The organism is Streptomyces sp. NPDC107538 (assembly GCF_055657445.1).
In genome coordinates this window covers 57,672-113,927 of record NZ_JBVKAY010000022.1, presented here as the reverse complement: position 1 = coordinate 113,927, position 56,256 = coordinate 57,672, and the positions used below count along the sequence as shown (strand labels likewise).

Sequence of the window (56,256 nt, the reverse complement as noted above, 5' to 3'; positions counted from 1 at the left end):
AACATCTACGACGCCGCCCTCGCCGCCGGCCACTACCTGTGCCGCTTCGACTGGGACCTGTCGAACGACGCCAATCTGCGCAGCGCGATCCTCAGCTACAACAACTCGACGGAGTACTACAACACCGTCATGACGTGGCTGGAGTACTACCGCAAGGGCACCCACGAGATCCCGGACGGCACCGGCTCCCTGCCCCAGACCCCGAGCGGCGGCAACAGCAACAACAGCGGCAACAGCAACAGCGGCGGCGGAAACAACAACGGCGGCGGCAACAACACCGGCGGCGGCTCGACACCGAGCCCCGGCCCCACCCCGCCGGCGACGGACAAGCCGGACCCGGAGAAGCCGTCCGGCGGCGGCACCACCACCCCGCCCCCGCCGACCACCAACCCGCCCACCACTCCGGGCACCCCCACCGACACGGTGGACCACCTGGAGAACGCGGGCGCGGCGAACCTCACGGCCATGGCCGGCGACACCTTCACCGGCAGGCTCGTCACCCGCACGGAGACCAAGGCGGGCAAGGCTGTCGCGAAGGTCCGCGTCCGCTTCGAAGTCATCGGCGGTTCGGACACCACCTTCTCCGGCGGCGAGAAGTTCGCGACCGTCCAGACCGACAGCGCCGGCAAGGCCACCGCCCCCGCGCTCGTGGCCGGTGAGAAGACCGGCACGGTCACGGTCCGCTCCACCGTCGTCGGCCGGACCGTGGCCGCCCTCGACCACAAGGTCACCGTCACCGCCCGCCAGGCCGACGCCCTCGCCCGTACCACCACCACCGCGCTGACCTGCGTCCCGAACGGGGAGTTCGCGGAGCAGATCGGCCTCAAGGCCACCTACCGGGGTGCGATCGCGGACAACGTCGCGGTCAAGGCGACGCTCATCAAGTCGCTCCTCGACGTCACCGAGAACGACAAGGGCCCGTACTTCGGCAAGGACGCGGCGGGCAAGCCCGTACGCACCCTGGACCTGGAGACCGACGCGGGCGGCCTCCTCACCCTCCCGAAGCTGTACGCGGACGACGCCGTCGGCACGTTCCTCCTCCGCGTCGAGACCGAGGGCGGCGCGACCCTCACGCTCGAACTGACGGTGGAGGCACCCGCCGAGACGACGGAGCCGACGGACCCGGCCACGCCCGCCGAATCGGAGACCCCGAGCACCGACGCGTCCTAGTCGGCACACCGGCCGTACGGCCACGGCGGCGCCCCTCCTCCGGGAGGGGCGCCGCCGTTGTGTGTGCGACGTGTTCTCATCTCGCCCCGCCGTTGCTACGGTGCCGGACCTGACGAACTATCAGTTCCCGTTCTGAGGCCCGTAGTCGGGAGGTCCGTATGCGCGCCCTGATCGCCGTCGCGACCGGTCTCGCCCTCGCGTTCGCCCTGGCGTTCACCCTCACGGCCGTGGGCTCGCCGACGGGGGAGACGTCCCCGAAGCCGTTGCTGACGACGGTCCCCGCACATCCGTAGTCGCCAGTGTCGCCGGTAAGGGAGGCCGAGATGCGCCGTAGGGGCGGTCTGATCCTGCTCGCGCTCGCCGTGTTCTTCACCGCACTCTCCCCACTGGTGCGCTGGTACGTCTTCCCGAACCTGGCCAAGATCCCGGCGAACCAGTACCAGGACATGGTCCTGGAGGCGAAGGACGCCACCCTTCTCGACTACGCCACCATGACCGCACGTACGGTCCCGAAGGTCACCATCGTGCAGACCCTCAAGGGCAATGTGGAGGCCTCCGAGGAGATCGAGAAGACCACCGACCGGGACGTCGTCGTCTGGGACGGCCTGTCGTACGTCCAGGGCCCGGACGGCGAGATGGTCTCCCGTATCCCCGAGCGGTACATCTTCGACGCCCATACCCAGGAACCCGTGCACGCCAAGGGCGAGATGGTCGACGGGGATCCGGTGAGGAGGGAGGGCCTGGAATTCAAGTGGCCGTTCCTCACGGAGAAGAGGGACTACGAGTACTTCGACGCGCAGGCCCGGATCACCGCCCCCATCCACTACAAGGGCACCCAGGACTTCCGCGGCGTCGAGGTCTACTACTTCGAGCAGACCATCCCCTGGACGAAGGTCCCCTTCCCCCGGGTCATGCCGGTCGAGGGCATCACCCGGGAGACGGTCGCCGGGACGGGTACGACCCGCTGGTACACCACGGTCCGCAAGTTCTGGGTGGAACCCGTCACCGGCGCCCCCGTCTACGGCGAGGAGATCCACAAGGAGGAACTCCGCGGCGGCACGCTCCTCGGCGACCGCGAGAAGGTGACCGCCTTCGCCGGGCACGTGAAGATGCGCGAGGACTACATCGAGCACACCGTCGACCTGGTCGAGTCCCAGCGCCTCCTGGTCCTCCTCATGACCTCCTACCTGCCCTGGGGCTTCCTCGGCCTCGGCGTCCTGCTCCTCGCGCTCTCCCTCTACGTCGAGGCCCGGGGCCGCAGGCCCGGCGCACCGGAGTCCAGCAGGCCCACGGAGTCCGAACCGGTCAGCGCCTGAGCCGTGCGTTCGTGTACCGGGTCGGCTCGGCCGTCGCCGGGTCCTCGGGCCACGGATGCTTCGGGTAGCGGCCGCGCAACTCCGCCCGTACGGCCCGGTATCCGTCCCTCCAGAACGAGGCGAGATCGGCGGTGACGGCGGCGGGCCGTCCGGCCGGGGACAGCAGATGCACCAGCACGGGCACCCCGGCCAGTACGGGCGACTCCCGCAGCCCGAACATCTCCTGCAGCTTCACCGCCAGCACGGGCTGTTCGGGCCGCGCGTAGTCGACCCGCACCCGGGACCCGCTCGGCACCTCGATCCGCTCGGGCGCCAGCTCGTCCAGCCGTACGGCGTCCCCCGTGGCCCACGGCAGCAGCCTGCGCAGCCCCTCCCCGGCGTCGATCCGCGCGAGGTCCGCCCGCCGCCGGGCCCGGCTCAACTCCGGCTCCAACCAGTCGTCCACGCGCGCGTGCAGGGCCTCGTCGGACACCTCGGGCCACGGCTCGCCCAGCCGCTCCCGCAGGAACGCGAGCCGTTCCCGCAGCCGTACCGCGTCCTGGGACCACCGCAACAGGCCGAGCCCTTCGGCCCGCAGCCCCTCCAGCAGCGCCTCCCGTACGAGGCCGGGCGCGGCCTCCCGCAACGGCCGCACCGCCAACTCCACGGCCCCCAGCCGCTCCACCCGCCGGGCCACGACGTCACCGTCCCGCCACACGACCTCCTCCGCCCGGCCGTACAGACTCCCGGCGGCCTCTCTCGCCACCCCCTCGTCGACGGCGACCCCGAGCCGCACGCGCGCGTGCCCGGCGCCCACCGCCCGATCCGCGACAGCCACGGCGATCCAGGGCACCCCTCGCAACCCGGACCCCTCCGGCACCTCGGCCCGAGTCCCGGAGACCATCAAGTACGACCCGCCGCCCCCTTGGGCCACCCGCTCCGGAAACGCGAGCGCCACCACCACCCCGACCCCCTGATCCTCCCCGGCACCCCGCGGAGCGTCGCCGGCCGGTGCGCCCGGTGGGGAGCCATGGATGTGGTTCGGGTGGGAAGGGGGCCGCGCGGGCGGTGACGCGGCCCGCAGGCGCCGGACCTCGGTGCGCCAGCGGGCCGCGTAGGCGTCGCCCCCCTGCCGGGCGCGGCGCAACGCGGCGGCCAGGTCGTCGCCGTACTCCCGCGGTGGCTCCTCGCTCAGCAGCGCGACGACCTCCGCCGTGAGCGCGTCGCCCACCAGCGGTGTCGCGTCGAGGAGGGCTCGGGCCAGCCGGGGGTGGAGGCCGAGCCGGGACATCCGCGCACCCCGTTCCGTGGCGTGTCCCGAGGCGGAGACCGCGCCGATCGCCGAGAGGACGTTCCGCGCCGCCGCCATCGCCCCGCCCGGCGGCGGGTCCAGCAGAGCGAGCCCCGTGGCCTCGGGATCGCCCCAGCAGGCCGTCTGCAGCGCGAACGCGGTCAGGTCGGCCACCTTGATCTCCGGGGCGGGGAAGCGCGGCAGACGGGCGTCCTCGGCCTCCGCCCAGCAGCGGTAGACGGCGCCGGGGGCCTCGCGCCCGGCCCGGCCCGCCCGCTGCCGCCCGGCCGCCTGCGACGCCCGTACCGTCGTCAGCGCGCTCAGCCCGCGCGCGTGGTCGACCCGCGGCTCCCGCGCCAGCCCCGAGTCGACGACCACCCGCACCCCGGGCACCGTCAGCGAGGACTCCGCCACCGAGGTCGCGAGCACCACCCGACGCCGCTCCCCGCCCGCGAGCACCGCGTCCTGCACGGCGGCCGGGGCGCGCCCGTGCACCTGGAGCACGTCCACGTCACCGAGCCCGCCCAACTGCCCCGCCACGCGCGCGATCTCGCCCACGCCCGGCAGGAAGCACAGGACGTCGCCCTCCCGTTCGGCCAGCGCCCGCCGCACCACCGATGCCACATGCGTCAGCGCCGCCGGGTCCACCCGCATCCCGTGCGGCGGACGCACCGGACGGGCGGGCGGCGCCCACACCACCTCGACCGGATAGGACGTCCCCTCCGCCGCGACCACCGGCGCCCCGCCCAGCAGCCGCGCCCAGCCCTCCGCGTCCGTCGTCGCCGACGCCGCCACCAGCCGCAGCTCGGGCCGCAGCGCCGCACGCACGTCGAGGAGGAACGCCGCCACCGTGTCCGCGTCCAGATGCCGTTCATGACACTCGTCGAGCACGACGACGTCGACACCCGGCAACTCCTGGTCCCGCTGCAACCGTTGCAGCAGGACGCCCGTCGTGACGACCTCCACGCGCGCGTGCCGCCCGACGACCCTCTCGCCGCGCACGGTGTAGCCGACGCTGTCGCCGGCCTTCTCGCCCAGCAGCCACGCCATCCGCCGTGCCGCCGCCCGCGCCGCGATGCGCCGTGGCTCGGCGACGACCACCCGCCGGGCCGGACCGCCGCCGAGGAGGCCCGCCAGGGCGAGCGGCACCAGCGTCGTCTTGCCCGTCCCGGGCGGCGCGACGAGGACGGCGGTGCCGTGCCCCTCCAGGGCGGCGTCCAGCGCGGGCAGGGCGGCGCGCACGGGCAGCGCGTCCAGGGCGTCGTCACGGATCACGCCCCCAGTGTCGTACGCCGCCGAGAACACCCTCTACGCGCGCGTGCCATCAGTCCCGCTACGCGCGCGTGCCTCCAGTCCTGTACGCGCCCGTACGCGCGCGTGCCGTGAGATCAGTCCCGCTCGCACACGAAGATCGCCGACCCCGGGATCAGGTTGCCGCGCAGCGGGGACCAGCCGCCCCACTCCGAGGTGTTCCAGGCGGGCCACTCCGGCTCGACCAGGTCGACCAGCCGGAAGCCCGCCGCCACGACGTCCCGGACACGGTCGCCGATCGTCCGGTGGTGCTCGACGTACACGGCGTTGCCCTCCTCGTCCTGTTCGACATAAGGAGTGCGGTCGAAGTAGGAGCCGGAGACGGACAGACCCTCCGGGCCCGGCTCGTCGGGGAAGGCCCAGCGGATCGGATGGGTCACCGAGAAGACGAAACGGCCGCCGGGGCGCAGGACGCGACGGACCTCCCGCAGCACCCGCACGGGGTCCGCGACGAAGGGCAGTGCCCCGTACGCCGAACACGCCAGGTCGAAGGAGGCGTCCGCGAACGGCAGATCGCCGGCGTCGGCGCACACCAGGGGGAACGATCCGCCGATGCGCAGGGCGTGCTGCAGCTGGCGGTGGGAGAGGTCCAGGGCGACCGGACGGGCCCCCTGCGCCGCCAGCCAGCGCGCGCACTGCGCGGCACCGGCGCCGATCTCCAGGACGTCCTTGCCCTTCAGCTCCTCGGGCGGCCCCAGCAGCTCGGCCTCCACCTCGTCGAGCCCTTCCGGGCCCCACACGAAGCGGTCGTCGCCGAGGAACGTGCCGTGCTCGATCTGGTACTCGTCGGCGTTCCGGTCCCACCAGCCCCGGTTGGCCCGGGAACTCTCCGTCACCCCGGCGTCGCGCCGGGTGGCCTCCGGGTCGTCCGCCCCGGACGCACCGCCGGTCCCGTGGGCCCCATGGGCCGCGTCGGCTTCGTGGACTTCGGGCTCTTGGATGATCGGCTCCCTCGTCGTACTCTTCCGTAACCTGCGTGGCGCGACCCGCTCCGGTGGTGTCACGAGTGGGGTCTCCCAGGCCTGCGTGGCCTCAAGGGACAGGTTTTGTGCCGGGTATGCGGCGTTCCGCCCCGGGTGTGCGCCTTCGCGCATTGACCCTGCCTGGCTGCCCCCGTATGCTACAAGTTGCGCTGCGGGCCTGCGCACCTCAGACGTAGCAGGCTGCGCTCGCATCTGTCGTATGTCCCCTCGGTTGTCGAGGCGCCACCGGATTTCTGTGGCGCTTCCTAGGCTGTCCGGCTTCTTCAGAGCGATACGGGCTCCCGGCGTAGCAGTACCTACGACTCACTGTCCGTACCGGAGCCCTTTCCCACATGACGAGCAGCACCGAGACCACCGCCACCACCCCGCAGGTAGCGGTCAACGACATCGGTAACGAGGAAGCCTTCCTCGCCGCGATCGACGAGACGATCAAGTACTTCAACGACGGCGACATCGTCGACGGCGTCATCGTGAAGGTCGACCGGGACGAGGTCCTGCTCGACATCGGTTACAAGACCGAAGGTGTCATCCCGAGCCGCGAGCTCTCGATCAAGCACGACGTCGACCCGAACGAGGTCGTCAAGGTCGGCGACGAGATCGAAGCCCTTGTTCTCCAGAAGGAGGACAAGGAAGGCCGCCTGATCCTCTCGAAGAAGCGCGCCCAGTACGAGCGTGCCTGGGGCACCATCGAGAAGATCAAGGAAGAGGACGGCATCGTCACCGGTACCGTCATCGAGGTCGTCAAGGGTGGTCTCATCCTCGACATCGGCCTCCGTGGCTTCCTGCCGGCCTCCCTCGTCGAGATGCGCCGTGTCCGCGACCTCCAGCCCTACGTGGGCAAGGAGCTCGAGGCGAAGATCATCGAGCTGGACAAGAACCGCAACAACGTGGTCCTGTCCCGCCGTGCCTGGCTGGAGCAGACCCAGTCCGAGGTCCGTCAGACGTTCCTCACGACCCTCCAGAAGGGTCAGGTCCGCTCCGGCGTGGTCTCCTCGATCGTCAACTTCGGTGCCTTCGTGGACCTGGGTGGCGTCGACGGTCTGGTCCACGTCTCCGAGCTGTCCTGGAAGCACATCGACCACCCCTCCGAGGTCGTCGAGGTCGGCCAGGAGGTCACGGTCGAGGTCCTCGACGTCGACATGGACCGCGAGCGCGTCTCCCTGTCGCTGAAGGCGACCCAGGAAGACCCGTGGCAGCAGTTCGCCCGCACGCACCAGATCGGGCAGGTCGTTCCCGGTAAGGTCACCAAGCTCGTTCCGTTCGGTGCGTTCGTGCGCGTCGACGAGGGCATCGAGGGTCTGGTCCACATCTCCGAGCTGGCCGAGCGCCACGTGGAGATCCCGGAGCAGGTCGTCCAGGTCAACGACGAGATCTTCGTCAAGGTCATCGACATCGACCTCGAGCGCCGTCGCATCAGCCTCTCGCTGAAGCAGGCCAACGAGTCCTTCGGTGCCGACCCGGCCTCGGTCGAGTTCGACCCGACCCTGTACGGCATGGCCGCGTCCTACGACGACCAGGGCAACTACATCTACCCCGAGGGCTTCGACCCCGAGACCAACGACTGGCTCGAGGGCTACGAGACCCAGCGCGAGGCTTGGGAGGGCCAGTACGCCGAGGCGCAGCAGCGCTTCGAGCAGCACCAGGCCCAGGTCATCAAGTCCCGCGAGGCCGACGCCGCTGCCGCGGCCGAGGGCGGCGACGCCGCGGGTGCGGCCCCGGCCGCGGGTGGTGGCTCGTACTCCTCCGAGGGTGCGGACACCTCCGGCGCCCTGGCTTCGGACGAGGCCCTGGCGGCCCTCCGCGAGAAGCTGGCCGGCGGCCAGAGCTGAACGCTCACGGCTGACCAACAGCCGGGCAGTTAGCCGATAACACTTCGGGCCCGCGTCCTTCTGGGACGCGGGCCCGAAGTGTGTCCGGGGCCCTGGCCATGCGCGGCTCCCCGCGACCGGCCCCGGCGGGGTGTCCGGGGCCCTGGGCGGTTCCCGCGACCGGCTCCGGCGGGGAGGGCGCAGGGGGACCAGCGGGGCGCGGGAGTGGGCCGGGGGCGGTCGTGGGTCCAGCCCGACGCGGAGGTGCGCCGCGGGCGACGTGTGCGATATTCCGGTCGCTGGCGGGTCGTGATCGGTCGCTGCCAGGCTTCTCGGGTCATTCGTGATCGGAGGGGAGCCGGGCGTATGGCGGGGACCGGGCGTATGGCGGGGACACAGGCAGGGGCCCGGGGCGGCCCGTCGCGGGGGAGCAGCCGACGGCAGTTTCTGCGGAGCGTCGGGCCGGCCGGTGGCACGGGCGCGATGTTCGCCACGATGGGCGCACTGGGGCTCGCATCCACGGCGGAAGCCGCCCGGCGCGCACAGCCCTATCGCGCACCCCAGAAAGGCGACTTCGCGCTCCGGGGGCGGGGAGCGGCCGAGGTGGTCGTGCTGGGCGGCGGCATCGCCGGGCTGACCGCCGCGTACGAACTGGGCAAGGCCGGCTACGACTGCACGGTCCTGGAGTCCGGGGCGCGGGCCGGCGGAGGCAACCTCACCGTGCGGCGCGGGGACACGACCACGGATCTGCACGGCCACGAGCAGACCGTCCGCTTCGCCGACGGACAGTACTTCAACACGGGGCCGGCCCGGATCCCGCAGTGGATGGTCACCCTGGACTACTGCCGCGAACTGGGCGTCCCCGTCGAGGTGTTCACCAACGTCAACGCCGACGCGTACCTCTTCGACGCGTCAGCCGGGAACTGGGCGACACCCTGCGGTACGAGGGCGGGGACCGGCGCGGCTACTCCGTCGTCCCGGGCGCCGCGGGAACCCCGGGAGTGCCCCTCGGCGACGTGCCCAGCGCCTCGGAGGTACTCGCGAGCGGCGTCGGACGGTACTTCTCCTTCGAGTTCGGCGTCGACCAGGCGATGCTGATGTTCCAGCCGGTCGGCGGCATGGACCTCGTCCCGCGGGCGCTCACCCGCGCGATCGGCGCCGACCGGGTCCGTACGGGCGCCGTCGTCACGGAGATCACCGACAGGGGCGACGGCGTCACCGTCACCTACGCGCGCGGCGGCCGTACGAAGGTGATCCACGCCGACTACTGCGTCGCCGCTCTGCCGCCCAACATCCTCGCCCGGATCCCGCACCACCTCGGCGCCGGAGTGCTGGTCGGCTTCTACAACTTCGGCGCCACGGCCGACGCGTACGCCCGGCTCGCCCCCGGGGAGCGTGAACGGCGGGCGGTGGCCGCCTATCACCGGCGGACCCGACCACCCCCGCTACAAGCCGCTCGACGAGCCCGCCGGACGCGTCCACTTCGCCGGCGACTGGCTCAGTCACACCCCCGCCTGGCAGCACGGCGCGTTCGAGTTCGCCCGGAAGGCGGTGACGGCGCTCCACGCGCGCGTGCTGCGGTCGTAGCGCGTGCTGCGGTCGTAGCGGGTGCGCGCCGCATCCGTGCGGCGGTTTCCGGGAATGCCCGGCCGCCGTGCCGCGTTGTGCAGGAGGAACACGAGGAGGAGCGGTCACAGTGCTTGATCCGCAGGGTTTGTACGCATGGGAGCCGAAGGGCCTGGCCGTCGTCGACATGGCGCTCGCCCAGGAGTCGGCGGGACTTGTCATGCTCTACCACTTCGACGGATACATCGACGCGGGTGAGACGGGCGACCAGATCGTCGAACGCCTGCTCGGCTCACTGCCCCACCAGGTGGTCGCCCGCTTCGACCACGACCGGCTCGTGGACTACCGGGCGCGCCGCCCGCTGCTGACGTTCAAGCGCGACCGCTGGGCCGCCTACGAGGAGCCGACGCTCGACGTCCGGCTCGTCCAGGACGCCACCGGGGCGCCCTTCCTGCTGCTGTCGGGCCCCGAGCCGGACGTCGAGTGGGAGCGTTTCGCGGCCGCCGTCCGGCAGATCGTGGAGCGGCTCGGCGTGCGCCTCTCGGTGAACTTCCACGGCATCCCCATGGGCGTCCCGCACACCCGCCCGGTCGGCCTCACCCCGCACGGCAACCGTGCCGAGCTGGTCCCCGGCCACCGCAGCCCCTTCGAGGAGGCCCAGGTGCCCGGCAGCGCCGAGTCCCTCCTGGAGTACCGCCTCATGGAGGCCGGACACGACGTGCTGGGCGTCGCCGCGCACGTGCCGCACTACATCGCCCGCTCGCCCTACCCGGATGCCGCCCTGACCGTCCTGGAGGCCGTCACGGCCGCCACCGGGCTGGTGCTGCCCGCCGTCGCGCACGCGCTGCGCACGGAGGCGCACCGCACCCAGACGGAGATCGACCGGCAGATCCGCGAGGGCGACGAGGAACTGGTCGCCCTGGTGCAGGGCCTCGAGCACCAGTACGACGCCGCCGCGGGCGCCGAGACCCGGGGCAACATGCTCGCCGAGCCCGTGGACATCCCGTCGGCCGACGAGATCGGGCGAGAGTTCGAGAAGTTCCTGGCGGAGCGGGAGGGTGAGGGCTGAGATCCGGAGGACAGAGGGACGGGAAGACCGGGATCCGCCGGTGGGCCTGTGGCCGTGTCAGTGGCAGGGCCTAAGCTGCCGGGCATGCTGAAAGTGGGTCTCACCGGCGGTATCGGCGCCGGCAAGAGCGAGGTGTCGCGGCTGCTCGTGGAGTGCGGCGCCGTGCTGATCGACGCGGACCGCATCGCGCGCGAGGTGGTCGCACCGGGTACGGCCGCTCTCGCGGCCGTCGTCGACACCTTCGGCGACGCAGTGCTCGCATCCGACGGCAGCCTGGACCGGCCCAGACTGGGCTCCATCGTGTTCGCCGACCCGGAGAGGCTCGCCGCGCTGAACGCGATCGTCCACCCGCTGGTGGGCGCCCGCTCCAGAGAGCTGGAGGACGCAGCCGCCGAGGACTCCGTCGTCGTCCACGACGTCCCCCTCCTCGCCGAGAACGGCCTCGCCCCGCTGTACGACCTGGTGGTCGTCGTGGACGTGGCACCCGAGACGCAGCTCGACCGCCTCGTCCGCCTGCGCGGCATGACCGAGGAGGACGCACGCGCGCGCATGGCCGCCCAGGCCACCCGCGAGAAGCGGCTGGAGATCGCGGACATCGTCATCGACAACGACGTTCCCCTGGACGACCTGCGGCGACGGGTGCGGGAGGTCTGGGCGGACCTCAGCCACCGGGCCCACACGCCCCGGGAGCGATCCGAACACACAGAGGAATAGCGGGGTCGCGGGGGGCGTTGAACCGTCCCAGCAAGGGAAGGACTCAGCCGTGCCCGAGACCAGCGGTTCCACCGGACGTACCCCGGAGACGCATGTCATCGACTTCCGCGCCGCCGAGCACCTGCTCGCCGCGCGCGACCCGCGGGGCGCGGTCAAGCTGCTCGACCGAGTCATAGCCGAGCACCCCGAGAACACCGCGGCCCGGCTGCTGCGCGCCCGCGCCTTCTTCGCCGCGGCCCAACTGCGCCCGGCCGAGCTGGAGTTCACCATCGTCCTGGAGCGCGAACCGGACAACGCGTTCGCCCACTTCGCCCTCGCGCGCACCTATCAGCGCCAGGCCCGCGAGGACCAGGCCAAGCGCCACTTCCGGCTCGCGGCGGCCCTGGACCCGAACCCGGAGTATCTGGAAGCGGCACGGTTCGATTCCTGACGGTCGGCTGATGGCCGCCCGAGGGCCGGTTGACGGCCGCCCGGCGTCCGATTCCCGGGTCGCCCACTACGGGTGGCCGTGCCTCGGCGGCTGGTACGGCGGGATGTCCCGGCCCGGCTGGTAGTGGGGGCCCTGGCGGATGTGGCGCAGGACCACGACCAGGTCGACCGTGACGATCAGCCACAGCACCCCGCAGGCGACGGCCCAGCCCGGGCGGCCGACGAGAGCGAAGGCGGCCGTTCCGGCGATCGCCCAGATCAGACCCCACACGCTCAGCCAGAGCCGCATCCGCAGCGGACTGCGCGCTGTCGTCGGTTCACTGCCGGTACGCATCGGATCGCCACTCCTCCTCGTCCTACTCGGAAACGTACTCCCCGCCCCGTACGTTCTCCAGGGGACCGAAGCGGTGGGACGGGGGAGGCGACGATGCTGCTGGACGCGGTACGGGCGGACGAGAGGCTCGCCGACTGGCTGAAGGGCCTGGAGGAGAGCGAGAACGCCCCGGGCACCGGCCCGGCCGGCGCCCCGGGAGCGCAGGAGCGGCCGGTGGAGGTGCCGGACGCCGACGAGCTGCTCGACGCGCTGGTGGACCTCGCCGTGCCGTACGAGGACGTCAACGACCTGATCGCGCTGCGCCGCACGCTCGTGGCCGACGAGGGCGCGACCTGGCTGCTCGGGCGCTGCGTCGACGGTCTGGTGCGGGACATGGGGAGGATCGGCAAGGGGCTGAGGCTGCTGCCGCTTCCCCTTGAGTCGGGTCCGCTCGGCCGCTACTTCCATGTGTTCGTGTGCGTCGCGGCCCTGCCGTACGTGCGCGCGTACCACCGCGAGCGCGGCATCCCCGACGACGTCTCCCGGCGTACCCTGGCGGACCTCGGCCGGGGCCTGGTGCTGCATCGCCGGCGGTACGGCGTGGGCGGGCTGATCGCGCCGACCTGGTTCTCGCTGCACTTCCACGGGGAGCTGTTCCAGCTCGGCCGGCTGCAGTACCAGCGCTCGCGCCTGGGCGGCCGGGAGGGTGTCGCGCTGGCGGCGGCCGGTCTGCCGCTGCGGCCCGGTGATCCCTGCCTCGACCTGCACATTCCTGACTACGCGGGGCCCCTGACGCCCGCCGCGTGCGACCGGTCGCTGGCGTCGGCCCACGACTTCTTCGCGCGGCACTTCCCGCAGGAGCGCTATACGGCGGGCTGTTGCCACTCCTGGCTCCTCGATCCGCAGCTGAAGCGGTATCTGCCGGCGGACGCCAACATCGTCCGGTTCCAGGAGCGGTTCAAGGTCACCTCCGGCACGGGCGACCCCGAGGACGATCTGCCCGTCCGCTTCGTGTTCGGGGACCCGGACCTGCCGGTGGAGTCACTGCCGCGCCGGACGCGTCTCGAACGGGCGGTGGGTGATCATCTGCGGGCGGGTGGGCACTGGTACAGCGGGCATGGCTGGTTCGCGTGGTGAGGTGCGCCCCGGGGCCGTGCAGGTTCACCCCAACGGGTGACGCGTGACAGGAACGGGCTTTGGTCGTCCGGCCGTTGGACGGATATGAGCATTCAGATGCGTGACGGACATGAGGGGACCGGACCCGGCGCGATCACCCCGGACGGCTGCGCGGTCGAGCTGTACGCGCGACTGCCGGTGGGTGACGAGCCGGAGGTGATCGCGGGCGTCGCACCCGCGGGGGCGCGCATCCTCGAACTGGGCAGCGGGGTGGGCCGGATGACCCACCCCCTGATCGAGCGGGGGTTCACCGTCACGGCCGTCGACGAGTCGGCGGAGATGCTGGAGCGGGTGCGCGGGGCCCGCACGGTCCGCGCCCCGATCGAGCGGCTCGACCTGGGCGAGACCTTCGACGTGGTGCTGCTCGCGTCGTTCCTCGTCCACACCGGGGATCCCGAGGTGCGGCGCGGCATGCTCGCGACCTGTCTGCGGCATGTCGCGGACGACGGCTTCGTGCTGATCCAGCGCGAGGGGGAGGACTACCACACGAACGTGCCCCGGGAGCGGGTCGACCCCCGGGGCTTCACGATCCGCGTAGCGTCGAGCGAGCCGGTCGGGGACGGGGTCAACTCGGTGTTCGCGGAGTACTTCTTCCCGGACGGGGAGTGGACACAGACCTTCGAGGCGCGGCCGCTGACCAAGGAGCAGTTCGAGGAGGCATTGGGGGAGGCGGGACTGAGAGTGGAGCGGTATCTGACGGAGGACCGGATCTGGGTGAAGGCGGTGCCGACGGAATGAGGCGTGCGAAATGAGCGCGTGAAATGAGCGCGTGAAATGAGCGCGTGAAATCCCGCCGGGCGGCGATGAGTTCGGGGGAGTGGTCCGGTCTACCTCTGTGACAGCACTACGGAACCGCTTCACACAGGAGATGCCATGTCCGAGACCACCGCTCCCGTCACCCGCGTCGCGTCCGCCGCCGCCTCCTCGACCACCGCTTCCCCCGCCGGCCCCAAGGGCGCCGTGCGCGGCAAGGGCGCACGGATCTCGCTGCGTGCGCTGCAGATCGTGCTGGCGCTGTTCTACGGGTTCGCGAGCGCGCTGCCCAAGCTGATCGCGCACCCGTCGGCCGTCGAGTCCTTCGACACGCTCGGCTGGGGCAGCACGGGGATGTACACCATCGGCGCGCTCGAACTGGCGGGTGCCATCGGGCTGTTGATTCCCGCGCTGGCCCCGGTCGCGGCGGTGTCGCTGAGCGCGCTGATGGTGGGGGCGTTCATCACCCAGATCACCGCGTTCGACGGGGAGTACGCGGCGACACCGCTCATCCTGATCGTTCCGCTCGCCCTGATCGCCTGGGTGCGACGCCACGACGCGGCCCGGCTGACGCGGCTCGTACGACGGGAGGCGTGAGCGGCGTCGCCCCCGCGCCACGACGGTGGGCGGCGGGCATCGCCGAGGGGCTTTCCGGTGGTCGCCGGGAGGCCCCTCGGCGATACCCGCGGTGGGCTGGGTGCATTCGCTGTGCGGACTCGGCTGTGCGGACTCGGCTGTGCGGAGGCGACCCTAGGTCGGGCGGCGGTGGCGGTCGGCGTTCGCGGATTCGGCCAGGCCGCGGAGGCGTTCGAGGTCGCGGCGGTCGCGCTTGGTGGGGCGGCCGGTGCCGCGGTCGCGGATGCCCGCGGGGGCGACGGCCTCGCGGGGCGGAGGCGGCGGGGAGTTGTCGACGTAGCACTCGGCGGCGACGGGCGCGCCGACCCGCTTGCGGATCAGCCGCTTGACGACGACGATCCGCTCGTGGCCCCCGGCCTGCCGCAGCCGTACCTCGTCGCCGACGCGCAGCGCGTACGCGGGCTTGACACGTTCGCCGTTGACGCGGACGTGGCCGCCCCGACAGGCGGTGGCACCCGTCGAACGGGTCTTGACCAGGCGGACGGACCAGATCCAGCTGTCGACGCGCACGCTCTCGCCGCCCGCCGGGCGGGCCGCCTCGGCGGACGTCGCCGCCGACCCGTCGGAGCCCCGGTCCGCGTCGGCCGGACGGTCGATGCCGTCCGCACCTTCCGCACCGCCCGCACCGGCCATCCGCTCCTCCGTACCTTCAGAAGCCATGCCTCGACCTTAACTCCCCGGTCGTCCCGCCATCGGCCCTCCGGCGGAGGCGATCACCGGACGTACCGTGGAGACATGGGCGGCGGCAGCGGTGGTGACGGACAGGGCTTTCCCGAGGGTGGCGGCGGGGACGGCCGGGCCCATGGGCTCACCGCGCTCGACGCCCGGATCACCGGCTGCCGGGCCTGCCCCCGGCTGGTCGAGTGGCGGGAGGAGGTGGCGCGGACCAAGCGGGCCGCGTTCGCCGGCCAGGAGTACTGGGGGCGGCCGGTGCCGGGCTTCGGGCCGCCCGACGCCGCGCTGCTGATCGTCGGGCTCGCACCCGCCGCGCACGGGGCGAACCGGACGGGGCGGATGTTCACCGGCGACCGCTCGGGCGACGTGCTGTACGCGGCACTGCACGAGGTGGGTCTGGCCTCGCGCGGCACGGCGGTCGCCCTGGACGACGGGCTGGAGCTGTACGGCGTACGGATCACCTCACCGGTGCACTGCGCGCCGCCCGAGAACAAGCCGACGCCCGCCGAGCGTGACACCTGCCGACCGTGGCTGGTCCGGGAGTTGGAGCTGCTGCGGCCCACGCTGCGGGCGGTGGTCGTGCTCGGGGCCTTCGGCTGGCAGGCCGCACTGCCCGCGCTCACCGAGGCCGGCTGGGACGTACCCCGGCCGCGGCCCGCCTTCGGCCACGGCACCCACGTACCGCTCGACGGGCTCGACCTCTTCGGCTGCTTCCACGTGAGCCAGCGCAACACCTTCACCGGCCGGCTGACCCCCGCCATGCTGCGCGAGGTCCTGCGTACGGCGGCGAGGACGGCGGGGCTGGACGTCACCCCGTAGGCGCGGGGGAGCAGAGGGGGTGGACGGCTGTCTCTTCCGCCCCGTCAGCCCTCGCTGTGGTCGCCGAACAGATGCCGCACCGTCGACCGGTAGTTGGTGCGGACGTGGGTGAGGGCGTGGGCGCGGGCGCGGGCGGGGTCGCCGGAGGCGATGGCGGCGTACAGCTCGCGGTGTTCGGTGAGGAGCTGGGGCCATTCGGTGTTCTGGCGGGTCAGCCAGCGCAGTCGGCCGTCGACCGGCTCCATGACGGAGATCAGCAGACTGTTGCCCGCCATGGCGAGAACGCGGTCGTGGAAGCGGGTGTTGATGTCGGTGATCGTCTCGGCGTCCCCGGCGCGGGTCGCCTCCGCGGCCCGGTCGAGCAGGGCCGACAGCTCCGCGAGGGTCTCCGGGGTCGCGCGGGAGGCGGCGAGGCCGGCGGCGTAGACCTCCAGCGCCTCGCGCAGTTCGAAGAGTTCCGCCACGTCCGCCGGGGTGAGCCGGCGGACGACCGTGCGGCGCGGGGTCTCGAAGTGGACGAAGCCCTCGGCGACCAGCGCGCGGATCGCCTCGCGGACCGGCACCCGGGACACCCCGAAGCGGTCGGCCAGTTCGCGCTCCACCAGCCGGTCGCCCGGACGCAGGCGCCCCGCGATGATGTCCTGCCGCAGCGTGCCCAGGACGCGCTCGCGCACCGCGCCGAGGGGTTCGATCTTCGCTCCTTCCGGAGCCACGGAACTCATGGAGCAATCTTCGCCGACACCGGAGGTCCTTGGCTCCAGGGGTCTTTTACCTGGCGTTAACAACAACGACATCGGTCAGAACGGTTGACGGGAGGACTATGAGCGCAGTTTGGTATACCAAACGATTCGAGGTGCTCCCCGGCCCCCCACGCCGGTGCCGCATCCGTCCCCACCACCTACCCTCGTCTCCTCTCGCTCCTGGAGGCCCCGTGTCCCTCGCCGACAGTGTCGAAGCCACCGGCACCACAGCGTTCGTCCCCGACCCCCGCCTCACCAACGAAGACCTCGCCCCCGCCGAGAAGCGGAACTGGAAGGTCTTCGACCTCTTCGCCCTGTGGATGTCCGACGTCCACAACCTCGGCAACTACACGTTCGCCGCGGGCCTGCTCGTCCTCGGCATGAACGTCTGGCAGGTGTTCACCTCGCTGCTCGTCGGCTTCGTGATCATCTACATCGGGATGAACTGGATGGGGAAGATCGGACAGCGCCACGGCGTGCCGTTCCCCGTGGTCAGCCGTATCAGCTTCGGCGTCTGGGGCGCCAACATCCCGGCCCTCATCCGGGCCGTGATCGCCATCATGTGGTACGGCATCCAGACCTACCTCGCCTCCGTCGCGGTCAACATCATGCTGCTGGCCGCCTGGCCGGGCCTGGAGTCCTGGACCCACAACTCCTTCCTCGGCCTGCACCAGCTCGGCTGGATCACCTTCATCGCCCTCTGGCTCATCCAGGCGCTGATCATCAGCCAGGGCATGGAGTCGGTCCGCAAGTTCCAGGACTTCTGCGGTCCCGCGATCTGGATCGTCATGATCGCGCTGGCCGTCTGGATCCTCGCCAAGGCCGGCTGGACCATCTCCCTCACCTCGACCCCGAACCCGGTCTCCGTCGGTGAGCAGTGGCGGCAGTGGTTCGGCGCGATCGGGCTGGTCCTCGCCACCTACGGCACGCTGATGCTCAACTTCTGCGACTTCTCCCGCTTCGCCCCCGACTACAAGACGGTCAAGCGAGGCAACTTCTGGGGCCTGCCGATCAACTCGACCGCCTTCGTGGTCGTCTCCGTCATCGTCACCGCGGGCTCGCTGGAGGTGTTCGGCGAGGCCATCACCGATCCGGCGGAACTCGTCGCCAAGGTGGGCAACACCTGGATCCTCGTCCTGGGCGCCCTGACCTTCGCCATCGCCACCATGGGCGTCAACATCGTCGCCAACTTCGTCTCACCGGCGTACGACCTCGCCAACGTCTGGCCGCAGAAGATCACCTTCAAGGTCGGCGGCCTGATCAGCACGGTTGCGGCGCTGGTCGTGACCCCGTGGAACCTCTTCTCCAACCCCACCGTCGTGCAGTACTTCCTCGGCGGCCTGGGCGCCTTCCTCGGCCCGCTGTTCGGTGTGATCATGCTCGACTACTTCTGGGTTAAGCGCGGCCGGATCGACGTCGACGAACTCTTCAACGCCGAGCCCGGCTCCCGCTACTACTACCGCAAGGGCGTCAACCCCAAGGCCCTGTGGGCGTTCCTGCCGGCCGCCGCGGTCTCCGCGGTCCTCGCCCTGGTGACCACCTTCAGCGCGGTCGCCCCCTACTCCTGGTTCATCGGCACGGCGCTCGCCGCGGGTCTGTACGCGGTGCTGTGCCGGGACGAGCGGGCCGCCGGGCCGGCCTCCCCGGAGCCGCCGGCCGGGCAGACAGCCGTGGAGGGCTGAGCGTGCGCATCGTCGTCACCAACTGCAACACGACGCAGTCGATGACCGAGGAGATCGTGCGAGGTGCCCGGGCCGCCGCAGGCCCGGGCACCGCCGTGACCGGACTGACCCCGGCCTGGGGTCCCGAGTCCGCGGAGGGCTGGCTCGACAGCTATCTCTCCGCCGCCGCAGTCCTCGACACCCTGCGGACCTACGAGGAACCGTACGACGCCGTCGTCATGGCCGGCTTCGGCGAACACGGGCGCGAGGGCGCGCGCGAACTGGTGGACGTCCCCGTCGTCGACATCACCGAGGCCGCCGCCCACCTCGCCTGTCTGCTCGGCCGGCGCTACGGCGTCGTCACCACGCTCGAACGCTCCCGCGGGCAGATCGAGGACAGCCTCGACGCCGCCGGCGTCGGCCGCAACTGCGCGGCGATCGTCGGCACCGGGCTCGGTGTCCTCGACCTCGCCGACACCGACCGCACCACCCGGGCCTTCCTCACGGCCGGGCAGCGGGCGCGCGACGCGGGGGCCGAGGTACTGGTCCTCGGGTGCGCCGGGATGACCGGACTGCAGCGGACGGTGGGGGAGAAGCTGGGGGTGCCGGTCGTCGACGGGGTCGGAGCGGCCGTGAAGCTCGCCGAGTCGCTGGTGGGGCTGGGGCTCACCACGAGCCGGGCGGGGAGCTATGCGAAGCCGTTGCCGAAGGGGAGGAGTTGGGGCCGGGGGTGAGGTGAGCCGGGGGATCACGTGATCCGGTGCGTGGGGGAGCGGGGCGTCGTAGGGGGTGCCTCCTCGGGTGGGTTGGCGGCTGCGGGTTTGTGAGGGCTGGTCGCGCAGTTCCCCGCGCCCCTTGCGGGGCCCGGACCGGCGGTGCTCTCTACGGCACCACCGCCGTCGCCGTGATCTCGACCAGTTGGCCCGTGTAGCCGAGGCAGGCCACGCCGAGGAGGGTCGAGGAGTGGGGGCCGATGCTGAGGCCGGACGCCTCGACGACGTTCCAGACCGCGGAGAGGACCGCGGGCTCACTGCTCACGACGTACACATCGGTGTACGCGACATGCTCGAAGTCGCTGCCCACCGCCCGCAGTTGCTCCCCGAGGTTCGCCAGCACCTGTGCGGCCTGGCGTACCGGATCGCCCTCCCCGACCAGCTTCCCGTCGGCGTCCAGCGGCACGGAACCGGCGAGGAAGGCGAGCTTCGTCCCGGTCTCGACGACGGACGCGTGCGCGTAGACGGGCGGGGAGAAGAGGCTGGGGACGGTGGTGCGCTGGATCATGACTGCTCCCGGTACCGATGGAGGACGACCTGTCGATGATGCGGACCCGTCGCGGCGACCGCACCCGAATTCCGGGCCGCGCCGTACGGACTGTCCACCCGCCACCCCTCCTCCCGTGCCACCCGCTCGAACACACCGATCCGGAAGGCCAGCCCCTCCGGCTCACCGAGGTCGCACCACCGTTCCGCCGCGGCCCACTCCTCCTCCCCTCGCACCAACGGGCGTCCCCGCACCGCCAGATGCACCGTCAGCGTCGACCGGGCGTAGAACCTCAGCCGTACCGCGTCCCGGTCGTCCGCCAGCCGTACGCTCTCCTCCGTCTCCCGCAGCCACAGCCGTCCGCCCGCGCTGCCCGCGACGAGCAGCGGAACGAGCGCGTCGCCTCCGACCGCCGCCGAGAAGGTCAGCTCCCCCTCGTCCCCGGCTGCCCGGACCTCGTACCGGGGCAGGTACGACAGGCGGGCGAAGCCGAGGGCGTGCTTCCAGGAGGTGACCCACAGACCGCGGTTGAGGTAGTGGCGGACGGACTTCTGCCAGGTCCAGTGGGCGTCGAGACGGAACCCGTGCAGGCCTTCCGCCCGGCACGCCTCGTACACCGTGTCCAGCACGGCGGTGGCGAGCCCGCGCCGCCGGGCCACCGGGTGGACGTACAGCGAGGTGACCGGCAGCGCGCCCGCGCCGATGGGCCAGGTGTCCACCGCGACCGTACCGACGACGCCCGGCGGGGTGCGCCGCCGGCCGTACCCGCCGCCGTTCTCCGCGCTTTCCGGTTCCCTGATCCAATACCTCCTCCGGTACTCGTCGTCGTTCCGGTGCGTCCGCCCGTGGGAACCCAGCCGGATCCGTAACTCCCGTTCGCGTGCGGGGGTGAGCGAGTCGGGGTCGACGCACTCTCCGAGGGCGCCCTCGGAGAGCGAGGCGAGGTCCCAGCGCGCGAACCGGCGGTCCTCGGCCGAGCCGCCGGCCGGGCGCAGAACGGCACTGGACGACAGGCGTTCATGCACCCGCCGGGCTTGATCGTTTCCTGATCGCATATGCCGGAGGTTAAGGACGCGATCGCCTCGACGGCCCCGACTGCCGTGATTCCGCGCCCACTTGACCCCCGACTTCACTGAAGAGGTGGACCGACTCCTTGCTCACCTGCTTGCCTTTCGCACTCCTGTGCAAGCGCTGGGTAGGCCTCCGCGATGGCCGCGCAGATCCGCTCCCGCAACAGCGTCACCGCCTCCGCCCGTCCGGAACCCCGCCCGTGGCCGGGCCACGCGTCCAGGAACTGGTCGTAGTGGCTGAGCCGATGGCGCAGATAGTCGACCTTCCAGGGGTCGAGGGCGGAGCGGGCGACAGTGCCGCCCCCGACCGAAGCTCCGTCCCCCCGTCGGCCCCACTCCGCCTCCCGTCGCGCCCGGTGCTCCACCGCCCGGAGCGCCAGCCTGCCCGGATCGAGACGGGGCACGTCGATCGGCTCGTCCCTGATCCGCTGCAGAACCTCCTCCCGCCGCCTGCGCATCGCGGCCCGCACCGCCTGCGACCTGCGCTCGGAGTCCTCCGCCACCGCCCGGAAGTCCTCGCTCCGCTCCGCTGCCTCGACCCGCTCCAGCCGGTACAGCCGGACCCTCGGCGCCTCCCCGAACCGCGGGTTCGCGCCGAGCCGATCCGCCGCCCCGAGCAGCCGGTGCACCATGCCGCCCGTCCATCCACGCATCCGCAGCCCGGCCACGGACACATACCGCTGCCCGTTCTCCTCGTAGCCACCCATCGCGCGACCTCCCCCGAAGTCCCGGCACCTGGATCCGGGCGCGCCGCAGCACACCCGGAAGGCGTCCGGATCGTCACTCTCTGTGACGACGATGCCATTGAAGCGCATGCCACCGACAATCGGCCGGGCGGACGGCGCGGGTACGGCGTCCGGCTCAGTCGTCCGAGGCCACGACGGTCGGCTGACCTGCGAGGATGCCGCCGTCCAGGATGAATTCGGAGCCTGTGGAAAACGTGGCGTCGGCGACGATGAAGAGCACCATGCGGGCGACCTCCTCGGGCTCGCCGAAGCGCGGAATGGGCTGCCCCGAGGTGTAGGCGTCACCGAAACCGGCCGTCATCGGGGTGCGGATGGCGCCGGGATGGACGGAGCAGACCCGGACCCCGTCGGGGGCCAGCTCCAGCGCCGCCGTCTTCGTCAGCCCGCGCAGCCCCCACTTGCTCGCCGCGTACGAGCCGATACCCGCGTAGGAGGTCAGTCCGGCGAGGGAGGAGATGTTCACGATCACCCCGCCGCCGGCCCGGCGCAGCGAGGGCGCCACCGCGCGCATGCCCAGCCACGGGCCCTGGAGATTGACGTCGAGGACCCGGCGGAACGAGGCGAGGGACTGCTCCTCCATCGAGCCCCAGTCGGCGACGCCCGCGTTGTTCACCAGCACCGAGACCGGGCCCAGGGCCCCTTCCACCTCGGCCACCGCCCGCTGCCAGCCGTCCTCGCTGCTGACGTCCAGGCTCAGATAGCGCGCCCGGCCGCCGAGTTCCGCCGCCAGCTTCGCCCCCTCGGCGTCACGGATGTCGGCGACCACCACGTCGGCCCCCTCGGCCGCGAGGACCCGGGCCACCGCGGCCCCGATCCCTCCGACCCCACCGGTCACGATCGCCACCCGCTCGCTCAGACGTCCCATCGCAAAACTCCCGCTCCCGCACACGGCGTCATCGGCATCTCGACCACCAGCATCGACCGCGACCGGGCCGACCGCAGTTCGGACCGGGCCGACGGGTGGCTGTTTCGCAGGGGATTCGGAGGCCTTCGTCTCTTCCGAATGATCCTTCGAAATAATCCTTCGAAGTGAAAGCCGTCCCGCTGTTACGGTCTCTCACGTGGCGAAACTCAATCAGATCATCGCAGTGGAGAAGGGCGTCAAGGCCAAGTCCCATCAGGACCTGACGGCCGCTCATCACGGGCTGCAGAAGCCGGCTTTGCTGGCCGGTATCGCGCGTACCTATCAGCCGAAGGACGAGGAGGGTGAGCAACTGCCGCCCGAGTCGACCCGGGTGCAGGTGCGGGCGGAAGACGTGCTGCGGGAGACGGCGGGGGTCCTCACGCGGCTGTTCGATGTGACCGCCACCAAGGACTGGGCCAACTGCACGGCGCGGGCGGACGTGAAGGTCGAGGGGCGGGTGCTCGTCGCCGATGTCCCCGTGGCCTATCTGCTCTTCCTGGAGAAGCAGCTCGGCGAGATCAACACGCTGGTGCGCAGGCTGCCCGTGCTCGACGCCTCCGAGGCGTGGGCGCAGGACCCGTCCACCGACGCCTGGAAGACCGAGGCGGTGCGGACGGTACGGACGAAGAAGGTGCCGCGCAACCATGTGAAGGCCGAGGCGACCGACAAGCACCCCGCCCAGGTGGAGGTGTACTACGAGGACATTCCGGTCGGTTACTGGACCACCGTGAAGTTCTCCGGAGCCCTGCCCGCCCGGCGCGTCAACGAAATCCTCGACCGCGTCGAGAAGTTGCAGCAGGCCGTGAAGTTCGCACGGGAGGAAGCGAACGGGGTGGAGGTCGTCGACCAGCGCGTCGGTGACGCCGTTTTCGGCTACCTGTTCGGATAGTCCGAAGGCTTCAAGGCTTCAAGGCTTCGAAGGCTTCGAAGGCTTCGAAGGCTTCGGAAGCCTCGGAGACTCCGGACTGCTCGGGTAGCCTCACAGACTCCCCGGCCGGCCTGACGCCGGGCGGGGTGCGCGAGGAGCGCAAAGCTGAAGCTGAGGCTTGTCGTGACGGAGCGGACCGTACCCGCCAAGGAATTCAGGGACGGGCCGCGATCAATCTCAGACTATTGCTCCAGACTCAGTATTCGCCGCCGATCGCCGCAACGACCGGACTCAGGCCCCGGACGTCGAAATGCTGGTTCAAGTCCAGCCCGCGCAGCTCGATGCGTGGTGGTCCAAAGGCAGGACGCGGCGACATCATGACTGACCTGGGTTCTCAACCGTGGCGGCGTGCCCATGAGGCGGCATATCAGGGCCCGGGGGCCGGCTACGCCCCCGGGTCCACCTTCTTTGTCGCGCTGACGCGTCGTTAGTCGCGCTGAGTCGTCGATTGCGTTCATAAAGAACATGGCCCTTGCAGGGATCGTCACATCGCGGTAATACGAGCGTTCCACTTCCTCCAGGTCCGGGACCTACGGTGGAGAACACCAGCCCCGGCCGCCGTCGCCCGAAGGCACACCCCGCCCTCACCCGACGACAGGAGCTCCGTGACCCGCCGCGCCGTCCTCGCCCTTCCGCCCTGGCTCGCTCACGCCCTGCGTGCGCAGAGGGGGCCGGTGCCCTGGAACGCGGTGGTGCGAGGGGCGTTGGCCGGCGGACCGCTGCTGCTCGTGGCCGTCCTGCTGGAGCGGCCCTCCCTCGGCGTGGTCGCCGCGCTCGGCGCCATGCTCGCCGGGATCAACGACCGCCCCGGGAGCCGGCGCGTGGCCGTCCAGCGGCTCGGGGTGCCCGCGCTCGCCGGCGCCGTGGGGCTCCTCGTCGGCACGTACGCCGGGCAGTACGCCGGGGGTACGTACGCCGGTGCCGTCGTCCTCACCCTGCTGCTCACCGTGCTCGGGCTGCTCGCCGGCGGGATGAGCGCGATCGGGCCCGTGTCGTCCGGAGCGGGCACCCAGCTGCTGGTCGCGGCCGCCATCGGCGCCGGGATGCCGTTGCCGGAACCCGGATGGGAGCGGGCGCTCGCCTATCTCGTCGGCGCGGGCTGGCTGCTCGCGCTGCGCCTCGCGCTGCCCACGCCGGCGGTCCTCACCGCCGGCGACTACCGGTTCGACGGGGAACGGGACGCCGTCGCCGCCGTCTACGACGCGATCGCGGGGCTGCTGGACGCCGTCGGCACCCCGGACGCGCTCGCCCGGCGGGCCGCGCTGACCGCCGCCCTCGACCACGCCCAGGACGCGCTCGCCGGGCCCCGGCTGCGGCGCTACGCCAGCTCGTCGTCCGAGCGGCGGCTGCACGCCCAGTACGCCGCCGCGCTGCCCCTCGCCGAGGCGGCCACCGCGCTGGCCTGGGCCGGGGACGCCGTCGTCGGCCGGGCCTCCGAGGGACCCCGCAGGCTCGCCGCCGCCGTACGCGGCAACACCGCCACCGGCCCGCTGCCCGCGCCCTCACGCTCCGCGCCCGCGCTGCGCGCCCTCGACGACGCGCTCCTGCGCGCCGCCGAGGCCTTCGACCGCGGCGGCGACGCACGCGACCTGCACACCCGCCGCCGTACCCTCGCCTCGCTCGTACGGCTCGGCCTCGGATCCGGCGGACGCGAGTACGGGCTGCGGGTCGCCCTGTCCTTCGGGGCCGCCGCGGCCGTGGCGCAGGCGCTGCACCACGAGCACTGGTACTGGCTGCCCGCGACCGCCGTCTTCCTGGTCAAGCCCGACCTCGGGCCGCTCGTGTCCCGGGTGCTCTGCCGGGCCGCCGGGACCGTCCTCGGCGCCGTGCTCTTCGCCGGGTTCGCCGCCGTGCTGCCCCGGCCCGAGGGGCTCGTCGCCCTGGTCGCGGTCAGCGGGGCGCTGATACCCGTCGCCACCCGGCACTTCGCCGCCCAGACGGCCGTCGTCACCGTCCTCGTGCTCGCCCTCGTCATGGTCGGCGGCGACCCCCAGGCCTCCTGGAGCCGTATCGCCGAGACGCTCCTGGCCTGCGCCATCGTCCTCATCGTCGGCCATCTGCCGATACCGAAGGGGCAGCGCGGAGGGGGCGTGCGCGCCCGGCTCACCGAAGCGGGGACGGCCGCGTACGCCTATCTCGCGCACGTCCTGAACGAGTCGCGCACGCCGGGCGCCCGCACCGGAGGGGGCGGTTCGGCACCGTCGAGCCGCGCGTCCACACCCAACGGGGTCACCGTGTCCGTCGGGGCCGCCCTGCCCGGCGAGACCGACGAGCGGGCCGCCCGCTGGACCCTGCGCCGCGAGGCCTACCGCGCTCTGGCCCGGGCCCGCGCCGCGATCGCCCTCTCCGGAGCCGAACTGCCCGCCCTGGCCCGGCACACCGAGGGCACCGACGAGATCGCCGCGATCCTCGAACGACTGGTCGACACCACCACCGCCTGCGCCGTGCACCTCGACGACACGGGACGGCTCGGCCGCCACCACACCGAGCGGATCACCGCGCACCTCGACGATCTCGCCCGGCACCAGCGGCAGGCGGGCATCAGCTTCCCCGACGCCCCGGACGTCACCGACGTACCGCCGAGGCAGGGCCTGAGCGCGTGAGCCGCGGGCGTGAGCGGGAGTGCGTGAGCCCCGCGCGTCGGTCCTGTGGCGCGCGCCGGGCGCTGCCGGATCCCGCCCCCCGCCCCCTCCCCGCCACCCACCGGATGCCCGCATCACCCCCTGCCGCGCACACCCCGGCCGTACGGTGACGGCATGACGCCACCTCCGCCCCCGCCCGCTTCCCCCTCGCCCGCCGATCTCGTCATCACCGGCTGCACCGCCCTCGTCCACGACGAACACGAGGGGATCGACTTCGTCGAGGACGCGGCGATCGTCGTACGGGAGGGGGTGATCGTGAGCATCGGGCCGGCGGAGGAGACGGCCCCCGTGACCACGGCGGAACGCATCGACGCGCGCGGCCAGGTCGCGATGCCGGGGCTGATCAACTGCCATACGCACGCCCCGATGGTGGCGCTGCGCGGCATCGCGGAGGACCTGCCGGCGGAGGAGTGGTTCAACGACGTCATCTGGCCCGTCGAGTCCAACCTGACGGCGAGGGACGTGGAGTTGGGGGCCCGGCTGGCCTGCGCGGAGATGATCCGGGGCGGCGTGACCTGCTTCGCCGACCACTACTTCTCGATGGACACGGCCGCCGCCGTGGTCGCGGAGACCGGGCTGCGCGCGCACCTGGGCGAGGCGTTCTTCTCCTCGCAGGGCCCCGAAGGCCGGGCGAGATCCCTGGAGTTCGCGCTACGGCACCGGGGCGCGGCCGGCGGTCGTATCACCACCGCGCTCGCCCCGCACGCCCCCTACACCGTCGACGACGCCGACCTCGCCGCGACCGCCGAACTGGCCCGCGAACACGGCCTCCCTGTACATCTGCACGCCTCGGAGAGCCGCGACCAGACCGACAACAGCCTCGCCCGGCACGGCGTCACACCCATCGAGGTGCTGGAACGCACCGGGCTCCTCGGCCTCGACGCGGGCGTCCTCATCGCGCACGGCACCGGCATCGTCGAGCGCGACCTGCCGGTGCTGGAGCGGGCGACCGGGCCGGTGGCCGTGGCGACCGCGCCCCGCGGCTATCTCAAGTTCGCCTGGCCCACGACCCCGGTGCGCGCCCTGCGCCGGATCGGGGTCCCCGTCGGACTCGCCACGGACGGGGCCGCCTCCAACAACTCCCTCGACGTGTGGGAGGCCATGGCCCTCACCGCGCTCGTGCAGAAGTCCACCGAGGGCGACCCGCGCTGGCTGACCTCCCGCCAGGCCCTGCACCACGCCACCCTGCAGAGCGCACGGGCCGTCGGGCTGGGGGAGCGGATCGGCAGCCTCGCCCCAGGGCGGCGCGCCGACATCGTCCTGGTCGACCTCACCGGCCCGCACACCCAGCCGGTGCACGACCTCGCCGCCACCCTCGTGCACAGCGCCCGCTCCGCCGACGTCACCACCACGATCGTCGACGGCCGGGTCCTCATGCGCGACCGCGAGCTGCTCACCGTCGACGTGCCGGCGACCGTACGGGAGATGACGGACCGCCTGGCCGCACTGACCGACCGCAGCCACGGCGGCCGTATCCAGGACTACGACAAGCCGCCCGAGTAGCGGGCGAGCACCCGGAGAAAGTCCCGCCCCACCCCAGTGGAACGCACCGCACCGGAGGAGGAACACATGTCGCTTCCGCGGATCGTCCCGCGCGAGGAATGGAGTGCCGCGCTGGACGCCGAGCGGCGGCGGCTGCCGATGGTCGAGGTCGACGAGGAGTACGTCTTCGAGGGCGGCGACGGACGGCAGGGCGACGCTGCTGGACCTGTTCCGGGGGCCTCACCAACTGATCGTCAACCGCTTCGTGTTCGCCCCGGAGTGGGAGGCGGGCTCCCGCGACTGCTCGGCCTTCCTCGACCAGGTCGGGCATCTGGCGCATCTGCGCGCGCGGGGCACCGAGTTCGCGGTCGTGTCGCGGGCGCCGTACACACGGATCCTCCCCTTCAAGGCGTGCATGGGATGGACGGTGTGCTGGTACTCGTCGTACGGCAATGCGTTCGACCACGACCACGACGCCGCCACGTACGGAAGCGTGAAGAGTGAGCAAGTGAGCAAGTGAGGAGTGACAAATAGTGCAAGCGCTGGCACGTAGAGTCACCGGAATGTGTGGTTTCTGAGAGGTACCTCACGATCCGTGGTTGACCTCGTGTCAACTACGTCTCAGTACCGTCACTTCGCGAGCCGTTCACCCCGTGGTTGGCGTTTCAATCTACAAGCTGCCCGGCCACGGGTTCACGGGCCACGGGGACAGCGCGACATGGAGGTGCAGGGTGAACGGGCGAACGGTGCTGGGGCGCTTTCCCGCCGGTGGGCCGCGCGGCTCGTGGCCGGCCGAGGAGCTGGCCCACGCGGCCCGCTTGGAGGGGCAGCAGGCCGAGGTCGTGATGGACATCGCGACGGACATGTTCCTGGTCATCGTGCGCGGCGCCGAGACCGCCGCGACCGCGTCGGCCTGACCTCACCCCGCCTTCGGGGCGGGCACCTTCGCCGTCGCCGTCACGGTCGGCCCGGTCGGCACCTCCGCCGCGGGTGGCTTCCCCCCGGGTGGCTTCGCCGCGAACTGCTCGGCCTGGAGCGAGTACAGCTCCGCGTACACCCCGCCCGTGGCCAGCAGTTCGTCCGGGGTGCCGGACTCCACCAGGCGGCCCTGGTCGAGGACGTGCACCAGGTCGGCGTGGCGGACCGACGCCAGCCGGTGGGTGATCAGTACGACGGTCTGACCGGTGCCCGCCAGCGCGCGGATCTTCTCGAAGACCTCCAGCTCGGCGCGGGCGTCCAGGGCGGCGGTCGGCTCGTCCACGATCAGGATGTGCCCGCGCCGGTACGCGGCCCGCGCGATGCCCAGGCGCTGCCACTGCCCGCCCGACAGCTCGTGCCCACCGCTGAACCCCTTGCCCAGCAGCGTGTCGAAACCGCGCGGCAGATCGTCCATCACGTCCTGCGCCCCGGCCTCCGCGACGGACGCCGCGAGCCGTTCCTCGGTCAGCGGCGCGGAGGGGCGGCCGATCGCCATGTTGACGCGGGCCGTGAAGGGCCACCGCTTGAAGTCCTGCGCGACCATCGCGATGCGCTCGGCGAGCTGCCGCCGGTCGGCGCCCGCCGCGTCCACGCCGTCCCACATGATCCTGCCCCGGTCGGGCGCGTACAGCCCGGCGAGCAGCTTGACCAGGGTGGTCTTGCCCGAGCCGTTCTCGCCGACGAGCGCGACGATCTTGCCCAGCGGCACGGTCAGGGTGACGTCGCTGAGCGCGGGCCGGCCGGCCTTGCCCGGGTAGGCGAAGGTCACGTTCTCCACCCGGATCTCCCGCGGGTCCTCGGGCAGCGGATCACCGCCCTCCGGGATCGCGCGCTTGGCCGCCTCCACGTACAGCCGCTGCATGTCCCCCACGAAGAGGGCCTCCTCGTGCAGGGAGTTCACCTCCAGGACCAGCGTGTCCAGGCTCGCGGAGCCGGTGCGGATCGCGATGACCGCCGTACCCGCCACGGAGAGTGCCATGGCGCCGCCGAGCAGCAGACCGCCCAGCGTCGCGTACGTCGCCACGGTGGCCAGCCCGGTCCAGAGGGCCGCGTACAGGCCCGTACGGGCCGCCAGCCGGGCCAGGCGGGCCTGCTCGGCCTCCGCCGTCTCCGACATGGAGCGGAAATGGCGCAGCAGGAACGGGCCGACGCCGTGCACCCGGATCTCCGGGGCCGCCTCCGGCTCGATCAGCAGGGAGCCGATCAGATAGCCCGCGCGCGCGTGCTGCACCCAGGCGTGGAAGGACGTGTAGCGGCGGCGGGCGATGGTCAGGGAACTCCAGGCGCTCGGCAGCGTCATCGTGACCAGGAGCGGCAGCAGGGCCGGGTGCAGCACGGTCAGCACACCGGCGGCGGCGATCAGCGAGATCAGCGCGTTCACCACACGCGCCGAATAGCTGATCATCCGACGGGCTGACTGAGCGCCGTACTTCGCGGTGTCCAGCAGCTTGTGGAAGCCGTCGTCTTCGATCGCGGACAGCTCCACGCCCGCCGCCCGCTCCAGATACAGCTCGGTCGCCACGCGCTCCACCTTGGGCTCCAGCCGGCCCGTGGCGTACGTCGACGCCGCCCGCAGCAGGGTGGACACCAGCATCACGGCGGCGATGGTGACGAGCGCGGGTACGGCGCCGCGCAGCCGCTCCTCGACCGTGCCGTCCGTCATCAGCCGGCCCAGGATCGCGTTCACCGCGAGCAGGCTCACCGCCTGGGCGAGGCCGCGGCCGGTCTCGGCCGCCAGTACGGTCCGGGCGGCCTGCCGGTCCGCCTGCCAGGCCAGCCGGAAGCTCGACGCGAGCAGCGACGGCAGTCGCCGCACCATCGCGCGGAAGTTCAGCTCCAGAAACGCGTCGGCGTGCTGCGACCAGCCCATGTCGTACCGCAGCGGCCCCCCGAACAGCAGCAGCTCCGACTCCGACGTCTCCGGCTTCCTCCCGTCCCGCGCCTTCCCCACCCACGACCTCCCCACCTCGACCCCGACACGCCACTATCCCGGCATCCCCCACCCCCGACCAGGGCGCACGACCCCACCAGCCCCCGCCCCCCGGAGCACGCGGGGCGCGAGGAGGCAGAGGGGGGTACGTCGGAAGGGGGTGGGTGCGGCTGGATTGGATGGGCCGGGCCCGGGTTGGGGCGGGCGGGGTGGGACGGTGGGGATAGGCGGGCCGGAACGGGGGTGGGGGCCTTGGGGAGGGGGCGTAGAGGAGGTGGAGGGACGCGCGTGGGGCGCGAGGAGGTGGGGATCAGGGCGCGGCGGAGGGCGTGCGTGGTGCGGAAACGTGAATGGGCGGGGCGTGGCGGACTGGTACGTGGGGGCGCGCTGGACGGAGGCGTACCGGACCGGCGTGTGCGGGGCCGAAGCGAGCGGCGGGGGCGCGCCCGACGGCCATGCGCGGGGAGGGGCTGCGAGGCGGGGCGGGTCGACTCGTATGCGCCGGCCGGGAACGCAGGCGCGGGAACGCGCGAGGGCGGGAACAGGACGTCGTACCGCGCGATGCGCAGGGCGGCGATGCGGAGCACGGAGATGCGCGGCACGAGGGGGCAAGGGATGCGGAGCACGCGGATGTGGGGGAAGGGCCGCAGGCCCCTTCCCCCACAGGGGCGCGGGGAACTGCGCGATCAGCCCCCACTCACCCGAGGCCGCGCATCGACGGAAGTCCCCGAACGAACGGCGGGATCCAGGGGCGCAGCCCCTGGCCAGGGACCGGCCCAACCGGCGGAGCCCTACGCGGTCAACCGCGACCAGGTCGGCGTAGTCCCCGTGACCCGGCACAACGCCAGATACAGCGGTATCGGCGGCGTATAGGGAATGGCCCCCTCCGGCCGCAGGATCAGCCCGGGAACGGCCGCACCGTCGGAGACCAGCGCTCCGGTGGTGTAGCGCACCGGAGCCGGCCACTCCAGCGCGTAGTCGGAGTCGGCCGGCACGATCCACCACCACTGTGCCCGGTCGGCGTAGACACAGCCCACACGGGGCAGCCGGGGCAGAACCATCGGTCCGAGGCGGGCCGGAACGGCCACCGCGTCGCACCCCATGGGCGCGGTCATGCCCTCGGGCAGGGGAAGGGGGCGAGGCGTCGCAGCGGGACGCTGGGCGCGGCGCAGTCGGGTCAGGGTGTCGAGGCTCACCACGCGGGCCACTCTGCCCCCACCGGGGGGCGTCGTGGGACCGATCGACGCGCTCACACCCATTCGGCCCCCGTCCGCCGTCCGACGCGCGGCCGGACTCCGGCTTCCGTACGACATTCGAAACCCGTGAGCCGCCCGGCCTCGGCACCCTTGCGACGGCCTTCGGCACCCGTCAGACGGAACCCCTCCGCCTCACCGTCCCGACCCTCCGCCGGCGGCTTCTTCGCACCCCAGCCAAGATCGGCCCGTGCCCCAAGATCGGCCCGTGCCCCAAGATCGGCCCGTGCCCCAAGATCGGCCCGTGCCCCGAGATCGGCCCGTGCCCCGAGATCGGCCCGCACCCCGAGATCGGCCCGCACCCCGAGGTCAGACCGGGCCCCAAGATCAGACCGCGCCCCGAGGTCGGGCCGGATCCCAAGATCGGACCGCACCCCCAGATCGGGCCGCACCTCAACATCGGACCGCGCCCCAACCTCGGACCGAACCCCAACATCCACACCCTTGCCCACGACCGCCGAAGCGTCCGCGGAGCGCCCCGCGCCCGCGTCCGGAGGGGCCGCCGCGGTCGGCAGTCCGCGTGGCACGTCCGCCCACACCAGAAGCCCCAGGCCGACCGGCTGCGCACCCCAGGAGCGGCAGAGGGACTCTATGAGGAGCAGCCCGCGGCCGTGTTCCTCCTCGGGCCGCTGCGGCGAGGGATGCGGCTCACCCGGAGCGCAGCCCTCGTCCCGTACCGCTATCCGCACCAGTTCGCCACCGTCGTGCAGCTCGCAGACGATCTGGGTGCTCGCGGTGTGCACGATCGCGTTGGTCACCAGCTCGGACACGACCAGGGCGGCCGTGTCGCAGGCGTCCTCGCAGAAGGCCCAGCCGGTGAGCTGGTCACGGGTCACACGCCGGGCCTGGGCCACGGCACCCGGGTGCGCGGCCAGCTCGAATCGAAACCGGCGCTCGGCGATTGTCTCGGGGCGCGCCCCGGCGGCCGGACCGGGACCGACACGGTCTCCGGCGGCGTCTGTTCCTAACGGCGCAGGGGGCGGAATCACGCTTGCCACTATCGCCCCGCCGTGAACACTTGGCAAGTGTCACTCTGAAAATTGCAGAGTGCCGTATGACTCTCTGAACGGTCATGGCACACTGCACGCAACAGCACGTGTAGCGGCGCCAGTTGGAAATCCCTCGCACAACGTCCGTATGCACGCACAGTGTTCGTTTGTGTACCCGGACGTGTACCAGGACCAGTGCGGTGAGCGAGGTCTCCGAACGGCGCCGCCGGTCTGTCGGGACCAGGCGGCCCCGGGAATCGACGCAGGTCAGCGCAGGGCCAGAGGAGATCAGAGGAGAGAGGGGCGAGATGAGTGAGCCGCGGTCCGCGCCGACGGTCGGCCAGGTCGTGCTCGGCCGGCGCCTGCTGGACCTGCGCGAGCGCGCGGGCATCCGGCGTGAGGAGGCCGGGCGCATCCTGCACGTCGCCGCCGCCACGGTCCGCCGGATGGAGACCGCCGAGGTCGCCCTCAAGATTCCCTATCTCCAGCTGCTGCTGAAGGCCTACGGGGTCGGCGACGAGGAGGCCGAGACCTTCGTCCGGCTCGCCGAGGACGCCAACAAACCCGGCTGGTGGCAGCGCTACCACGACATCCTGCCGGGCTGGTTCTCCATGTACGTCAGCCTGGAGGGCGCGGCCGGCCTGATCCGCGGCTACGACCCGCACTTCGTCCCCGGACTGCTGCAGACCGAGGACTACGCGCGCGCGGTCATGACCTCGGGCGCCATCGGCCAGACCAAGCCCGCGGACATCGAGCGCCATGTCGCCCTGCGCATGCAACGCCAGGAACTGCTCACTCGTGAGGGCGCGCCCCGGCTGTGGTTCGTGATGGACGAGACCGCCCTGCGCCGCTCCGTCGGCGGACCGGCGGTCATGCGCGCCCAGATCGACCGACTGCTCGAAACCATGGAGCTCAGGCATGTGACGCTCCAGGTCGCCACGTTCGACACAGGACCGCACCCGGGCACCTACGGGCCGTTCGTCCTGTTCCGATTCGCCATGGCCGAACTTCCGGACATGGTCTACAGCGAGTACCTGACCGGCGCCGTCTACCTGGACGACCGCTCCGAGGTGGCGACCCACCTCGAGGTCATGGACCGCATGGCGGCGCAGGCCGCCACGGCACAACGCACGAAGGAGATCCTCCGGGATCTCCGCAAGGAGCTCTGAAGACACCGAATGGAACTCATCAAGTCGCAGTCGCAGTCGCGTACGCGCACCCAGTCGCACAGTCAGTCACTCGGCCAGTCGCACAACCGTGTCTACAACGGCATGCCCGCTCGGGAACTCGGCAGCGAGGGCTGGCACAAGCCCTGGAGCGGCGGCAACGGCGGCAACTGCCTGGAGGCCATGAAGCTCGCCGACGGCCGGATCGCCGTACGGCAGTCCACCGACCCCGACGGACCGGCGCTGATCTACACCCCCGACGAGATGAACGCGTTCATCCAGGGAGCCAAGGCGGGGGTGGCCGACTTCCTGCTCTCCTGAGACCTGTTGCGCACTCCCTGTTGTTCAGCCGATCCCCCTATGTTGGCCCTGAGTTGATCACCCACTGCCGCGGATTCTCGAGATCCGCAAGGTTCTCAAGGTTCTCAAGATTCTTATGGAGTTCGACATGAACGGGCGTCCCCCCGTCGAGATCGACACGAGCAGACCCCATCCCGCGCGGATGTACGACTGGTACCTCGGCGGCAAGGACAACTACCCCGTCGACGAGGCCATGGGCAGGCAGATGCTGGCCCTCGACCCCCGGGTGCCGGTGATGGCGCAGGTCAACCGTGCCTTCATGCACCGCTCCACCCGCTGGCTGGCGGAGCACGGCGTACGCCAGTTCCTCGATGTCGGCACCGGTATCCCGACCGAGCCGAACCTGCACCAGATAGCCCAGAGCGTCGCGCCCGAGACGTCCGTCGTCTACTGCGACAACGATCCCATCGTGCTGGCCCACGCGGCGGCCCTGCTGCGCGGTACGCCCGAGGGGCGCACGGAGTATCTGCAGGCCGATGTGCGCGACCCGCACGCCGTCGTCGAGGGCGCCAAGAAGGTGCTGGACTTCAGTCGGCCGGTGGCGCTCTCGCTGATCGCGCTGCTGCACTTCGTCTCCGACGAGGACGGCGCGCACGCCCTGGTCCAGCGGCTGATGTCCGAACTGCCCTCCGGCAGCTACCTGGTCGTCACCCACGCCACCGCCGACTTCACCCCGGAGGAGTCGAAGGCGGCGACGGAGAAGCTCAAGGCCGCGGGCGTCACCCTGGCGCTTCGCTCCCGCGAGGAGTTCACCCGCTTCTTCGACGGCCTCGAACTGGTCGACCCCGGCGTCGAGGTGCCCCACCACTGGCACCCCGAACTCGGCGAGCCGGTCCCCGGCCAGGAGCACGGGGTCATCCCGGGGTACGGCGCGGTGGCCCGCAAGCCGTAAGGCTCCGCGGGACGGACGGCCGAGCATAGGCAGGACGGACGGCCGAACACAGGCAGGACGGACGGCCGAACACAGGCAGGACGGACGGCCGAACACATACGTGCGCGGCGCGGGCTCTATGTCCCGCGCCGCGCACGCCGGTGTGTGCGCCCGGCGGCTACACGTACGACCAGATGCGGCGCGGTGCGTCGACGAGGCGGCTCATGGCGACCACCGGGAACGGCGGCTGCGCGGTCTCCCGCTCCCGCTCCAGCATCAGCCCGTAGTAGATCTGCTCGATCGACGGCGGCCCGACCGTCAGGTTGCGCCAGACCGCGCCGGGCGAGTCCTCCTGCCCGGTCTTCACGAGATAGGCCGCGGCCATCGTCCCCGTACGGCCGACGCCCGCGCCGCAGTGCACGAACACCGGCCCGGAGCTCTCGGAGACCGTGTCGAGCAGCCGCCGCACCTGCTCCGGCGTCGGCGTCTGCCCGTCCCGCATCGGCACCCGTACGACATCGAGTCCGGCCTCGCGCGGCAGGGCGAGCTGCGCGGCGCTCAGGTCCTCGGCGCGCAGGTCCACGACCGTGGTGATGCCGAGGTCGGCGAGTGCCCGGTACCCGGCGGGGGAGGGCGCGGCCCCGCGCCACAGCCTGCCGTCGGTACCGACGGGCTGGAAGTTGTGGACGCCCTTCAGGGAGCGGGTCCCCTTGGGCGCCGAGGTCGTCTCACCCGCCACGTACGACACCGCGAGGATCCCGAGCGACCCCGTGGCCCACAGGGCGAGATAGCCGAGCAGCACACCGACGAGCACGCGCACCGTTCTGCGGCGCAGCGAACGGGGTGGGGCGGCAACCGGTCGGGCGGCAACCGGTCGGGCGGGGACCGTGGAGTGCGGATCCGGGCGTGGGGGAGCGGGCGGGAGGGTGGCAGACATGGAGGACCCGGGGGTTGGGGACGGGGGTCTGCCCGGCATCGTAGCCCGACCGGCGTAAGCGTTCTGTCTGATTGTGTGCGAACTCACGGCTTTTACGTCGATTATGGCGATCCCGGCGTTCACTCCCGGTCCGCGTCCCCGATGCCCACCACCGTGAGGTGCGCCCGGTCCACGTCGGCGTCCTCCAGACAGCCGCGTAGCCGCAGACGGTCATGATCGGTGAGCGCGGGGCGGACGGTCCCGGCGAACAGCCCGTCGCCGAGCTCGCCGAGCGTGGTCCGCCGCAGGGGCACCGACGTGGAGTTCCGGCAGCGCTCCCACGCCTGGGACGCGGCCATGGCCTCCCGCTCGGCGTTCGGCCGTACGCCCCGCATGTCCACCTGCACCAGCACGGCGGTCGCCTCGGCCCCGTTCCGCTCCGTCTTCCTGGTCTGGGTGAGGTCGGCGAGCCCGACCACCAGCGAGGCCAGCAGGGCGACGCCGACCGCCACGGTGATCAGCCGCGCCGCCCGGCTCCGTCCACCGCCACCGGGTGGCGCCGCGTCCTCCAGATCCGCCTCCGGCGCCGGATCGGGCGCGGTCAGCACGGCCAGCCGCCCGGCGAGACGCCGTTCCGCCGTCGGCCGGGCCGTCACCGACGCGATCCGCTGCACCAGCCACGCGATCCCCGACAGCACCACACCGGTGACCAGCAGCACCGGCACAAAGACATACGTACGACTCGCCGGGTCCTCCAGCCAGCGGAACCGGTTACCCCGCTCGTCCGTGCGCGTCTGCCGGAGCCGGGCCAGCGCGTCCTGCTGCCGCCGGTCGCTCTCCCGGATCCGCTCCTCGATCCGCGCCAGACGCCCCAGCAGCACCAGCCCGAGCAGCAGCACCCCGATGATCAGCAGCAGCACCCCGCTGAGGATGGCCCGCTGCCACTGCCACCGGGTGAGGTAGACGACGAAGTAGACGCCCGCGCCGAGCGCTGCCGTGCCCCCGAAGAGGTAGGCGAGGCGCCTCATCACGAACCCTCCGCCCATACGTCCCTCGAACCGCCGCCGGCCCGTACGTCACCGGAGCCGCCGCTAGCCCGTACGTCACCGGAGCCGCCGCTAGCCCGTACGTCACCGGAGTTGCCGCCGGTCCGTACGTCGCCGGAGTCGCCGTCGACCGTCAGTCGGCTGCCCGGCGGGAAACGGCGCACCGCGTCCTCGACCCCGACCACCGTCGGCACCCGGAACTCCCGGGCCAGCACGGCGAGATGCGACAAGGGGCTGCCCGTCTGCGCGACCAGTCCCACGACGTGGGGCAGCAGCGGGGCGAGCGCCGGATCGAGGGTGCGGACCACCAGTACGGCATCCGGCGGCCTGGCCCCGGCGCCGTCCCACACCGTGCCGACCCCCCGGCCGCCGGACACGCCCCGGCCTCCGCCGGCGGACGGCCCGGCGGTGCGCTCGGCGACGACCACCCCGCCGTCCGCGAGCCGGAACCGGTCCGGGAGCGGCGCGGACACGGCCCGGGGCAGCCGTTCGCCGAAGTCCGCCGGCAGCCCGCCGCCCTCCAGCGCCGTCACGAACTCCTTCCACCGCAGCAGCCCCGCCCGCCGGGCCTCGCCCAGGACACCCCGCACGAGCAGTCGGCGCGCCGCCTCCCGCACCAGCCTGACCTGCAACTCCTGTACCCACCGGACCCGCAGCCGCAGGGCCTCGCGGGGCGGGAGGGCGCCCAGGGAGAGGGAGGCGGTGCGGTGGAGGGGCGGCTCTTCACGGCGGTCGGCGGCGGGGGACGGGGCCGAGGCGGGGGCGGCGGTGGGTTCGTAGGCCGCGGCGGAGGGGGGCTCGTGGACCGTGGCCGAGGGCTCGTCGGCGGTGGCGGTGGCCGCGGAGGCACCGTTGTGGTGGGTGGGCTCCGGCGGAGGCAGCCGCAGGTCACCCCAGAGGCTGGGGGCCGTGAGGGCGAGAACCACGGGTTCGGCGGCCACCACCCGGTGGTCCGGCAGACGCCGGTCCCGGTACCTCGTCTCCGTGAGCGTGGCGAGGGCGGTGCCCGCGGCCGTGACGCGAGGCTCCGGGAGGAGGGCCCCCGCGAGGGCCTCCTGCGCGTGCAGCGAGACCAGGGTCGCGCGCGTCCAGCGGAGCGTCGAGATCAGCTCGGCGGTCGGCAGTTCGGCGGTCGACGGGGTCTCGGTGAGCCGCCGGTCGACGTCCGCCACCAGGTCCGTCGCCAGCCCCGGCAACGTCGACCTCAGCCGCCCCACCCGCCACGCGGCCCCCAGCCTCCGGGCACCCGGCGCCGGGTTGAGCCACGCGAGCCCGGGGTGCCTCGGCGGAACGGCGCCCAGCAGCCGCAGGTCCGCCGCCGCGCGACCGTCGACCACGGTGACGACCGGCGCCGCCCGCAGCCACCGGCGCGGCGCACTCCCGCCGATGTCCAGCGCGAAGGCGAGGCCCCGGGCCATCGGCGCCACCCACAGATCCTCCTCCAGCGGCTCCAACTGTCCCGGCAGGGTCTCCGCCACCGGCCCGGGACCGAGCAGCCGGGCACCCCGCGCCGGCCGGGCCGCCATCGCCGTGATCGGACGGCTCTGGAACAGCCACAGCCGTCCGTCCTCACCGAAGCCGAACTCGATGTCCTGCGGCCCCCCGAACACCTGGGCGGCCCGCCGCGCGAGCCGGGCCAGACGCCGCAGCTCGGAGGCGGTGAGCAGGGGCTCGGAGACGCCGAGCGACGACTCGGCCGACTCGGCCGACTCGGCCGACTCGGCCGACTCGGCCGACTCCGTCCGCAGCAGTCGCCCCCATCTGCTCAACCGGTAGCCCGTCCCCGGCCGTTCACCGCCGACCAGCGTGTCGGGGCCGCCCCGTACCGCGCTGACCAGCATGCGATCGGTCCGCCCGGCCACGGGATCCGCGCCGAACAGCACACCTCCGACCCGGGCCCTGAGCATCGGCTGCACGAGCACCGCCATGGGCGCGCTGTTCCCGCCGGGTCGCCGCGCCGAGCCGAGCACCGTGCGCACCGCCGCCCGGAACTCCTCCCACCCCCGCACATCGAGCACCGAGTCGAACTGTCCCGCCGCCGACGATGTCTCCGTGTCCTCCTGAGGCGAGGAGGACCGTACGACCAGGGGGCGCGCACCATGCCGGGACAACTCGTCCCAGGCGCGCGACAGGGCGGAGACCTCACCGGCGTGCGTATGCGTCCCATTGGTACGCGTCCCATTGGTACGCGTCCCGTCGGTACGCGTCCCACCGGCGCGCGCCTCACCGGGCGCGTCCGGTGGGTGGGGCGGTATCACGAAGCCGGGCAGCACGGGCAGCCCCGCACGGGCCGCCCGGGCCAGACGGGCCGCCTTGGAACCGGCGAGCGGAGGGAGGGAGGCGGTCGGCTGGTTCAGGGAGACGACGTGAGAACCGGGTGCGGGGCCGCCCCGGTGCGGAGCCCCGCCGTGCGCACCATCTCCGTGTCCATCTGCGTGTTCTCCGTGACGTTCGTCGAGCGTCGTCATCGAGCACCCTCCAGGACCGGCCGTCAACAGGGGGGACGCGAGGGAAGGAGCCCTACGCCTGACGACGGAACGAAGGATGGGGGCAGATCACCGCCGGATTGTTGGGTGCCCACGGCGGCAGCGGCGACGTACCACCCTGCCCCAATAATCCCACCGCGTCCGATTTACTGTCGACCGGAAGCCGCCCCGTCCACCTGGGCCGGCCATGCCGAACCGGCGGCCGTCCCTCCCGGGGTCGCGGCTACGCCGTCATGGGCCGGTCGTACGGTCCGATCGGCGCCGGCAGCCGGTCCACCCCGGTCAGCCGGCGGTCGACGGCCGCGGCCACGGCCCGCCCCTCGGCGATCGCCCAGACGACGAGGGACTGGCCCCGCGCGGCGTCCCCGGCGGCGTACACACCGGGCACGCTGGTTGCGAAGTCCGGTCCCCGCGTGATCGTCCCGCGTGGATCGAGGGCCAGCCCGAGCTGGTCGACGAGCCCGTCGTGGAGGTCAGGCCCGGAGAACCCGAGCGCGAGCAGGACGAGATCCACGGGCAGCGTCCGCCCGGTCCCGGGCCGGACCCGCCGCCGCTCGTCCACCTCGACCAGGTGCAACGCCCGCACATGCCCCGCCTCGTCCCCGGTGAAGCGGAGCGTGGACGCCGCGAAGAGCCGCGCGTCCGCGTCGGCCGCCGGCGCGGACCGCAGGTCACGCGCCTCCTCGTGCGCGGCCGAGAGCCGGTACACCTTCGGATACGTCGGCCACGGATCGACGTCCTCGTCGCGCTCCGCCCCCGGCAGCGCGTAGATGTCCAGCTGCGTCACGGACGCGGCCCCTTCCCGCACCGCCGTCCCCAGACAGTCCGCTCCCGTGTCACCACCCCCGACGATCACCACATGCTTCCCGGCCGCCGACAACGGCGACACCGCCAGATCCCCCTCGCACACCCGGTCGGCCAGCGGCAGATACTCCATCGCCTGATGTATCCCGGCCAACTCCCGCCCGGGCACCTCCAGTTCCCGCCAGGCCGTGGCCCCCGTGGCGATCACCACCGCGTCGTACCGGGCCCGCAGCTCGGCCGCCCCGACGTCGCTGCCCACGGCGGTCGACGTACGGAACTTCGTGCCCTCCGCCCGCATCTGCTCCAACCGCCGGTCCAGCTGCCGCCGCTCCATCTTGAACGCCGGGATCCCGTACCGCAGCAACCCCCCGATCCGGTCCGCCCGTTCGTACACGGCGACCGTGTGCCCGGCCCGCGTCAGCTGCTGCGCCGCCGCCAGCCCCGTGGGCCCGGAGCCGATGACGGCGACCGTCCTCCCGGACAGCCGGTCGGGCGGCCGGGGTGGCGTGAAACCGTCCTCCCACGCCCGGTCCGCGATGGCCACCTCGACGTTCTTGATGGTCACCGCGGGCTGATTGATCGCCAGCACACACCCCGCCTCGCACGGAGCGGGACACAACCGCCCGGTGAACTCCGGGAAGTTGTTCGTCGCGTGCAGCCGGTCGCTCGCCGCCCGCCAGTCCTCCCGCGACACCAGGTCGTTCCACTCGGGGATCAGATTCCCCAGCGGACAGGCTTCGTGACAGAACGGGATCCCGCAGTCCATACAGCGGTCCGCCTGCCCGCTGATGATCGGCAGCAGCGCCCCCGGGACATACACCTCGTCCCAGTCCCGCACCCGCTCCTGCACGGGCCGACGCGGCCACTCCTCGCGCGGGGTGGTCAGAAAACCCTTGGGATCGGCCATGGCCGTCTCCCTCACGTAGGGCGTGCGCGTACGGGCACGGCCGTACAGCGTCGGGCGGCTCTCTCCCCGCCACGATACGACGCGCCCGCCGCCCCCGCCTCAGGCGAGGGCCAGCAGATACGACAGGGCCGCGGCGGCCGAGGCGACCGCCCGGACGTGGTTCCACACCGTCCACCGGCTCACGTACTCGCGCCAGTACGTCGCCGCCTCCGCCGTGCCTGGGTCCAGCTTGGCGAGCGTGTCGTTGCGCGGCACGTTCGCCACCATCGTGACCCCGAAACAGCCGAACAGATACAGCGCGCTGCCCAGCAGCAGCTCCACTCTGCCCTCGTCCGGCCACAGCACGAACGTCACGACGGCCAGCACGGCACACAGCACCGCCGTACCCACGAACACCAGCATGAACGCCGGTGTCAGCGCGCTCACATTGATCGCCTGCATCGCCGCCACACCCTGCGCAGGCGGCAACGACGCCAGCCCCTTCATCACGAACGTCGAGAACCCGACGAACACCCCCGCCACGATCCCCGTCCCGAGCAGCCCCAGCACCGTCAGCACGAAGTACGGCCCATCGATCATGTCCGCTCCCACCTCGATCCCCCGACTCCAACCATCCCTGCCCCGCCCCCGCCCCTTCACCCACCGCCTTCACTCACCCGTCCTCCACCCCCGCAGCGTCGCCTCCACCACCCCCGCGATCCGTCGGCGGGCCTCGTAGCGGGGTACGCCGGTCATCAGAAGGCGGTCGTACGGCGTGTCGACATGCCGTACGGAGGCGATGACCGCCGAGGTCACCGCGAGCTCCGTCAGGGCGCGCCCCGCGGCGCTGCGGCCGACACGGCCGCTGCCCCGCAGGGAGGCGTGGGCGGCGATCTCCCGGGCCCGCCCGGCCGGGCACGCGGGGAACAGGCGCCGGATCTCTGTCGCGAACGCGTCCGTGAAGCGCACGTCCTCCGCGGCCCGCCGCCGTGCGTCGCGGGCCCTGCGGCGGCGTCGGGCCTCCGCGTCCGCCAGGCACCGTTCCTCGGCACGGGCGAGCGCCGCCTCCTCGACGAGGACGCCCTGCCGCTCGTACCGGCTCCGGCGCCGGTTGAACCGCACGACCACCGCCGACAGCGCGCTCTCCTCCCGGGCCCGCCGGGTGAGCGCGGTGTCGCCCCGGGGCAGGAACAGGAGATGCCCGAGATCGGCGCAGTCGAGGCAGCGCGGCGCCCCCTCCTCCAGCACCAGCATCGCCACCGGCCCGCTCCGGCACTCGGCGCAGTGCTTCTTCCTGAGCGCCTGCACGACGACAAGTCCGGTACGGGGCGGGGGAGTGGCGAGCGCTGCCATACGCGGTTCATTCCCCCCGGTGGCCCCATGGTCACGTGGTCGTCGGACCGGTCGTCCGACCGGCTCGGGCAGGGTCGGTCGCGCGCGGCATCATGGGCCGTGTGCGATTCGAAGCGATCACCTGGGAACGGCTCGGCGACCTCCTCGCCGACCGCCTCCTCGACCTGAAGCCGGACGACGGCTCGCCTTGGCCGCGCGTCGCCTTCGACGGCGCCCCGGCCGCCCGCCCCGGGGACCTCGCCGCCCGGGTGTCGGAGGCGCTGCGCATACGCGGCCGGTCCTCGCTCGTCGTGGGCACCGAGGGCTTTCTGCGGCCGGCTTCGCTCCGCTTCGAGTACGGCCACGAGGACGTGGAGGCGTACTACGACGGCTGGTTCGACACCGCCGCGCTGTGGCGGGAGGTCTTCGGCCCGCTCGACCCCGGCGGCACGGGCCGGGTCCTGCCCGACCTCTGGGACCCCGCCACCGACCGCGCCACCCGCAGCCCCTACGTCCAACTCCCGCCCGGAACACTGCTGTTGACGCACGGCCCCCTCCTTCTGAAGCACTGGTTCCCCTTCGATCTGACCGTGCACGTCCTCCTCTCCCCGAGCGCCCTGCGCCGCCGCACCCCCGAGGCCGAGCACTGGACCCTCCCCGCCTTCGAGCGCTACGGGACCGAGACCGACCCGGCCACCGCCGCGGACGTCCTGGTGCGCGCCGACGACCCACGGCACCCGGCCTGGAACGGCTGACCGGCGGTCGGGCGGCGGCTTCCGAGTGCGCTTCACCCCGGTCGCGGCAAGAATGTAGGGCGCCGGGACTAGCGGTGTGTCCTGCGCCGCGCCGGCCGTCCGGCACCGGGAGGTACTACATGACCACCGCCGGAGACATCATGCACCGCGGAGCCCAGTGGATCCCCGCCCACGAGACCCTGGACCGCGCCGCGCAGCTGATGCGCCAGCTGAACGTCGGAGCACTCCCCATCAGCGACCAGAACGAACGGCTCTGCGGCATCCTCACCGACCGCGACATCGTCGTCGGCTGTGTCGCCCTGGGCCATGACCCGTCGACGATCACGGCCGGCGAACTGGCCAAGGGCACACCGCGCTGGATCGACGCGAACGCCGACGTCAGCGAGGTGCTCCAGGAGATGAAGGGGCACCAGATCCGCCGGCTCCCGGTGATCGAGAACAAGCGTCTCGTCGGCATGATCAGCGAGGCCGACCTGGCCCACCATCTGTCGGACGACCAGATCGCCTCCTGGGTCGAAAGCGTCTACGCGAAGAGCGGGACGCGCTGACCCGTTACAGCCGCGCCGTCACAGCCACCCGTTGCGCTTGAAGCCCCGGTAGAGGGTGACGCAGCCGGCGGCTATGACGGCCAGCACCAACGGGTAGCCGAACCTCCAGTGCAGCTCGGGCATGTGCTCGAAGTTCATGCCGTACACCCCGCACACCATGGTCGGTACGGCGATGAGCGCCGCCCATGCCGTGATCTTGCGCATGTCCTCGTTCTGCGCGACGCTGACCTGCGCGAGATGCGCCTGGAGGATCGAGTTGAGCAGTTCGTCGAACGCGGCGATCTGCTCGGTGGCCCGCAGCAGGTGGTCGGAGACGTCCCGGAAGTAGGCCTGTATCTCCGGGTCGACCACCCGGATCGGTCGTGAGGTCAGCTCCAGGAGCGGGCGGGCGAGCGGGGCCACCGCCCGCTTCAGTTCGAGGAGTTCACGCTTGAGCTGGTAGATGCGCCCCGGGTCGACGCGCGCGCCGTTCGCGGCGAAGACATCGGTCTCGACCTGGTCGATGTCCGTCTGGACGGAGTCCGTGACGTTCAGATAGTCGTCCACCACGTGGTCCGCGATCGCGTGCAGCACCGCGGCCGGTCCCTTGGCCAACTGCTCGGGGTTCGCCTCCAGTTCCTCGCGCAGCGGGCCGAGTGAGCCGTGCCGCCCGTGCCGGACCGTGATCACGAAGTCGGTGCCGACGAAGACCATGATCTCGCCGGTGTGCACCACTTCGCTGGTCGCGGTCAGTTCGGTGTGCTCGACGTAGCAGACCGTCTTGAACACCGCGAACAGTGTGTCGTCGTAGCGCTCCAGCTTCGGGCGCTGGTGGGCCTCGACCGCGTCCTCCACGGCCAGCGGGTGCAGGTCGAAGAGTTCGGCGATGCCGGCGAACTCCCGCTGTGTCGGCTCGTGCAGCCCGAGCCAGACGAAGCCGTGGTCGTGCCGGCGGATCTGCTTGACGGCCTCGACGACATCGGAGACCGCGGGGGCTCGGACGCCCTTGTGGTACGTCACGCAGTTCACCACCGAGGTGCCCAGCGGGGAGCGGGCCGGATGGCTGAGGTCGACGCGGGGGCGTCGTCGGGCCAGCCGTGCCATCCTGCGCAGACCGCCGACCTTGTCGAGACCGGTGACCTTCCGCAGATTCCCTGCCATGGACATCTGGCTTCTCCTTGCGTGGATCTCCTCGCACCGCACTTCGTGCCTGTCGCGCCAGTTTGCCAGGGCCGAACGAGTGCCGGGTAAGGCTGTGGGAACGGAACCTTCCGCTTCACTTGTAGACGGCCGGTCCGGACTGCGGGAGCGTCGCTATTAGTGATAAGACGCTCAAATGGGATGATCGCGGCATGATGCGAACCGACGGGTATCTCCTCGATCACCGGCAGGCCGAGACGGCGCAGGGCCCCGACGCCTTCGCCACGCTCTTCGACCCCACGACGTTCCGGCACATGGAGGGCTTCGGCCTGGGCTCGGGCTGGCGCTGCTGGGAGGTCGGCGCGGGCGGCACCTCCGTCATCTCCTGGCTGGCCAAGAAGGTCGGCCCGACCGGCAAGGTCATCGCGACCGACACCGACATCTCATGGGCCGTCCCCTCGGTCACCCGCCCCCCGGTGGAGGCCCTCGTCCACCACGTGGGCGTCGACGAGCCGCCGGGGGACGGCTTCGACCTCGTCCACGCCCGGCTCACCCTGGCCCACGCGCCCGACCGCGACCGGGCGTTGTCGTCGATGATCAAGGCTCTGCGTCCCGGCGGACGACTGCTGATCGAGGACGCCGACCCCGCCCTCCAACCCCTGGCCTGTCTTGAGGAATCCGGCCCCGAACACCAACTGGCCAACCGGCTTCGCGCGGCCGTCGCCGCGGTGCTCGCCGAACGCGGAACCGATCCCGCGCACGGTCGCCGACTCCCGCGCCTGCTGCGCGCGGCGGGACTGCGTGGCGTGGAGGCCGACGCGTACTTCCCCGTCGCCTCACCCGCCTGCTCCGCCCTGGAGTCGACGACCGTCGACCGGTTCCGTGCGGCCCTCGTCGCCGCCGGCCTCGCCACGGACGAGGAGATTGACCGGCACCTCGCCCACGTGACCTCCGGTGCGCTGGACATCGCGGCCCCACCACTGATCTCGGCCTGGGGCAGGAAGGCGTAGCGGCACACCGCACTCCCGCTCGGCCCCCGGGCCTCAGCCGCCCCTCGGCGGCCTCCCGCCCACCTCCCCCACCGCCTGCGCCCCCGCGGCGCACCCCTCGGCCGCCGCCTTCCCGACCTCCGCGCCGGCGAGCAGCGCGGCCAGGAACACACCGGTGAAGGCGTCGCCCGCGCCAGTGGTGTCGCGGGGTACGGCGGGAGCCGCCGGGATCCGTGACTCGACGCCGCCCCCACGGGCGATCAGCGCTCCGTCGGCGCCCTGTTTGGCCACGACCAAGGGGACGAGACGGCTCAACTTGGCCGCCGCGTCGGCCGGATCGGGCAGCCCGGTCAGCAGACACGCCTCGTCACGGCTGGGCAGCAGCACGTCGACGCCCTCGACGAGCGCGAGGAAACGGTCCACGCCCAGCCGCGTGAGGAACCCCGCCGACGCGGGATCGACGCTCACCGGCACCCCACGCGCGCGTGCCGACTCCAGGGCCACTGAGGCCAGCGCGCGGCTCGACTCCGAGAAGAACAGATAGCCCGACAGATGCAGCCGAGCGACCCCGTCGAGCAGGGACGGCGACCAGTCGCCGGGATCCATCCGCAACGCGGCGCCGCTGTCGGTGAGGAACGTGCGTTCGCCCGCGTCGCCCGTGTCCACCAGACAGATCACGGTTCCCGTGGCCGCGTCCGGGTCGACGACCAGAAGAGGCCGTACGCCCGAGGCCCGCAGCTCCCGCTCGTGCCACTCGGCCCCGTCCGTGCCCACGCACCCGAGCAGCCGTACGTCGGCGCAGCCCCGATGAGCCGCCCAGCAGGCCACGTTGGCACCCGCCCCACCGGGCAGCGTCCGGATCGCGGAGGCCGTGTCGGTGCCCGCCGCGAGGGGGCCGCGATGCCGGGCGACGACATCCGTGACGACGTCACCCACCACCAGCAGCGCCCCGCCCTCCGCGCGGGCGGGCCCGGTCACGCCGTGCCGCGCCACCTCACGCCCCGGTCCAGGCCGCCGCGATCCGTGCCGCGAGCCGTACGTTGCCCCGTACCGCCGCCAGGTTGGCGGTCAGGGAGGCGCCGTCGGTGTGCCGTACCAGGTAGCCGAGGAGGAAGGGGGTGACCGCCTGTCCCGTCACGCCCTCCGCCTCGCAGGCCCGCAGCGCGTCGGCGAGCACGCGCGCGTGCAGCTCGGGATCGAGCTGCTCGTCCTCGGGCACGGGGTTGGCGACGATCAGCGCCGACTCCGGGCCGTCGAGCCCGTCCTGCGCCCGCATGACGGCCGCGACCTCGCCGGGCGACCCCAGCGTCCACTCCACGGGATGACCCGAGTCGGACAGATAGAAGCCGGGGAAGCGGTCCGTGCCGTACCCGGCGACCGCGACACCCAGCGTCTCCAGACGCTGCAGGGTGGCCGGTACGTCCAGGATCGACTTCACGCCCGCGCACACCACCGTGATCCGGGTGCGCGCCAGAAGCCCCAGGTCCGCGGATTCGTCCTGGGACACCGTCCACTCCCGGTGCACGCCCCCGAGCCCACCCGTCGCGAACACCCGTACGCCTGCCCGGGCCGCCAGTTGGGCGGTCGCCGACACGGTGGTGGCGCCGCTCGCCCCCGAGGCCACCGCGAGGGGCAGGTCCCGGTGGCCCAGCTTGCGGATGCCGTCCTCGTTCGCGACGCGCTCCAACTGGTCCTTGCCGAGCCCGATATGGGGCCGCCCGTCGAGCACGGCGATCGTCGCCGGTACGGCGCCCTCCCGCCGTACGACCTCCTCCAGCTCCAGCGCCACCTGGAGATTGCGCGGGCGGGGGAGCCCGTGCGCGATGATCGTGGACTCCAGCGCCACCACGGGTCGACGCGCCTCGACCGCTTCCCGCACCTCTTCCGACACCACCAGCACGCGCATGCCTCCTGTCTGTCGTTCCTCCCTCATCCCTGGCGGACGGCGCGCCCGGCCAAACCCTTGCACCCTGTGGTGCGGGACACCAGCCTGGGATGCATGACGGACAACACGACACGACTCGACCACGTCGTCCTCTGGGTGCGGGAGCCGGTCGCCGCGGCCGACTTCTACGAGAAGGCCGTCGGCCTGGAGCCCGTGAGGGTCACCGAGTACGCGGCGGGACGGGCCCCCTTCCCCTCCGTGCGCCTCAACGACGAGACCATCCTCGACCTCATGCCGCTCGCCATGGCCGAGACCCTGAGCATGGTGCCCGGTGCCGCCGACAGCGCGGGCCACCCCGTCAACCACGTCTGTCTCGCCATGCCCGGCGACGCCTTCGACGAGCTGCGGACCCGGCTGGAGGAACGGGCGGTCCCCGTCTCGGGCTTCTCGTACGACTCGTTCGGCGCGCGTGGCGCGGCCCGGCGCAGCTTCTACTTCCGGGACCCGGACGGCAACGTGTTCGAGGCACGGCACTACGCATAGTCGACGTCGGTTTTCAGCCAGCCTCTGTCCGCCGGAACGATGCCCGATGACCGATTCGCGCCACTGCGCGCGCCCTGGGGCGCCTCACACACAAAGGTCACGCACCGGCGGACAAAGCCCACCCATGGCCGCCTCAGAACAGAGGCTCGGGAAGCACCCCTTCCAGCGCCAGCAGCTTCCGCTTCGTCTCCAGCCCGCCACCGAACCCCCCGATACCGCCGTCGCTCTCGACGACCCGGTGGCACGGCACCACCACGGGCAGCGGGTTCGACCCCATCGCCACACCGACCGCCTGGGCCGCGCCCGGCTGCCCCACGCGCCGCGCGAGGTCGCCGTAGCCGACGACCGAGCCGTAGGGGACGCCGGACGCCAGCTCGCGCAGCACCTGGCGGTTGAACCCGGAGATCAGCGACCAGTCCAGGGGCAGGTCGAAGTCGTGCCGCTCGCCCGCGAAGTACGCCTCGACCTGACGTATCGCCTCGGCCAGCTGAGGCGCGCCGGGGGCCTCCACCGGGATGGTGCCGAGACGGGAGGCGAGCCGGTCGAGGGTCCGGTCGCGCACCGCGTCCGTGGCGTGGAACACGACGTTGACCAGGCCGTCGTCCGTCGCGGCCAGCAGCAGCGGACCGATGTCCGTGCCGACGACGGCCCACACGACCTGCAGCTCGTCCTGCGCATGGCTGTTCATGCGACCACCGTACGGGCCGCCACCGACAACGACCGCGGCGTGCGTTCCTCCACGGAACGCACGCCGTCGCCCCGGACCGTGATCAGCCCTGCGTGGCGTCGCGGACCACGTCCGGCTTGTTGGTGATGATCCCGTTCACTCCGTAGCCCGCCACCAGGCGGGCGTTCACCGCGTCGTTCACGGTCCAGGTCAGGATCTCCAACGGCTTCCCGTGCGGGCCCTCCAGCGCGTGGATCGTCGCGACGTACGAGCCGGAGATGGTCGTGTACGAGGAGTTGATCTGGTCGCTGAACGTGGCGTACTCGGGCAGGTCGGCGATGTCCGGGGTGCCGAGCAGACCGGTTTTCACCGCCGGGCTCAGTTCGTGGACCCGGCGTACGGTGTCGGCGCTGAAGCTCTGGATCACCAGCCTCTCCGACTGCGCCGGGGCGAGCCAGCCCTCGTTGCTGAGGACCTTCAGCGTCTGCTGTTCGATCCCCGGGTAGAGCTGCGGGTTCTTGATCTCCAGGACGAGCTTCTGGTGGTTGCGCGACACACGCCTCATGTACTGCTCCAGCGTCGGCACGCGCGCGCCCGCGTAGGCGGCGCCGAACCAGCTGCCCGCGTCCAGGCGCGCGATCTCCGCGGCGGTGAAGTCCGCCACGTTCCAGGGGGCGCGCTCCGGGTAGAGCTCCTCGACGTTCGTCGTGCGGGTCAGTGTCGCGTCGTGCAGCACGACGAGTCGGCCGTCCCGGGTGCGCTGGACGTCGTTCTCGACCCATTCGAAGCCCATCTCGTCGGCCTTGTCGACGGCGGCCAGGGTGTTCTCCGGCGCGTAGGCGGAAGCTCCGCGGTGCGCGACGACCAGCGGATTGTCGGTATCGGCGGCCGCATGGGCGGCGGAAGTGGGGAGCAGGAGGACGGTGGCCCCCAACAACGCTGTGGTCGCGGCGGCAACTGCGCGCACGTGCATGCGTACTCCTCGCGTCGATCGATCACGGTCAGCTCAAGAGTGACAGCAGAGGGTCAACGGCAGGAGGGTGCAGGATGACCACGAATTGAATGGAGTTGCCCAAGTCCGCTCACGGGCACCGCACAAGTGGGGCAAGGGCGTGTTTCTTTGCCGGAAAATCGTTCGACCATTCCGGTGGGGGTCATACTCTCTGCGACAACCCTGACCGTTGTGGCGGTCCCGGGGCTGGGGGCATCGCAGGAAATCCAGGGACGCGACAGGGCGGGAAAGGCAGCCGCGAATGCAGGGCACGGTCGACGGCTTCAGCTACGGACTCGTCACACCGGTGGTGGCCTATCTCATGGCCTGCCTCGGTGGAGCGCTCGGCCTGCGCTGCACCACCAGATCGATGCTCGTCGACGGCCGCCGGCGGATCGGCTGGCTCGCGCTCGGCTCGGCGGCCATCGGCTCCGGCATCTGGACCATGCACTTCGTCGCGATGATGGGCTTCAAGGTCCGGCAGACCCCGGTCCACTACGACGCGCTGACCACGTTCGCGAGCCTCGCCGTCGCGATCGTCATGGTCGGCATCGGGATCTTCATGGTCGGCTCCAAAGGGGCGACCGGGGCCGCGCTCTTCACCGGCGGCACCATCACCGGACTGGGTATCGCCTCCATGCACTATCTGGGCATGGCCGGGATGCGGCTCAACGGCACGCTGCAGTACAACACCCTCACCGTCGCCGCCTCGGTCGTCATCGCCGTGGTGGCCGCGATCGCCGCCCTGTGGGCCGCCGGACAGGTCCGCGGCTTCCTGTGGAGCGTGGGCGCCAGCCTCGTCATGGGGATCGCCGTCAGCGGCATGCACTACACGGGCATGGCCGCCCTGAACGTCCATCTGCACAGCGTCTCCGCCCCCGCCCCGGCCGACGGATCCTCCTCCGCGGCCCTGCTCGCCCCGCTGATGATCGGCCCGCTGGTCTTCCTGCTTCTCGCGGGCGTCGTCGTCATGTTCGACCCGTTCATGATCATGGGCAGGTTCCACGGGAACCCGGACGAACGGCGGCCCGGCATCCCCGCCCAGCCCACCGCGCACACCTGCCGGCACCCGGAGTCCCGCACCGGCCGGGAGCACCACGAGCGGAGCTCCCGCACCCCGCAGAACCGCTGATCGGAGCCCGTTGTCAGTGCGGGGTCGTACGGTGGAACCCATGCGGCCCGTTTCCAAGATCGAACGCACGGTGGCGCCCCTCGAGGTCGTCAGCCCCTACCAGCCGAGCGGCGACCAGCCCACGGCCATCGCCGAGCTCGCCCAGCGCATCGGAGCAGGTGAGAAGGACGTCGTCCTGCTCGGCGCGACCGGCACCGGCAAGTCCGCCACCACCGCGTGGATGATCGAGAAGCTCCAGCGCCCCACCCTCGTGATGGCGCCGAACAAGACGCTGGCCGCCCAGCTGGCCAACGAGTTCCGCGAACTGCTGCCGAACAACGCGGTCGAGTACTTCGTCTCGTACTACGACTACTACCAGCCGGAGGCCTACGTCCCGCAGTCGGACACCTACATCGAGAAGGACTCCTCGATCAACGAGGAGGTGGAGCGCCTGCGCCACTCCGCGACCAACTCGCTGCTGACCCGCCGCGACGTCGTCGTGGTCGCCTCCGTCTCCTGCATCTACGGCCTCGGCACGCCCCAGGAGTACGTGGACCGTATGGTCCCCCTCAAGGTCGGCGAGGAGTTCGACCGGGACGAGCTGCTGCGCCGCTTCGTGGACATCCAGTACACGCGCAACGACCTGGCGTTCACCCGCGGCACCTTCCGCGTACGCGGCGACACCATCGAGATCTTCCCGGTCTACGAGGAGCTGGCCGTCCGCATCGAGATGTTCGGCGACGAGATCGAGGCCCTCTCCACCCTCCACCCCCTCACCGGCGAGATCATCAGCGACGACGAGCAGCTGTACGTCTTCCCGGCCACCCACTACGTCGCCGGCCCCGAGCGACTGGAGCGCGCGGCCAACGACATCGAGAAGGAGCTGGGGGAGCGCCTGTCGGAGCTGGAGAAGCAGGGCAAGCTCCTGGAGGCCCAGAGGCTGCGCATGCGCACCACGTACGACCTGGAGATGCTCCGCCAGATCGGCTCCTGCTCGGGTGTGGAGAACTACTCGATGCACTTCGACGGCCGCGAGCCCGGCTCCCCGCCGAACACCCTGCTGGACTACTTCCCGGACGACTTCCTCCTCGTCATCGACGAGTCCCATGTGACCGTGCCCCAGATCGGCGCGATGTACGAGGGCGACGCCTCCCGCAAGCGCACCCTCGTCGACCACGGCTTCCGGCTGCCCTCGGCCCTGGACAACCGGCCCCTGAAGTGGGAGGAGTTCCAGGAGCGCGTCGGACAGACGGTCTACCTCTCGGCGACCCCCGGCAAGTACGAGCTGTCCCGCTCCGACGGCCACGTCGAGCAGATCATCCGCCCCACCGGCCTGGTCGACCCCGAGGTCGTCGTCAAGCCCACCGAGGGCCAGATCGACGACCTGGTGCACGAGATCCGCAAGCGCACCGAGAAGGACGAACGGGTCCTGGTCACCACCCTCACCAAGAAGATGGCCGAGGACCTCACCGACTACTTCCTGGAGCTCGGCATCCAGGTCCGCTACCTCCACAGCGACGTCGACACCCTGCGCCGGGTCGAACTGCTGCGTGAGCTGCGGGCCGGAGAGTACGACGTCCTGGTCGGCATCAACCTCCTCAGGGAGGGCCTCGACCTCCCCGAGGTCTCCCTGGTGGCGATCCTCGACGCCGACAAGGAGGGCTTCCTGCGCTCCGGGACCTCGCTGATCCAGACGATCGGCCGCGCGGCGCGCAATGTGTCGGGTCAGGTCCACATGTACGCCGACAAGATCACCCCGGCGATGGAGAAGGCCATCGACGAGACCAACCGGCGCCGGGAGAAGCAGGTCGCGTACAACAAGGCGAACGGCATCGACCCCCAGCCGCTCCGCAAGAAGATCAACGACATCGTCGCGCGGATCGCCCGCGAGGAGGTCGACACCGAGGAACTGCTCGGCTCGGGCTACCGCAAGGGGAAGGACGGCAAGGGCGCCAAGGCCCCCGTCCCCTCCCTCAGCGGCAAGGCGGCCAAGCCCGCCAAGGGCAAGGCGCAGGAGACCCCGACCGATCGTCCCGCGGCCGATCTCGCCCAGCAGATCGAGGACATGACGGAGCGCATGCGCACCGCCGCCGCCGACCTGCAGTTCGAGATCGCCGCCCGGTTGCGCGACGAGGTCTCCGAGATGAAGAAGGAACTGCGGCAGATGAAGGAGGCCGGCCTCGCCTGATGCCCCGGTCGGGCGACGGGGGAGGGCGCGCGCCCTGGAACAGGCGCGCTGTGTTGCAAGACCGACACAAAGTGCGACACAGGCTGCGGCAATGTCGCTGCCGCTGCGTAAGGTGCTGCACATCCGTGGACTCCACGGAAACAGGGGACAGTTCGAGAGGGGAATCAGCGCGTGACCGTCAACATGACCAAGGGTCAGGCCATCAGTCTGCAGAAGAACGACGGAGGCAGCCTGACCGCGGTGCGCATGGGTCTCGGCTGGCAGGCTGCCCCCAGGCGCGGCCTGTTCGGATCCCGCACCCGTGAGATCGACCTCGACGCCTCCGCCGTGCTGTTCGCGGACAAGCAGCCCGTCGACGTCGTCTTCTTCCGCCACCTGGTGAGCGACGACGGCTCCGTCCGTCACACCGGCGACAACCTGGTCGGCGGCGTGGGACAGGGCGGCGACGACGAGGCGATCCTCGTCGACCTGGCCCGGGTGCCGGTCCACATCGACCAGATCGTCTTCACCGTGAACTCCTTCACGGGCCAGACCTTCCAGGAGGTGCAGAACGCGTTCTGCCGCCTGGTCGACGAGACCAACGGCCAGGAGCTGGCGCGCTACACCCTCGCGGGCGGCGGCCAGTACACGGCCCAGATCATGGCCAAGGTGCACCGCGCGGGCACGGGCTGGCAGATGACCGCCATCGGCACGCCCGCCAACGGCCGCACCTTCCAGGACCTCATGCCGGCGATCCTGCCGGTTCTGTAGGCAAGCACCACGCACCGAGCGACACAGGGGGACGAAGTCGATGACGGCCGAGCTGGTCCGGGGGCAGAACCATCCGCTGCCCGAGGTCCGACTGGAGATCCGCGTCTCGGCCGGCACGCCGATCGTGGCCGGAGCCACCCTCGGCGACGAGCACGGCAGGGTGCACGGCGTGGAGTGGGTCGCCCACCCGGGCGCGCCCACCCTGCCGGGCATCGACGTCCCCCAGCAGGCGGCGGCCGACCATCGCCTCGCGGTGGACCTCGACGCCCTGACGCCGTCCGTGCACCGGGTGACCGTGCTGCTCGCCCTGCCGTCCGGCAGCGGCGGTCCGGCACGATTCGGCGCCGTCGCCGCCCCCTTCGTCGCGATCACCGGCCTCGACGGCACCGAGGTCGTCAGCTACACCATCACCGACCTCGAACCGGAGTCGGCCGTCGTCGCCGTGGAGCTGTACCGCAGGCAGGGCGTCTGGAAGGTCCGCGCGGTCGGCCAGGGGTATGCGGGCGGCCTCGCGGAGCTGCTCGCCGACCAGGGCCTGCCGCAGGCCCCGCAGCTCGCCGGCACCATCCAGGAGGCCGTGGCCCAGGGCCTCGCCCGCTCCGTGGCCGCGCCTCCGCCCCGGCTGCCGGACGCGGACCGTCCCCGCCAGGCGGCCGCACCCGCGCAGGGCCCCGACCAGACGCGCGGCGGCACGACACCCCAGGGCCTGCCCGGGAGCGCGGCGCCGCAGGGACACCAGCCCGCCTCCCCCTACGGCACGACACCCCCGTACGGCTCTCCGCACGACGCCACCCGTCCCGACCACGCCTCGGCGCAGCACGGCGGATCCGCCCCGGCCGACCCGTCCGCCGGCGCCCAGCCCGCCGCCTCCACCGCCGACGGCCCCGTCAACTACACCCACCCCGGCCGTCAGAGCACCGCGCCGCCCCCGCCCCCGCCGACCGCACCCCCGGCCCAGCCGGGGCAGCCCGCGCGGCCCGTCGCCGGGGACGCGACCGGCTGGTCCATGGAGGAGCGGCTCTACAACCAGGTGTGGGGCATGTTCGAGGACCTCGCCCGTACCACCGCCGCGTACCGCAGTGCCGTCGACTTCGCCGAGTCGCGCATGGAACAGGAGCTGGACAAGGTCCTGTCCGACCCCCGCAGTCGTATCGGCGGCCAGGGCGACGCCGCGCGCGAGGCCGCCCGCGCCCGCCACGCCCAGCTCGTCGACCAGGCCAGGGACGCCCTCGACCGCGACCTCGTCCAGCTGCGGGCCGAGGCCGAGGTCGTCGAGCCCGCGCTGCCCCCGGCATACGCGAGCTGGGACAACCCGGTCTGGCACGGCTACCGGGTGCCGATGGAGATCCCGATGGCCCTGCGCCTGGGCGACCTCCATCTGCCGGAGAGCGAGGGGGTGCGCATCCCGATGCTGGTCCGGCTGCCGCTTGAGCGCGGCCTGTGGATCGACAGCGGCCGTTCCGGCTCCAGCGACGCGCTCGTCGACTCGGACGAGCTGCGCCGTCTCGCGCTGGACACGGCGGTCGCGCTCGCCGCCCGTCTGCTCGCGGTCTACCCGCCCGGCGAGTTCACGGTGCACGTCATCGACGCGGCCGGGGCGGGCTCGTCCGCGTTGGCGCCCCTGACACGGGCCGGTGTGCTCGCCGGACCGCCCGCCGCCGGAGCGGCGGGCGTCGCGGAGGTGTTGGGGCGGCTCACCCAGCGCGTCGACCTCGTGCAGATGGCGGTGCGCGGTGGCGCGGCCGACGCCCTGCCGCCCGGCTTCGACACGGCCGAGCAACTGCTGATCGTCAACGACTTCCCGCACGGCTTCGACGACCGGGCTGTCACCCAGCTCCGCTATCTCGCGGACGAGGGACCGGCCGTCGGCGTCCATCTGATGATGGTCGCCGACCGGCAGGAAGCCACCGCCTACGGGCCGTTGCTCGACCCGCTGTGGCGTTCGCTGATGCGACTCACCCCCACCCCCGACGACCATCTCGCCGACCCCTGGGTCGGGCACGCGTGGACGTACGAGCCGTCGAGCATCCCGCCCGGCAGCGGCGTCCTGCCCGACGTGCTCGCCCGGGTCGCGGAGGCCCGCCGCTCCTGGAACCGGTGAGGACCGCCGGGCCCCTCCTCGTACCAAGCCCTCGTAAAGCGCTCTGACCAGCGGTTTTGATGCTTTCTTTGCCTGGCCCTTTACCTATTCTTGGTGATTGGGTACTCTTTTCGTGCGGAGGGGAGTACTCCCTACTAGCTGCGGCGTACCC

Annotated in this window: 51 protein-coding genes and 2 pseudogenes (1 of these 53 cut by a window edge); 30 read left to right on the top strand and 23 right to left on the bottom strand. The window is 72.0% G+C overall.

Annotated features, from left to right (window positions below; all coding sequences use genetic code 11):
- The 3 genes from ACZ7MG_RS41325 to pgfA form a co-directional block, all read left to right on the top strand.
- A protein-coding gene (locus ACZ7MG_RS41325) for a lytic transglycosylase domain-containing protein (protein ID WP_471392084.1) crosses the window boundary here: on the top strand, window positions 1–1,170 show its 3' portion. 618 nt of this gene lie to the left of the window's left edge; only the last 1,170 of its 1,788 coding nucleotides appear in the window; its start codon lies beyond the left edge, outside the window; it ends in the stop codon at window positions 1,168–1,170.
- A 158-nt stretch (window positions 1,171–1,328) separates the two neighbouring features.
- Entirely contained in the window at window positions 1,329–1,463 is a 135-nt protein-coding gene (locus tag ACZ7MG_RS41320) for an SPW_0924 family protein (RefSeq protein ID WP_107473766.1), read from the top strand.
- Window positions 1,464–1,493: 30 nt separating this feature from the next.
- Window positions 1,494–2,486, top strand: coding sequence for a cell envelope lipid trafficking protein PgfA (gene pgfA / locus ACZ7MG_RS41315; RefSeq protein ID WP_471392080.1), 993 nt, complete (start codon window positions 1,494–1,496; stop codon window positions 2,484–2,486).
- On the opposite strand, the gene hrpB is transcribed toward pgfA, so the two are convergent.
- Both hrpB and ACZ7MG_RS41305 read right to left on the bottom strand, forming a co-directional pair.
- Window positions 2,476–5,031, bottom strand: a complete 2,556-nt coding sequence (hrpB, locus tag ACZ7MG_RS41310; protein WP_471392077.1) for an ATP-dependent helicase HrpB — start codon at window positions 5,029–5,031, stop codon at window positions 2,476–2,478. The genes pgfA and hrpB overlap by 11 nt on opposite strands.
- 113 nt (window positions 5,032–5,144) lie before the next feature.
- On the bottom strand, window positions 5,145–6,071 hold the full coding sequence (locus ACZ7MG_RS41305) for a class I SAM-dependent methyltransferase (protein ID WP_471392074.1): 927 nt from the start codon (window positions 6,069–6,071) through the stop codon (window positions 5,145–5,147).
- Between the two features lie 311 nt (window positions 6,072–6,382).
- On the opposite strand from ACZ7MG_RS41305, the gene rpsA reads away from it, so the two are divergent.
- From rpsA to ACZ7MG_RS41280, 5 genes and pseudogenes are all read left to right on the top strand, one after another.
- A complete protein-coding gene (gene rpsA, locus ACZ7MG_RS41300; RefSeq protein ID WP_045555221.1) occupies window positions 6,383–7,879 on the top strand; it encodes a 30S ribosomal protein S1 in 1,497 nt (498 codons plus the stop codon).
- Between the two features lie 462 nt (window positions 7,880–8,341).
- Window positions 8,342–9,445: pseudogene (locus ACZ7MG_RS41295) on the top strand (flavin monoamine oxidase family protein).
- Window positions 9,446–9,554: 109 nt separating this feature from the next.
- The gene (locus tag ACZ7MG_RS41290) at window positions 9,555–10,493 is read left to right on the top strand and encodes a PAC2 family protein (protein ID WP_471392070.1); all 939 of its coding nucleotides are present in this window, start codon (window positions 9,555–9,557) and stop codon (window positions 10,491–10,493) included.
- 84 nt (window positions 10,494–10,577) lie between these two features.
- Window positions 10,578–11,207 (top strand): dephospho-CoA kinase, encoded by a 630-nt coding sequence (gene coaE, locus ACZ7MG_RS41285; protein ID WP_471392067.1) that lies wholly within the window; start codon window positions 10,578–10,580, stop codon window positions 11,205–11,207.
- A 49-nt stretch (window positions 11,208–11,256) separates the two neighbouring features.
- The gene (locus ACZ7MG_RS41280) at window positions 11,257–11,637 is read left to right on the top strand and encodes a tetratricopeptide repeat protein (RefSeq protein ID WP_471392065.1); all 381 of its coding nucleotides are present in this window, start codon (window positions 11,257–11,259) and stop codon (window positions 11,635–11,637) included.
- Window positions 11,638–11,703: 66 nt separating this feature from the next.
- Here ACZ7MG_RS41280 and ACZ7MG_RS41275 read toward each other — a convergent pair whose 3' ends face one another.
- A complete protein-coding gene (locus ACZ7MG_RS41275; protein ID WP_471392063.1) occupies window positions 11,704–11,970 on the bottom strand; it encodes a DUF6343 family protein in 267 nt (88 codons plus the stop codon).
- 93 nt (window positions 11,971–12,063) lie between these two features.
- Between ACZ7MG_RS41275 and ACZ7MG_RS41270 the strand changes: the two genes are divergently transcribed.
- From ACZ7MG_RS41270 to ACZ7MG_RS41260, 3 genes are all read left to right on the top strand, one after another.
- Window positions 12,064–13,086, top strand: a complete 1,023-nt coding sequence (locus tag ACZ7MG_RS41270; RefSeq protein WP_471392060.1) for an acyltransferase domain-containing protein — start codon at window positions 12,064–12,066, stop codon at window positions 13,084–13,086.
- Window positions 13,087–13,182: 96 nt separating this feature from the next.
- Window positions 13,183–13,863 (top strand): class I SAM-dependent methyltransferase, encoded by a 681-nt coding sequence (locus ACZ7MG_RS41265; protein WP_471392058.1) that lies wholly within the window; start codon window positions 13,183–13,185, stop codon window positions 13,861–13,863.
- Window positions 13,864–13,998: 135 nt separating this feature from the next.
- Window positions 13,999–14,475, top strand: coding sequence for a DoxX family protein (locus ACZ7MG_RS41260; RefSeq protein WP_471392056.1), 477 nt, complete (start codon window positions 13,999–14,001; stop codon window positions 14,473–14,475).
- 153 nt (window positions 14,476–14,628) lie between these two features.
- Here ACZ7MG_RS41260 and ACZ7MG_RS41255 read toward each other — a convergent pair whose 3' ends face one another.
- Window positions 14,629–15,174 (bottom strand): RNA-binding S4 domain-containing protein, encoded by a 546-nt coding sequence (locus ACZ7MG_RS41255; RefSeq protein WP_471392055.1) that lies wholly within the window; start codon window positions 15,172–15,174, stop codon window positions 14,629–14,631.
- Window positions 15,175–15,249: 75 nt separating this feature from the next.
- Between ACZ7MG_RS41255 and ACZ7MG_RS41250 the strand changes: the two genes are divergently transcribed.
- Window positions 15,250–16,008 carry a uracil-DNA glycosylase gene (locus ACZ7MG_RS41250; RefSeq protein WP_471392053.1) on the top strand — a complete coding sequence of 253 codons (759 nt, stop codon included), beginning with the start codon at window positions 15,250–15,252 and terminating at the stop codon, window positions 16,006–16,008.
- A gap of 44 nt (window positions 16,009–16,052) precedes the next feature.
- Here ACZ7MG_RS41250 and ACZ7MG_RS41245 read toward each other — a convergent pair whose 3' ends face one another.
- Window positions 16,053–16,730: a GntR family transcriptional regulator gene (locus ACZ7MG_RS41245; protein WP_471392050.1), complete on the bottom strand. Its 678-nt coding sequence runs from the start codon at window positions 16,728–16,730 to the stop codon at window positions 16,053–16,055.
- A 209-nt stretch (window positions 16,731–16,939) separates the two neighbouring features.
- Here ACZ7MG_RS41245 and ACZ7MG_RS41240 point away from each other — a divergent pair, with 209 nt between their 5' ends.
- Together ACZ7MG_RS41240 and ACZ7MG_RS41235 are read left to right on the top strand one after the other, a co-directional pair.
- On the top strand, window positions 16,940–18,430 hold the full coding sequence (locus ACZ7MG_RS41240; protein ID WP_471392047.1) for an NCS1 family nucleobase:cation symporter-1: 1,491 nt from the start codon (window positions 16,940–16,942) through the stop codon (window positions 18,428–18,430).
- 2 nt (window positions 18,431–18,432) lie between these two features.
- The gene (locus tag ACZ7MG_RS41235; protein WP_471392044.1) at window positions 18,433–19,143 is read left to right on the top strand and encodes an aspartate/glutamate racemase family protein; all 711 of its coding nucleotides are present in this window, start codon (window positions 18,433–18,435) and stop codon (window positions 19,141–19,143) included.
- 148 nt (window positions 19,144–19,291) lie between these two features.
- Here the strand turns inward: ACZ7MG_RS41235 and ACZ7MG_RS41230 are convergent, their stop codons facing one another.
- From ACZ7MG_RS41230 to ACZ7MG_RS41215, 4 genes are all read right to left on the bottom strand, one after another.
- Window positions 19,292–19,690, bottom strand: coding sequence for a RidA family protein (locus ACZ7MG_RS41230; protein WP_471392042.1), 399 nt, complete (start codon window positions 19,688–19,690; stop codon window positions 19,292–19,294).
- Entirely contained in the window at window positions 19,687–20,724 is a 1,038-nt protein-coding gene (locus tag ACZ7MG_RS41225; protein WP_471392040.1) for a GNAT family N-acetyltransferase, read from the bottom strand. The genes ACZ7MG_RS41230 and ACZ7MG_RS41225 overlap by 4 nt, the downstream gene beginning before the upstream one ends.
- A gap of 74 nt (window positions 20,725–20,798) precedes the next feature.
- Window positions 20,799–21,446 carry a hypothetical protein gene (locus tag ACZ7MG_RS41220; protein ID WP_471392037.1) on the bottom strand — a complete coding sequence of 216 codons (648 nt, stop codon included), beginning with the start codon at window positions 21,444–21,446 and terminating at the stop codon, window positions 20,799–20,801.
- 154 nt (window positions 21,447–21,600) lie between these two features.
- Window positions 21,601–22,350, bottom strand: a complete 750-nt coding sequence (locus ACZ7MG_RS41215; RefSeq protein WP_471392034.1) for an SDR family NAD(P)-dependent oxidoreductase — start codon at window positions 22,348–22,350, stop codon at window positions 21,601–21,603.
- A 196-nt stretch (window positions 22,351–22,546) separates the two neighbouring features.
- On the opposite strand from ACZ7MG_RS41215, the gene ACZ7MG_RS41210 reads away from it, so the two are divergent.
- The 5 genes and pseudogenes from ACZ7MG_RS41210 to ACZ7MG_RS41190 all read left to right on the top strand — a co-directional run bounded on the left by ACZ7MG_RS41210 (window position 22,547) and on the right by ACZ7MG_RS41190 (window position 28,358).
- Window positions 22,547–23,278 (top strand): DUF7873 family protein, encoded by a 732-nt coding sequence (locus ACZ7MG_RS41210; RefSeq protein WP_152168004.1) that lies wholly within the window; start codon window positions 22,547–22,549, stop codon window positions 23,276–23,278.
- Between the two features lie 644 nt (window positions 23,279–23,922).
- Window positions 23,923–25,920, top strand: coding sequence for an FUSC family protein (locus ACZ7MG_RS41205; protein ID WP_471392031.1), 1,998 nt, complete (start codon window positions 23,923–23,925; stop codon window positions 25,918–25,920).
- A 153-nt stretch (window positions 25,921–26,073) separates the two neighbouring features.
- Window positions 26,074–27,462 (top strand): amidohydrolase, encoded by a 1,389-nt coding sequence (locus ACZ7MG_RS41200; protein WP_471392028.1) that lies wholly within the window; start codon window positions 26,074–26,076, stop codon window positions 27,460–27,462.
- 66 nt (window positions 27,463–27,528) lie between these two features.
- A pseudogene (locus tag ACZ7MG_RS41195) lies at window positions 27,529–27,916 on the top strand (DUF899 family protein); the annotation flags it as partial.
- A gap of 256 nt (window positions 27,917–28,172) precedes the next feature.
- The gene (locus ACZ7MG_RS41190) at window positions 28,173–28,358 is read left to right on the top strand and encodes a hypothetical protein (protein WP_045555207.1); all 186 of its coding nucleotides are present in this window, start codon (window positions 28,173–28,175) and stop codon (window positions 28,356–28,358) included.
- A 2-nt stretch (window positions 28,359–28,360) separates the two neighbouring features.
- Here ACZ7MG_RS41190 and ACZ7MG_RS41185 read toward each other — a convergent pair whose 3' ends face one another.
- The 3 genes from ACZ7MG_RS41185 to ACZ7MG_RS41175 form a co-directional block, all read right to left on the bottom strand.
- Window positions 28,361–30,370 carry an ABC transporter ATP-binding protein gene (locus ACZ7MG_RS41185; RefSeq protein WP_471392024.1) on the bottom strand — a complete coding sequence of 670 codons (2,010 nt, stop codon included), beginning with the start codon at window positions 30,368–30,370 and terminating at the stop codon, window positions 28,361–28,363.
- Between the two features lie 770 nt (window positions 30,371–31,140).
- Window positions 31,141–31,608: a hypothetical protein gene (locus ACZ7MG_RS41180; protein WP_471392022.1), complete on the bottom strand. Its 468-nt coding sequence runs from the start codon at window positions 31,606–31,608 to the stop codon at window positions 31,141–31,143.
- Window positions 31,599–32,438: an ATP-binding protein gene (locus ACZ7MG_RS41175; protein WP_471392019.1), complete on the bottom strand. Its 840-nt coding sequence runs from the start codon at window positions 32,436–32,438 to the stop codon at window positions 31,599–31,601. The genes ACZ7MG_RS41180 and ACZ7MG_RS41175 overlap by 10 nt, the downstream gene beginning before the upstream one ends.
- Before the next feature lie 461 nt (window positions 32,439–32,899).
- Between ACZ7MG_RS41175 and ACZ7MG_RS41170 the strand changes: the two genes are divergently transcribed.
- The 3 genes from ACZ7MG_RS41170 (at window position 32,900) to ACZ7MG_RS41160 (ending at window position 35,009) form a co-directional block, all read left to right on the top strand.
- Window positions 32,900–33,760, top strand: a complete 861-nt coding sequence (locus ACZ7MG_RS41170) for a helix-turn-helix domain-containing protein (RefSeq protein ID WP_471392016.1) — start codon at window positions 32,900–32,902, stop codon at window positions 33,758–33,760.
- A gap of 9 nt (window positions 33,761–33,769) precedes the next feature.
- Window positions 33,770–34,078: a DUF397 domain-containing protein gene (locus ACZ7MG_RS41165; RefSeq protein WP_471392013.1), complete on the top strand. Its 309-nt coding sequence runs from the start codon at window positions 33,770–33,772 to the stop codon at window positions 34,076–34,078.
- Window positions 34,079–34,193: 115 nt separating this feature from the next.
- Window positions 34,194–35,009, top strand: coding sequence for an SAM-dependent methyltransferase (locus tag ACZ7MG_RS41160; protein WP_471392010.1), 816 nt, complete (start codon window positions 34,194–34,196; stop codon window positions 35,007–35,009).
- A 157-nt stretch (window positions 35,010–35,166) separates the two neighbouring features.
- On the opposite strand, the gene ACZ7MG_RS41155 is transcribed toward ACZ7MG_RS41160, so the two are convergent.
- From ACZ7MG_RS41155 to ACZ7MG_RS41130, 6 genes are all read right to left on the bottom strand, one after another.
- Window positions 35,167–35,802: a protein-tyrosine phosphatase family protein gene (locus tag ACZ7MG_RS41155; RefSeq protein ID WP_471392007.1), complete on the bottom strand. Its 636-nt coding sequence runs from the start codon at window positions 35,800–35,802 to the stop codon at window positions 35,167–35,169.
- Between the two features lie 242 nt (window positions 35,803–36,044).
- Entirely contained in the window at window positions 36,045–36,932 is an 888-nt protein-coding gene (locus ACZ7MG_RS41150; protein ID WP_471392004.1) for a hypothetical protein, read from the bottom strand.
- Window positions 36,932–39,418 (bottom strand): PEP/pyruvate-binding domain-containing protein, encoded by a 2,487-nt coding sequence (locus ACZ7MG_RS41145; protein WP_471392001.1) that lies wholly within the window; start codon window positions 39,416–39,418, stop codon window positions 36,932–36,934. Before ACZ7MG_RS41145 ends, ACZ7MG_RS41150 begins: the two co-directional genes overlap by 1 nt.
- A 241-nt stretch (window positions 39,419–39,659) precedes the next feature.
- A complete protein-coding gene (locus ACZ7MG_RS41140; RefSeq protein WP_471391998.1) occupies window positions 39,660–41,147 on the bottom strand; it encodes a glutamate synthase subunit beta in 1,488 nt (495 codons plus the stop codon).
- Between the two features lie 99 nt (window positions 41,148–41,246).
- Window positions 41,247–41,726 carry an anthrone oxygenase family protein gene (locus ACZ7MG_RS41135; RefSeq protein ID WP_471391996.1) on the bottom strand — a complete coding sequence of 160 codons (480 nt, stop codon included), beginning with the start codon at window positions 41,724–41,726 and terminating at the stop codon, window positions 41,247–41,249.
- 69 nt (window positions 41,727–41,795) lie between these two features.
- Entirely contained in the window at window positions 41,796–42,479 is a 684-nt protein-coding gene (locus ACZ7MG_RS41130; RefSeq protein ID WP_471391993.1) for a DUF2293 domain-containing protein, read from the bottom strand.
- 92 nt (window positions 42,480–42,571) lie between these two features.
- Here ACZ7MG_RS41130 and ACZ7MG_RS41125 point away from each other — a divergent pair, with 92 nt between their 5' ends.
- Window positions 42,572–43,213, top strand: a complete 642-nt coding sequence (locus tag ACZ7MG_RS41125; RefSeq protein ID WP_471391992.1) for a nucleoside/nucleotide kinase family protein — start codon at window positions 42,572–42,574, stop codon at window positions 43,211–43,213.
- Between the two features lie 119 nt (window positions 43,214–43,332).
- The gene (locus ACZ7MG_RS41120) at window positions 43,333–43,761 is read left to right on the top strand and encodes a CBS domain-containing protein (protein ID WP_471391989.1); all 429 of its coding nucleotides are present in this window, start codon (window positions 43,333–43,335) and stop codon (window positions 43,759–43,761) included.
- A gap of 18 nt (window positions 43,762–43,779) precedes the next feature.
- Here ACZ7MG_RS41120 and ACZ7MG_RS41115 read toward each other — a convergent pair whose 3' ends face one another.
- A complete protein-coding gene (locus tag ACZ7MG_RS41115; RefSeq protein WP_471391986.1) occupies window positions 43,780–44,907 on the bottom strand; it encodes a magnesium and cobalt transport protein CorA in 1,128 nt (375 codons plus the stop codon).
- 185 nt (window positions 44,908–45,092) lie between these two features.
- On the opposite strand from ACZ7MG_RS41115, the gene ACZ7MG_RS41110 reads away from it, so the two are divergent.
- On the top strand, window positions 45,093–45,890 hold the full coding sequence (locus tag ACZ7MG_RS41110; protein ID WP_471391984.1) for a methyltransferase domain-containing protein: 798 nt from the start codon (window positions 45,093–45,095) through the stop codon (window positions 45,888–45,890).
- Between the two features lie 33 nt (window positions 45,891–45,923).
- Here the strand turns inward: ACZ7MG_RS41110 and ACZ7MG_RS41105 are convergent, their stop codons facing one another.
- Window positions 45,924–46,847 carry a carbohydrate kinase family protein gene (locus ACZ7MG_RS41105; protein ID WP_471391981.1) on the bottom strand — a complete coding sequence of 308 codons (924 nt, stop codon included), beginning with the start codon at window positions 46,845–46,847 and terminating at the stop codon, window positions 45,924–45,926.
- Between the two features lie 16 nt (window positions 46,848–46,863).
- Window positions 46,864–47,775, bottom strand: coding sequence for a pseudouridine-5'-phosphate glycosidase (locus tag ACZ7MG_RS41100; protein WP_471391978.1), 912 nt, complete (start codon window positions 47,773–47,775; stop codon window positions 46,864–46,866).
- Window positions 47,776–47,868: 93 nt separating this feature from the next.
- On the opposite strand from ACZ7MG_RS41100, the gene ACZ7MG_RS41095 reads away from it, so the two are divergent.
- Window positions 47,869–48,297, top strand: coding sequence for a VOC family protein (locus ACZ7MG_RS41095; protein WP_471391976.1), 429 nt, complete (start codon window positions 47,869–47,871; stop codon window positions 48,295–48,297).
- Between the two features lie 133 nt (window positions 48,298–48,430).
- Here ACZ7MG_RS41095 and ACZ7MG_RS41090 read toward each other — a convergent pair whose 3' ends face one another.
- Together ACZ7MG_RS41090 and ACZ7MG_RS41085 are read right to left on the bottom strand one after the other, a co-directional pair.
- Complete coding sequence (locus ACZ7MG_RS41090; protein ID WP_471391973.1) at window positions 48,431–48,985, bottom strand: methylated-DNA--[protein]-cysteine S-methyltransferase; 555 nt, start codon at window positions 48,983–48,985, stop codon at window positions 48,431–48,433.
- An 82-nt stretch (window positions 48,986–49,067) separates the two neighbouring features.
- Window positions 49,068–49,937, bottom strand: a complete 870-nt coding sequence (locus ACZ7MG_RS41085; RefSeq protein ID WP_471391971.1) for a glycerophosphodiester phosphodiesterase — start codon at window positions 49,935–49,937, stop codon at window positions 49,068–49,070.
- A gap of 280 nt (window positions 49,938–50,217) precedes the next feature.
- Here ACZ7MG_RS41085 and ACZ7MG_RS41080 point away from each other — a divergent pair, with 280 nt between their 5' ends.
- The 4 genes from ACZ7MG_RS41080 to ACZ7MG_RS41065 all read left to right on the top strand — a co-directional run bounded on the left by ACZ7MG_RS41080 (window position 50,218) and on the right by ACZ7MG_RS41065 (window position 56,105).
- Entirely contained in the window at window positions 50,218–51,087 is an 870-nt protein-coding gene (locus tag ACZ7MG_RS41080) for an MHYT domain-containing protein (protein WP_471391969.1), read from the top strand.
- A gap of 40 nt (window positions 51,088–51,127) precedes the next feature.
- The gene (gene uvrB / locus ACZ7MG_RS41075) at window positions 51,128–53,254 is read left to right on the top strand and encodes an excinuclease ABC subunit UvrB (protein WP_471391966.1); all 2,127 of its coding nucleotides are present in this window, start codon (window positions 51,128–51,130) and stop codon (window positions 53,252–53,254) included.
- A 171-nt stretch (window positions 53,255–53,425) separates the two neighbouring features.
- Window positions 53,426–54,004, top strand: a complete 579-nt coding sequence (locus ACZ7MG_RS41070) for a TerD family protein (protein WP_045560970.1) — start codon at window positions 53,426–53,428, stop codon at window positions 54,002–54,004.
- Between the two features lie 40 nt (window positions 54,005–54,044).
- Window positions 54,045–56,105, top strand: coding sequence for a TerD family protein (locus ACZ7MG_RS41065; RefSeq protein ID WP_471391963.1), 2,061 nt, complete (start codon window positions 54,045–54,047; stop codon window positions 56,103–56,105).
- Window positions 56,106–56,256: the final 151 nt, after the last annotated feature.

Bases quoted from the DNA above. Each gene is read 5' to 3' on its own strand.
- ACZ7MG_RS41080 (WP_471391969.1), top strand. From the start codon at position 50,218: ATGCAGGGCACGGTCGACGGCTTCAGCTACGGACTCGTCACACCGGTG.
- ACZ7MG_RS41125 (WP_471391992.1), top strand. From the start codon at position 42,572: ATGGGCCGTGTGCGATTCGAAGCGATCACCTGGGAACGGCTCGGCGAC.
- ACZ7MG_RS41200 (WP_471392028.1), top strand. From the start codon at position 26,074: ATGACGCCACCTCCGCCCCCGCCCGCTTCCCCCTCGCCCGCCGATCTC.
- ACZ7MG_RS41165 (WP_471392013.1), top strand. From the start codon at position 33,770: ATGGAACTCATCAAGTCGCAGTCGCAGTCGCGTACGCGCACCCAGTCG.
- ACZ7MG_RS41260 (WP_471392056.1), top strand. From the start codon at position 13,999: ATGTCCGAGACCACCGCTCCCGTCACCCGCGTCGCGTCCGCCGCCGCC.
- ACZ7MG_RS41110 (WP_471391984.1), top strand. From the start codon at position 45,093: ATGATGCGAACCGACGGGTATCTCCTCGATCACCGGCAGGCCGAGACG.
- rpsA (WP_045555221.1), top strand. From the start codon at position 6,383: ATGACGAGCAGCACCGAGACCACCGCCACCACCCCGCAGGTAGCGGTC.
- ACZ7MG_RS41320 (WP_107473766.1), top strand. From the start codon at position 1,329: ATGCGCGCCCTGATCGCCGTCGCGACCGGTCTCGCCCTCGCGTTCGCC.
- ACZ7MG_RS41130 (WP_471391993.1), bottom strand. From the start codon at position 42,479: ATGGCAGCGCTCGCCACTCCCCCGCCCCGTACCGGACTTGTCGTCGTG.
- ACZ7MG_RS41255 (WP_471392055.1), bottom strand. From the start codon at position 15,174: ATGGCTTCTGAAGGTACGGAGGAGCGGATGGCCGGTGCGGGCGGTGCG.
- ACZ7MG_RS41220 (WP_471392037.1), bottom strand. From the start codon at position 21,446: ATGGGTGGCTACGAGGAGAACGGGCAGCGGTATGTGTCCGTGGCCGGG.
- ACZ7MG_RS41135 (WP_471391996.1), bottom strand. From the start codon at position 41,726: ATGATCGATGGGCCGTACTTCGTGCTGACGGTGCTGGGGCTGCTCGGG.
- ACZ7MG_RS41270 (WP_471392060.1), top strand. From the start codon at position 12,064: ATGCTGCTGGACGCGGTACGGGCGGACGAGAGGCTCGCCGACTGGCTG.
- ACZ7MG_RS41140 (WP_471391998.1), bottom strand. From the start codon at position 41,147: ATGGCCGATCCCAAGGGTTTTCTGACCACCCCGCGCGAGGAGTGGCCG.
- ACZ7MG_RS41115 (WP_471391986.1), bottom strand. From the start codon at position 44,907: ATGTCCATGGCAGGGAATCTGCGGAAGGTCACCGGTCTCGACAAGGTC.
- ACZ7MG_RS41120 (WP_471391989.1), top strand. From the start codon at position 43,333: ATGACCACCGCCGGAGACATCATGCACCGCGGAGCCCAGTGGATCCCC.
- ACZ7MG_RS41180 (WP_471392022.1), bottom strand. From the start codon at position 31,608: ATGGGTGTGAGCGCGTCGATCGGTCCCACGACGCCCCCCGGTGGGGGC.
- ACZ7MG_RS41230 (WP_471392042.1), bottom strand. From the start codon at position 19,690: ATGATCCAGCGCACCACCGTCCCCAGCCTCTTCTCCCCGCCCGTCTAC.
- ACZ7MG_RS41100 (WP_471391978.1), bottom strand. From the start codon at position 47,775: ATGCGCGTGCTGGTGGTGTCGGAAGAGGTGCGGGAAGCGGTCGAGGCG.
- ACZ7MG_RS41170 (WP_471392016.1), top strand. From the start codon at position 32,900: ATGAGTGAGCCGCGGTCCGCGCCGACGGTCGGCCAGGTCGTGCTCGGC.
- ACZ7MG_RS41275 (WP_471392063.1), bottom strand. From the start codon at position 11,970: ATGCGTACCGGCAGTGAACCGACGACAGCGCGCAGTCCGCTGCGGATG.
- ACZ7MG_RS41150 (WP_471392004.1), bottom strand. From the start codon at position 36,932: ATGAGGCGCCTCGCCTACCTCTTCGGGGGCACGGCAGCGCTCGGCGCG.
- ACZ7MG_RS41265 (WP_471392058.1), top strand. From the start codon at position 13,183: ATGCGTGACGGACATGAGGGGACCGGACCCGGCGCGATCACCCCGGAC.
- ACZ7MG_RS41225 (WP_471392040.1), bottom strand. From the start codon at position 20,724: ATGCGATCAGGAAACGATCAAGCCCGGCGGGTGCATGAACGCCTGTCG.
- pgfA (WP_471392080.1), top strand. From the start codon at position 1,494: ATGCGCCGTAGGGGCGGTCTGATCCTGCTCGCGCTCGCCGTGTTCTTC.
- ACZ7MG_RS41095 (WP_471391976.1), top strand. From the start codon at position 47,869: ATGACGGACAACACGACACGACTCGACCACGTCGTCCTCTGGGTGCGG.
- ACZ7MG_RS41065 (WP_471391963.1), top strand. From the start codon at position 54,045: ATGACGGCCGAGCTGGTCCGGGGGCAGAACCATCCGCTGCCCGAGGTC.
- ACZ7MG_RS41160 (WP_471392010.1), top strand. From the start codon at position 34,194: ATGGAGTTCGACATGAACGGGCGTCCCCCCGTCGAGATCGACACGAGC.
- ACZ7MG_RS41250 (WP_471392053.1), top strand. From the start codon at position 15,250: ATGGGCGGCGGCAGCGGTGGTGACGGACAGGGCTTTCCCGAGGGTGGC.
- uvrB (WP_471391966.1), top strand. From the start codon at position 51,128: ATGCGGCCCGTTTCCAAGATCGAACGCACGGTGGCGCCCCTCGAGGTC.
- ACZ7MG_RS41215 (WP_471392034.1), bottom strand. From the start codon at position 22,350: ATGGGACGTCTGAGCGAGCGGGTGGCGATCGTGACCGGTGGGGTCGGA.
- ACZ7MG_RS41145 (WP_471392001.1), bottom strand. From the start codon at position 39,418: ATGACGACGCTCGACGAACGTCACGGAGAACACGCAGATGGACACGGA.
- ACZ7MG_RS41090 (WP_471391973.1), bottom strand. From the start codon at position 48,985: ATGAACAGCCATGCGCAGGACGAGCTGCAGGTCGTGTGGGCCGTCGTC.
- coaE (WP_471392067.1), top strand. From the start codon at position 10,578: ATGCTGAAAGTGGGTCTCACCGGCGGTATCGGCGCCGGCAAGAGCGAG.
- ACZ7MG_RS41245 (WP_471392050.1), bottom strand. From the start codon at position 16,730: ATGAGTTCCGTGGCTCCGGAAGGAGCGAAGATCGAACCCCTCGGCGCG.
- ACZ7MG_RS41085 (WP_471391971.1), bottom strand. From the start codon at position 49,937: ATGCACGTGCGCGCAGTTGCCGCCGCGACCACAGCGTTGTTGGGGGCC.